Below are 56,068 nucleotides of genomic sequence, written 5' to 3'. Positions count from 1 at the left end.
TGCCCCAGACCTGGTCGGAGCCACGCTCCGGCCGCGAAGGACGCCTGCTCGGTGACGACGGCATCCCCGTCGAGGTCGCAGCAGAGGACGTCAAGGCGCCCCGCACCCACTGGGACATGCTGCTCGAGCGTCGCTCGCGCGAGGAACTCGAGGAGCTCCTCGAGGAGCGCCTGCAGGTCCTCCGTGCACGACGCGGTGCCTGACACCACCACCTGACGAACGACGATGCCCGCCCCGGTTCCCCGGGGCGGGCATCGTCGTTCGTGGTGGTGCGGGTCAGCGTCGGCCGGAGCCGTCGCTGGTGCGGTGTCCCGACGCTTCGTCGTTCGGGTGCTGCGCGGCGTCGGTCTGCGGGGCCGGTGCGTCGTCGACCTTCTCGGCGGTCGCGTCGTCGGCGGCTGCGAGGTGCGCGTCGACGCTCCGGTTCGACTCGGCCAGTCGTGCGTCGAGGTCGGACTCGGGGACGATGTCCGCGGCGGTGGCGTCCGCACGCGGCATGGTCGTGCCGGCGGACCCGGCAGCGGCGGTGTTCGCCAGGCTCTCGTTCGCGAGCTTGGAGATGCGGGAGAGGAAGTCCCCGCCCGAGCCGGCGCCGGCGACCGGGCCGCTGCCACTGCGTCCGCCGGAGAAGCCCTTCGCGATGCCGGACAGTGCCTCGGTGAACTCGCTCGGGATCATCCAGAGCTTGTTCGCGGTGCCCTCGGCGATCTTCGGGAGCATCTGCAGGTACTGGTACGAGAGCAGCTTGTCGTCGGGGTCACCGGTGTGGATGGCCTCGAAGACCGTGGCGATGGCGGAGGCTTCACCCTCGGCGCGGAGCACCTGGGCCTTGGCGTCACCCTCGGCCGCGAGGATGGCGGCCTGCCGCTGCCCCTCGGCCTCGAGGATCTGCGACTGCTTGGTGCCCTCGGCCTGCAGGATCGCGGCACGACGGCTCCGCTCGGCACGCAGCTGCTGCTCCATGGCGTCCTGGATGGACACGGGCGGCTCGATCGCCTTGAGCTCGACACGGCCGACGCGGATGCCCCACTTGCCGGTCGCTTCGTCGAGCACGACCCGGAGCTGACCGTTGATGTTGTCGCGGCTGGTCAGGGCCTCTTCGAGGTTGAGGCCACCGACGACGTTGCGGAGCGTGGTGGTGGTGAGCTGCTCGACGGCGCCGAGGTAGTTCGCGATCTCGTACGTCGCCGCGCGGGCGTCGGTGACCTGGAAGTACACGACGGTGTCGATGGAGACCACGAGGTTGTCCTCGGTGATCACCGGCTGCGGCGGGAACGACACGACCTGCTCACGCATGTCGAGCAGGGGCCGCAGGCGGTCGATGAACGGCACGAGCAGGTTCAGGCCCGGCGAGAGCGTCTTGTGGTACTTGCCGAGGCGTTCCACGATGCCCGCGGTGGCCTGCGGGACGATGCGGATCGCCTTGGCCAGGACGACGATCACGAAGATGACGACGACGAGGATCAGGACGAGCAGTGCGATCGTCCCGGGTGTGATGGTCACGAGGTGGCCCTTTCTGCGAGGCGCACGACCGCGGTCGACCCCTCGATCGACTCGACGACCACGGGGGTGCCGAGTGGCGGTGTGCGGTCGATGGCGCCCACGGCGAACCGCGCGCTCCAGGTCTCGCCGTTGGCCAGGCGGACCTGACCGGGAGCAGATGATGTGAACGCGACGGCGACGGTGCCGGGGAGCCCGATGAGCCCCTCGATGTTCGTGCGGTGCGGGTCGGCGCCTCGGCCGAGCATGAGCAGCAGGCGCGGTCGCACGAGCGACAGCAGCACGAGCGCGAGCACGGCGGAGATGATGGCGGACAGCCACCACGGGGCGCCGAGCAAGGCGGCGATCAACCCACCGGCGGCTCCGGCCGCGAGCATGATGAAGATGAAGTCGAGGGTGAAGATCTCGACCACTCCCAGCAGCAACACGAGTCCGATCCAGACGATGGTCTGGATCCAATCGATTCCGTTCACGCGATCTCCCTCCCTCGGTCGCGCGCCGTGGCTCGCAGCGTCGCGACGGCCGGTACAACTCCGTTCAACATATCAGGAGGGTCGGTCGGCCGTGCAGGCGATTGGTAGGCTCGATGCGGCCGACCGGCCGGAACACGACCTGGAGAACACGACTGTGAGCAACCCCCTCGCCCCCGGATCCCTCACCGACACGCGCGCCGTCGTCACCGGCTCGTCGCGCGGCATCGGCGCCGACACCGTCGGGTACCTGGCCGAGGCCGGCGCCAAGGTCGTCGTGAACTACCGCAACAAGGCCAAGCGCGCCGAGCAGATCGCCGAGAAGGTCGTCGCAGCCGGTGGCTCCGCCCTGGCGATCGGCGCCGACCTGACCGACCACGAGTCGGTGCAGGCGCTCGTCGACACCGTCGTGCAGGAGTGGGGCGGCATCGACCTGCTCGTCCTGAACGCCTCGGGCGGCATGGAGTCCGGCCTCGGCGAGGACTACGCGCTCCGCCTGAACCGCGACGCGCAGGTCGACATGCTCCAGACCGCCGTGCCGCACATGCCCGCCGGGTCGCGCGTCGTCTTCGTCACGAGCCACCAGGCCCACTTCGTCGAGACCGCCGAGACGATGGACGAGTACGTTCCCGTCGCCAAGAGCAAGCGCGCCGGCGAACTCGCCCTGCGTGAGCTCATCCCGCAGCTCGAGGCCGCCGGCATCGAGTTCGTCGTCGTCTCCGGCGACATGATCGAGGGCACGATCACCGCGACCCTGCTGAACCGCCTGAACCCCGGCGCGATCGAGGGCCGCCGGCAAGAGGTCGGCAAGCTCTACAGCGTGTCGGAGTTCGCGGCCGAGATCGCCCTCGCCGCGATCGATCCGATCCCCGCCGACCACACCAAGCTCGTCGGCGACGTCAGCGGCTTCGTCGGCTAGCGTCGGGCGGGTGACTGCCAAGCCCGGCCTGCGCCGAACCTCCCGCATCATCCTGCTCGACCCCGAGGGTCGCGTGTTCCTGATGGACACGAACTCGCCGTCGTCGGACGGCGCGCACCGGTGGATCACGCCGGGTGGCGGGGTCGACCCCGGCGAGGACCACCGCGACGCGGCGATCCGCGAGCTGCGCGAGGAGACCGGCATCGTCATCGACGACCCGGGCGAGCCGGTCTGGTCCTGGGACTTCACCGTCGAGTGGGACCTTGCCGACCACGACCGCGGCCACAGCGAGTTCTACGTCGTGCGCACCCCGGGCTTCGAGTTGTCGGACGCCGAGTGGACCGACGACGAGCGGGTCGACATCCTCGCGTCGCGCTGGTGGACTGCCGACGAGCTCGACGCCACCGACGAGCCGTTCGAACCGGCGGAGCTGCCGGAGCTGGTGCGTCGGTTCGCCGTGAGCTGACCCGGCCGTCGTCTGACCCGGCCGTCGTCTGCACGGTGCCGGGTCCGTCGGCCGGTGCGGGGTTGGTGGTGTGGTGCGCGCTTGTGGCGCTGCACAGTGCGTGGAACCGCGCACGGGGTGAGAAGGTCCGCACGGTGCTGACGGGAGGCCCGGTGCGGGCCTGACCCGTGCCTCCCGTCCGGTGGTGGGTTGCGTCCAACGCACGGTGCCGGCTCCGTCGGCCGGTGCGGGGTTGGTGGCGTGGTGCGCGCTTGTGGCGCTGCACGGTGCGTGGAACCGCGCACGGGGTGAGAAGGTCCGCACGGTGCTGACGGGAGGCCCGGTGCGGGCCTGACCCGTGCCTCCCGTCCGGTGGTGGGTTGCGTCCAACGCACGGTGCCGGGTCCGTCGGCCGGCGCGGGGTTGGTGGCGTGGTGCGCGCTCGTGACGCTGCACGGTGCGCGGAAGCGCGCACGGGGTGAGAAGGTGCGCACGGTGCGCGGAACCGCGCACCGGGTGAGCAGGCGTGCATGGTGCCGGGTTGTCTTGTCGGTGTCGGTACCCGCCGGTACGCTGATCGACATGCATACCAGTTCCGGTGACGACGCCGCCCAGAGCCGGAGCGTGCACGCCGCCGACGGCCACGACCGGATCCGCGTGCGCGGTGCCCGCGCCAACAACCTGCAGGGGATCGACGTCGACCTGCCGAAGCGTCGACTCACGGTGTTCACCGGTGTGTCCGGGTCCGGCAAGAGCTCGCTCGTGTTCGGCACCGTCGCCGCCGAGTCGCAGCGGATGATCAACGAGACGTACAGCGCCTTCGTGCAGGGCTTCATGCCGTCGCTCGCACGACCCGACGTCGACCTGCTCGACGGCCTGACCACCGCGATCGTCGTCGACCAGGAGCGCATCGGCGCCGACCCGCGGTCGACCGTCGGCACCGCCACCGATGCGAACGCGATGCTGCGGGTGCTCTTCAGCCGTCTGGGCGACCCGCACGTGGGTGGTCCGAACGCGTTCTCGTTCAACCTGGCGACGGTCACCGCCGGGGGAGCGATCACCGTGCAGAAGGGCAAGGACGCCAAGGCCGAGAAGGTCTCGTTCACCCGGCTCGGTGGCATGTGCGCCGACTGCGAGGGGCGCGGGCTCGTCAACGACATCGACCTGACGCAGCTGTTCGACGACTCGAAGGCGCTCGGCGACGGGGCGATCACGATCCCCGGCTACGGCACCGACGGGTGGAACGTCCGGATGTACGCGGAGTCCGGGTACTTCGACAAGGACACCCCGATCCGCGACTTCACCGAGCAGGAGCGCGCCGACTTCCTGTACCGCGAGCCCACGAAGCAGAAGATCGCCGGCATCAACATGACGTACGAAGGGCTCGTTCCCCGGGTGCGCCGCTCGATGCTGCAGAAGGACCGCGAGGCGATGCAGCCGCACATCCGCGCCTTCGTCGACCGTGCGGTGACCTTCACGACGTGCCCGGCGTGCGGTGGCACCCGGTTGAACGACATCGCCCGCTCGTCGAAGATCGCGGGCCGGAGCATCGCCGACGTCTGCGCGATGCAGATCACCGACGTCGTCCCGTGGCTGCGGGCCATCGACGACCCCGGCGTCGCGCCGCTGCTCGACGGCCTCCGCGACCTGCTCGAGTCGTTCGTCGAGATCGGTCTCGGCTACCTCTCGCTCGACCGCCCGACCGGCACGCTGTCCGGGGGAGAGGGGCAGCGGGTCAAGATGGTGAAGCACCTCGGGTCGTCCCTCAGCGACGTCACGTACGTCTTCGACGAGCCGAGCACCGGGTTGCACCCGCACGACATCGAGCGGATGAACGGCCTGCTGCTGCGGCTGCGCGACAAGGGCAACACCGTCCTCGTGGTCGAGCACAAGCCCGAGGTGATCGCGATCGCCGACCACGTCGTCGACCTCGGCCCGGGCGCCGGCTCCGGCGGCGGGACGCTCTGCTACCAGGGTCCGGTGCAGGGGCTGCGGGGGAGCGGGACCATCACCGGTCAGCACCTCGACGACCGCGTCTCGGTGAAGACCGCCGTCCGCCGGTGCGACGGGGCGATCGCGATCCGCGGTGCGTCGGCACACAACCTGCACGACGTCGACGTGGACGTCCCCACCGGGGTGCTCACCGTCGTGACGGGCGTCGCCGGTTCCGGCAAGAGCACGCTGATCCACGGTTCGCTCGCGCATCGCGAGGGTGTCGTGGCCATCGACCAGAGCGGGATCCGCGGCTCCCGACGCAGCAACCCGGCGACCTACACCGGGCTGCTCGAACCCATCCGCAAGGCGTTCGCGAAGGCCAACGGCGTGAAGCCCGCGCTGTTCAGCGCGAACTCCGAGGGCGCGTGCCCCGCGTGCAACGGCGCCGGTGTCGTCTACACCGACCTCGGGATGATGGCGGGCATCGCCACCCCGTGCGTGGAGTGCGACGGCAAACGGTTCGACCAGTCGGTGCTCGGGTACCAGCTCGGCGGCAAGGACATCAGCCAGGTCCTGGGCATGTCCGTCGCCGAGGCCGTGGCGTTCTTCGCCGACGGTCCTGCCGCGCTACCTGCTGCGCACACGATCCTGGCGCGCCTGGCCGACGTCGGACTCGGTTACCTGACCATCGGGCAGCCGCTCACGACGCTGTCGGGCGGAGAACGGCAGCGCCTCAAGCTCGCGACGCACCTCGGCGAGCCGGGCGGCATCGTCGTGCTCGACGAACCGACCACCGGACTGCACCTGGCGGACGTCGCCCAGCTGCTCGGGTTGCTCGACCGCTTGGTGGACTCGGGCAAGACCGTCGTGGTGATCGAGCACCACCAGGCCGTCATGGCGCACGCCGACTGGATCATCGACCTCGGGCCCGGCGCGGGGCACGACGGCGGCCGGATCGTGTTCGAGGGCACGCCCGCCGACCTCGTCGCCGCTCGCTCGACACTGACCGGCCAGCACCTGGCGACGTACGTCGGCGTCTGAAGCAGGGGACAGGTTCGTGCGCAGAACCTGAACGTTGCCGGTGCGATTCGGATAGCGTTTGATCGACGCTCACGATCGGCTACCCGGTCTGGATCGGCGTCCTGATCGAAGGAGCTCCCATGTCCAACCCCGGCAACGCGCCCGCTCAGTCCAACACCTTCGGTGTCGTCTCCCTGGTGCTCGGCATCGTCGGCGTCGTCGGCGGCATCTTCATCGCCCTGATCGGCATCATCGCCGGCATCATCGGGCTCGTGCTCGGCATCCTGGCGCGCAAGCGTGGGGGCAGCCGCGGCACCGTCCTCGCCGGCATCATCCTGTCGGCCGTCGCGATCGTCATCGGCATCGTCGGCTACATCCTGACGGCGGTCATCCTCACCCAGTCGTGATGGAGCGCGTTCGCGGGCGCACTCGGTGCGTCCGCGGGCGTGCATCGTGAGCAGAAGAGGTCGAGTCCGCCATCCGGACTCGACCTCTTCTGCTCACCCGATGGCTTCGCGCCCGGTCCGGTCACCGGCGGTTCGCCCTTCGGCGAGGAACCCGGTGAAGGCAGCGCGCACACGGTCGAGGTCCGGCTCGAGCCCGGTGATGTGTCGGAGGCTCGCGACCGCCTGCCCGACGGCCATCCAGCCACCGTCGACCACCCGGCATCCGGCCGCACGTGCCGACCGGACGAGCGGCGTCTCGAGCGGGAAGTAGACGGCGTCGGAGACCCAGGCGCCTCGGGGGAGCAGCGCGGGGTCGAAGGCCTGCCGCGGGTCGTCGTTCATGCCGAGCGGTGTCGCGTTGACGGCTCCGTCCGCCGTCGCGAGTACCTCGTCGGCATCGGTCATCGCCAGGACACGGGCGTCGACGGGGGAGTCGGTCGGTGGCTCGAGCGTCGCGACGAGCGCCTCCGTGCGGCCGACGTCCGCATCGACGACGTCGAGCCGCCGGACACCGAGTCCGACGAGCGCGTGGGCGATCGCCGAGCCGGCACCGCCGGCACCGAACTGCACGACGTGCTGCCCGGCGACCGATCCGAGGCCGCGTTCCACGGCGATCCGGAAGCCGGTCTCGTCGGTGTTGTACCCGATGCGGTGGCCGTCGCGGAACAGCACGAGGTTGACCGCACCGATCCGGGCAGCGCGCGGATCGAGCGCGTCGAGCAACGGGACGACGGCCTGCTTGCAGGGGTGCGTGACGTTGACCGCGCGGTACCCCTCGGCCTCGGCGGTGGCGAGCAGTTCCGGTAGATCGGCCGCAGTCCGGCCCACCATGTCGAGGTCGAGAAGACGGTACTCGTAGTCGAGTCCGAGCAGCCGGCCCTCTGCTTCGTGCATCAGGGGAGTCAGCGACCGCTGCAGTCCGACGCCGATCAGCCCGACGAGCGTTTGCGGCATCGTTCCTCCCGTGGCGTCGACCGGCCATCCGACAGTAGCGCGCCGTGCACGGAGCCCCGATACGTCATCAGCGCGGTGAGCGTACCGTCCGGCGCATGAGCTACAGCCAGCCAGACCCAGCCGAAGAGACCACCCAGAGCGAGACGCCGGAGCAGCCGGACACCGACCAGGAGAACCTGGAAGAACAGGGCGGTGAACCGGCGGCGCTCGAGATCGACGCCGACGACGTCCCGACGAAGCCCGTCGACTGACACTGTCGCCCGACGATGTGCTTCGTGAGCAGGAAAGGTCGGGTCCGCGCGTGGGACCCGACCTTTTCTGCTCACGAAACGCTCTGGTGCCGCTCGTACCTGTGCGCCGATAATGCATATTATGTCAACTCAGATCCGGACAGCGGCTCCCCGTGCGTGAACTCGTCCTGAAGATGTCGATGTCGTTGGACGGCTTCGTGGCCGCTCCCCGAGCTGAGTCGGACTGGATGTTCCGCGGCGGGAGTCCGGACTCGATGGCTTGGGTGCTCGACGTCGTCGCTGGTGCGGGCGTGCACGCCTTCGGCCGCAAGACCTTCGAGATCATCTCAGGTTTCTGGCCGACGGCGCCCGGGCCGATCGCCGAACCGATGAACCGGATCCCCAAGGTCGTCTTCACCACACAGCGCGACTTCGATCCACGCTCGGTGCCGGTCCCCGACCCCGACTCCCCCGCGGCGGCGACCTGGACGGGTGCACGAGTCGCAGCCGGACCGCTCGAAGCCGAGGTGACAGCGCTGAAGCAGGAGTCCGGTGGGTACGTCCTCGCGCAGGGCGGGACGGAGTTCGGTCGCAGCCTGGTCCGGGCTGGTCTGGTCGACGAGTACCGGCTAGCGGTCCTGCCCGTCGCGCTCGGGTCAGGCGATGGCGTGTTCGCCGACCTGACGGACGAGCTCGATCTCGAACTGATCAGCTCTCAGGCCTTCGCCGGCGGCGCGCTCGGACTGGTGTACCGACCGAAGCGCTGAGCAGGTCAGAAGACGGCGACGGTCATCCCGGCCGACGTGGCGGGACGGTCCATGGCGACGATCGCGCCGGGCAGGTCGTCGAAACCGATCGTCCGACCGATCGAGTCGTCCGGACGCAGTCGCCCGGTGACGACGTCGGCGAGCATCGCCGCGTACTCCCCCACGGAGATGCCGTGGCTGCCGAGCAGTTCGAGTTCATCAGCGATGACGCGGCCCATCGGGATCACCGGCTCGGCTTCGTCGTCGAGCAGCAGGCCGACCTGCACGTGACGTCCCCGAGGGCGCAGGGAAGCGACCGCTGCGACTGAGGTCGCTCGACTGCCGAAGGCGTCGATCGAGACGTGCGCGCCGCCGTCGGTGCGAGCGCGGACCGCGGCGACTGCCGCTCCGTCCATCGGCACGGTGACGGCGCCGAGTGCCGCGGCACGTTCGAGCGCCGCCGGCGAGACGTCCACCGCGACGACCTGTGCGCCCGCCGCGACCGCGACGATGATCGTCGACAGACCGACGCCGCCGCAGCCGAACACGACCACCCACTCCCCTGCGGCGACCCGACCTCGGGCGTGCAGGGCGTGGTACGCCGTCCCGAACCGGCACCCGAGCGCCGCGGCTTCGGCGAAGCCCACGGCGTCCGGGAGCGCGACCACGTTGACGTCGGCGTGCGGGATGACGACCGACTCGGCGTGGGAACCGGGCAGCGTGAATCCGGGTTGCTGCTGGCGCGTGCACACCTGGGTGGCGCCGTCGACGCACTCCGGGCACGTCCCGCAGGCGAACACGAAGGGCGCGGTCACCCGGTCACCGACCGAGACCCGGGTCACCGCGTCCCCGACGGACGTGACGACACCGGCGAACTCGTGCCCGGGGACGTGCGGCAGCGAGACGGAGTCGTCGTGCCCCTTCCAGGCGTGCCAGTCACTGCGGCACACCCCGGTGGCCGCGACCCGGACGACGACACCGTGGTCCGGTGCCACCGGATCGGGCAGGTCGACGATCGACGGGGCGGATCCGAACTGGTCGTACTGGACTGCGCGCATCCCGCCATCGTCCCAGACGGTGGTGCCGCGTTGTCCACAGGCGACGGATTGGCCGTTGCCCGACGATGGCGACCGCCGGTTCACTGGTCCCATGGACGAACCGACCGCACTGCACTTCTCCGCCGACCCCGCCGACCTCGACGTCGACCGCGTGCACCGCTGGCTCAGCGAGCAGTCGTACTGGGCGCGGGGTCGCAGTCGTGCCACCCAGGACGCGATCATCGCCGGGTCCCGCAACTTCGGCGTCTACGACACGGCGACGGGTGCGCAGCTCGGGTACGCCCGGGTGATCACCGACGGGGTGACGTTCGGCTGGCTGGCCGACGTCTTCGTCGATCCGGACGCTCGTGGCCGTGGTGTCGGCGTCGCCCTCGTGCAGGGCGTGACCGAGGCGATCGAGCCACTCGGGTTGAAGCGGTTCGCCCTGTTCACCGCGGATGCGCACGGACTGTACGAGCGGTTCGGGTTCCGTCCGCTCCCCGACCCGGAAGGCTGGATGATGCGCCCCGGGCCGGGGTTCGGCGCCGACGTGCACGACTGAGCCGGACGCCGTGACCTCAGTACTCGATGCGGCCGTCCCGGTTGTGGAACTCGCCGGTGGGCCCGTCCGGCCCGACGGTGGCGAGTGCGACGGTCGCGTCCGTGCCCTCGGTGATCGTCTGGTGGCCACCGAACCCGTTGAACTCGGTGGCGGTGTACCCGGGGTCGCTGACGTTGACGCGGAACCCCGGCAGGTTCTTCGCGTACTGCACGGTCAACGCGATCACCGCGGCCTTCGACGCGGCGTAGGGCACCGCCGGCACCGCGTACTCGTCGTGGCCCGGGGTCGTCAACCAGCGGGCGAACCCGACGCCCGAGGCGACGTTCACGATCACGGGGTGGTCGGATGCCCGCAGGAGCGGGAGCGCTGCCTGCGTGACCCGGACGATGCCGGTGACGTTGGTGTCGAGCACGGTGGCCATCGCGGCGGAGTCGAGGTCGTCGACGCCGAACGACGTCCCGAGGATGCCGGCGTTGTTCACGAGCACGTCGAGGACGGGGATGGTCGCGATCGCGGCGTCGATGCTGTCCTGGTCGGTCACGTCGAGCTGGACCACCTGGGCACCGAGGGCGCGTGCTTCGTCGCCGGTGGACGGATCGCGCATGCCGGCGTACACGGTGTGGCCCGCGTCGACCAGGCGGCGGACGGTCTCGAGCCCCAGGCTGCGGTTGGCTCCGGTGATGAGTGTCGTTGTCATGCCCCCACTCTCCGCCCGAGCGGCTGACTCCCCCAGGCACCGTGCGACGGTGGGACCAGCAGTACCAGGACGGACGGGAGGCGCGGGGCCAGGATGGTGGACATGAGCGAGTTCGCGAGTGTGTTGCGTTCCTGGCGCGACCGCGTCCGTCCCGAAGAGGTCGGCCTGCCGGCCGGGCCCGGCCGACGGACCCCGGGTCTCCGTCGCGAGGAGCTCGCCGCGCTCGCCGGGGTGAGCGTCGACTACGTCGTCCGGCTCGAGCAGGGCCGCGCGCTGAACCCCTCACCGCAGCTCCTCGGCGCGCTCGCCACGGCGCTCCGGCTCACCGCGGCCGAGCGCGACCACCTGTGCCGGGTCGCGGGCGTCGCTCCCCCGTCGCTCCAGGTCGTCCCGCGGCACATCACACCCGGGGTGCAGCGGCTCGTCGACCGGCTCGGCGACGTCCCGATCGCGGTGTTCACGGCGACGCACGACATCGTGCTGTGGAACGACCTGTGGGCTGCGCTGAACGGTGACCCGTCCCGGGCGGCCGGGATCGAGCGCAACCTGGTGTGGCGGCACTTCATGCACGCGCACGACGGTGTCGAGTGGGACGACGAGCACCAGGAGGAGTTCTCGAGCGACCTCGCAGCGGACCTCCGGCAGGCATCCGGCCGCTACCCCGCCGACCGCGACCTGGCCGAACTCGTCGCGCGGCTGCGCCGGGAGTCGCCCGAGTTCGAACGTCGCTGGGACACCGGTCGCATCGCCGAGCACCGGGCGAGCCGCAAGCAGGTGCACACGCCCGTCGGGCCGATCGAGATCGACTGCGACGTGCTGACGGTGCCGGGCGGAGACCTGCGGATCGTCGTCTACACCGCGGTTCCCGGAACTGAGGACGCCGCCAAGCTCGACCTGCTGCGCGTCACCGGCCTCCAGCAGTTCACGACGGCGTCGTAGAGCATCCAGCACCAGCACCCTGCCGGTGGAGCGTCGGCCGGGTGCGCGTGCAAGAATCTGCGCATGGATGCAGATAGTAGGTGTGGCCGACACGTCGACAGTGAGTACGTCGAGCTGGCGGTCGAGGTCTTCAGCATGCTCGCCGATGCCACGCGGGTGCGGATCGTCCTGGCGCTCTCCGACGGCGAGCTGCCCGTGAACGACCTCGCCGCGCAGGTCGGCAAGTCGCCGGCAGCGGTCTCGCAGCACCTCGCCAAGCTGCGCCTCGCCCGCGTGGTCGCGACCCGGCACGAGGGCACGCGGGTCTTCTACCGCCTCACGAACGAGCACGCTCGCCAGCTCGTGTCGGACGCGATCTTCCAGGCCGAGCACCAGCTCGACGGGACCCCCGCCCACCACCACGACGGAGCCTCTCGTGCCGACCGCCCTGCATAGTCGCGGCGTCCAAGCGGCGCTGCTCTCCGCGGTGCTCTTCGGTGCAGGGACACCCGCGGCGAAGATCCTCCTCGACACGGTCAGCCCGTTCATGCTCGCCGGACTGCTCTACACGGGTTCGGGACTCGGGCTCGGCCTCATCCGGATCGTCCGACGCGCTCCGCGCGTGCACCTCGCCAGGGACGAGCAGTTGCCCCTCGCCGGAGCGATCCTCTTCGGCGGCGTCCTCGGACCGGTCCTCCTGCTGATCGGCCTCGTGAACATGCCCGCCTCAGGGGCATCGCTGCTGCTGAACGCGGAAGGCGTGGCGACGGCACTGCTGGCCTGGTTCGTGTTCCGTGAGAACTTCGACCGCCGCATCGCCCTCGGCATGCTCGCCATCGTCGCCGGCGCCGTCGTGTTGACCGTCCCGGCCGGGATCGAGTTCGTCAGCGCCTGGCCGTCGTTGGCGATCCTCGGCGCATGCTTGTCATGGGGCATCGACAACAACCTCACGAGGAAGGTCGCCATCCACGACGCGTCCTGGCTCGCCGCCGTCAAGGGCGGTGTCGCCGGGCCCGTGAACCTGCTCCTGGCCTCCCTGCTCGGCGCGCAGCTGCCGGCCATCGGGAACGTCGTCGCCGCGATGGTGGTGGGCTTCTTCGCGTACGGCGTGAGCCTGGTGCTGTTCATCGTCGCACTCCGCCACGTCGGCACCGCCCGCGCCGGCGCGTACTACTCGGTGGCCCCCTTCTTCGGCGCCGTCCTCGCGATCGTGCTCGGCGAACCCGTGACCGTGCCCTTGGTCATCGCCGGCGTCCTCATGGCCGTCGGGATCTGGCTCCACCTCACCGAGCGACACGAGCACGAGCACACCCACGAAGCCGTGACCCACGACCACTGGCACCACCACGACGAGCACCACCAGCACGAGCACGCCGAACCCGTCGCGGTCGGCACGTGGCACCGACACACGCACACTAACGAACCGATCACCCACACCCACGAGCACTACCCCGACAGCCACCACCGCCACTCCCACTGAGGTGTCTCGGTCGACGACCGGCCGTCAGGCACCACGACGCCCCCGGCCGGCGCCGAGGGCGTCAGTCAGCCGCGATCTCGCGCCATCCCCACCTCGGTGTTCCGGGTACCGACGGCAACGCCGTGCGGTGCGGCCGCTTCGATCCGTCCGAGCTCACTCGTGGAGAGGACGACGTCGGCGGCGGCGACGTTCTCCTCGACCCGAGATGCCTTCGTGGTGCCCGGGATCGGGACGGTTCCTGCCTGGATCAGCCATGCGAGAGCGAGCTGGGCGGTGGTGACGCCCTTCTCGTCGGCGATGACCTTGAGTGCGTCGACGACGCGGAGGTTCGCATCGATGGCTTCGTCGGAGAACCGTGGGAGGTTCCGGCGGGCATCGCCCTCGGGGAGGTCGTCCTTGCGGGTGACCGCACCGGAGAGGAATCCGCGGCCGAGCGGAGAGAACGGTACGAAGCCGATCCCGAGTCCTGAGGCGGCGTCGAGGACGCCGTTGTGCTCGGCGTCGCGCTCGAACAGGCTGTACTCGGATTGGATCGCGGTGATCGGGAAGGTCGCGTGCGCTCGGCGCAGTGTTGCGGCGGAGGTCTCCGAGACGCCGATGTACCGGGCCTTCCCGGCGGTGACCGCGTCGCTCATCGCCCCGATGGTGTCCTCGATCGGGACGTTCGGGTCGGCACGGTGCAGGTACCAGAGGTCGACGTGGTCGGTTCCGAGGTGCCTGAGGGAGCGGTCGATCGCGCGACGGGCATGCTCCGGGGAGCCGTCGAGGCCGATCGGTGTGCCGTCATCCGTGAAGTCCGTCGCGAACTTCGACGCGACGACCACCCGGTCACGGTCAGCGCCGAGGGCCCGTCCGACCAGCCGCTCGTTCTCGAACGGCCCGTACGCCTCAGCCGTGTCGAACAGCGTGATCCCGAGGTCGAGCGCCCGGCGGATGGTCTCGACCGAGCCGGACTCGGTCGCGCCGCCGTAGAACGCGCTCATCCCCATGCACCCGAGCCCCATCGCGGACGTGACGAGGCCCTGAGAGCCGAGAGGAATCTGCTGCATGCGTGTGCTCCGTTCGCCGCCGGATCGTTCCGGACAACCTGACCTTCCACCCTGGTGCGCACACCATGTCAAGCGCGGTACTCGATCCCGTGCTCCTTCCCGAAGTCCGCGTCGACGAGCCCGTCACGATCAGCGCCGCCGCAGGCCTGCTCGGCATCACCGTCGACACCGTCCGCTACTACGAGAAGGAAGGCATCGCGCCGGCTCCTGATCGTGGGCAGGACGGGTGGCGCCGCTACGACACGGCTGCGCTGAGCTGGCTCGCCGGGACGGTGATGCTCCGCGGTACGGGGATGAGCGTGCAGGAGATGCGCGAGTACGCGGCCGCGTACCGGGCCGGCGCCGACGATGCCGAGCGTCTTGCGCTCCTCGAACGACACCATGCGACCGTCCTCGCCCGGCAGGCCGAAGTCCAGCGGCACCTGGCCGCGCTGGAACGGAAGATCGACGCGTACCGCCGGACCATCGCTGCAAGGCGGCCCGAGACCGCGGAATCGACGGGTCCTTCGATGAGCGGTCGGAGCCATCCGGCACAGGCGGAAGGCTAGCTCCCCCGGAGCGCTTCCTCGTCCGCCGCGACGTCCTTCTGCACCGCGAACTGGGTCCGGTGCAACTCCTCGTACCGTCCGCCGACGGCCAGCAGTTCCTCGTGGGTCCCACGCTCGACGATCGAACCGTCCTCGACCACCAGGATCAGGTCCGCGCTGCGGATGGTCGACAGTCGGTGGGCGATCACCATCGCCGTCCGCCCCTCGAGCGCCTCGCTGAGCGCAGCCTGCACGGCCGCCTCGGATGTCGAGTCCAGCGCCGCGGTGGCCTCGTCGAGGATGACGACGCGCGGCTGGGCGAGCAGGAGCCTGGCGATGGTCATCCGCTGGCGCTCGCCGCCGGACAGCCGGTAGCCGCGCTCGCCGACCATCGTGTCCAGCTGGTCCGGCAGGGAGCGGATGAGCGGTTCGAGCCGCGCGCGCCGGACGGCGTCCCACACTTCGTCCTCGGTCGCCTCGGGCCGTGCGAGGCGCAGGTTGGAGCGGATGGTCTCGTGGAACAGGTGGCCGTCCTGCGTCACCATCCCCATGGTGTGTCGCATGGAGGCGAACGTGACGTCGCGGACGTCCGACCCGGCGAGTCGTACGGCGCCGCTGTCGACGTCGTACAGGCGGGAGAGCAGCTGCGCGATCGTGGACTTGCCCGCTCCGGAGGTGCCCACGAGGGCCACGGTCTGCCCCGGCTCGATCCGGAACGAGACACCGTGCAACACCTCGTCACCGCCGCGGGTGTCCAGCGTGGAGACCTCCTCGAGCGAGGCGAGGGACACCTTGTCCGCCGAGGGGTACGCGAAGCGGACGTCGTCGAACTCGACCGCCACCGGGCCGTCGGGGACGGTGCCGGCGTCGGGCTTCTCCTGGATGAGCGGTTCGAGGTCGAGGACCTCGAAGACGCGCTCGAAGCTGACCACCGCGCTCATGATCTCCACCCGGGCGTTCGCGAGGCTGGTCAGCGGCGCGTACAGGCGGGTGAGCAGGAGGGCCAGCGTCACCACGTCGCCCGTGTTCAGCTGGCCACCGAGTGCGAGGGCGCCGCCGACCCCGTAGACGAGCGCGAGGGCGAGCGCGGAGACCAGGGTGAGGGCGGTCACGAAGACGAACTGCAGCAGGGCACTCCGCACCCCGATGTCGCGGACGCGGGCGGCGCGCACCCGGAACTCCTCTGCTTCCTCGTCGGGCCGGCCGAACAGCTTCACGAGGGTGGCGCCCGGCGCGGAGAAGCGCTCGGTCATCTGCGTGCTCATGGCGGCGTTATGGTCGGCGGCCTCGCGACGCAGCGCGGCGAGGCGGCTGCCCATGCGCCGCGCAGGCACGAGGAAGATCGGGAGCATGACGATCGCCAGGACCGTCACGAGCCAGGACGTGCTGAGCATGACGGTCAGGGTGAGGATCAGCGCCACGAGGTTCGTGACCACGCCGGACAGCGTGCCGCTGAAGGCCTGCTGCGCGCCGATCACGTCGTTGTTGAGGCGGCTGACGAGGGCACCCGTGCGTGTGCGGGTGAAGAAGGCGATCGGCATCTTCTGCACGTGGTTGAAGACGGCGGTCCGGAGGTCTAGGATCACGCCTTCGCCGATGCGTGCGGAGAACCAGCGCGTGGCGAGCGACACGCCTGCGTCGCCCACGGCGACCAGGGCGATGACGACCGCGAGCCAGGTGATCGTGCTGAGCGCGCCCCGGGCGACGATGACGTCGACCACCCGGCCGGCGAGCACCGGTGTCGCGACCGCGAGGACCGCGCCCACGACGGAGAGGACGATGAAGACCACCAGCTTGGCCCGGTAGGGCACTGCGAACGTCATGATCCGCCGCACCGACTCGCGCGAGATGCCGTGCTTGCCGTCCTTGGCGGTCGAGATCTTGTACAGCGAGCTCCAGGCCACGCCTTCCATGCTCATGGCAGTCAGGATACGTCGGTCCCCGTGCGCCTCAGACCGCGGTGAACACCAACGAGGCGTTCTGCCCACCGAACCCGAACGAGTTGTTCAGCGCCGCACGCATGGTCGCGGTCCGAGCCGTCCCCGCCACCACGTCCAGGTCGATCGCCGGGTCCTGGTGCTGCAGGTTCAGCGTCGGCGGCACGACCCCGGTCTCGAGCGCCCGGACCGTCAGGATCGCCTCGACCGCTCCCGCCGCGCCGAACATGTGCCCGATGGCGCTCTTCGGCGCGGTGACGAGTGCACCGGTCCCGAGAGCGCGACCGATCGCCGCTGCCTCACCGACGTCCCCGACCGGGGTCCCGGTCGCGTGCGCGTTGACGTGGTCGATGTCCGCACCGGTGAGCCCGGCCATCCGGATCGCCGCCGTCATCGCGCGCTCCTGCTCGCTGCCGTCCCCGAGCGGGGCGGTGATGTGGAACGCGTCCGACGTGATCCCCCACCCGGCGAGCGTCCCGTGCGACCGCTGTGCGCGGGCGGCGGCGTGCCCGGCCCGTTCCAGGACGACGAACCCGGCGCCCTCGCCGAGCACGAACCCGCGGCGGTCGGCGTCGAACGGTCGCGACAACGTGGTGGGGTCGTCACCGTCGGGCTTCGCGAGGGCCTGGGACTGCGCGAACGAGGCCATGGTGACCGGGGTGACCGCCGCTTCGGTGCCGCCCGCGATGACGACGTCGGCCTCCCCCGTGACGATGAGCCGCGCGGCCGTCGCGATCGCCTCGGCACCGGACGCGCACGCCGAGACGGTCGTGTACGCACCGGCGCGGGCGCCGTACTCGATGCTGATCTGCGCCGCGGCCCCGTTGGCCATGAGCATCGGGACGGTCCGGGGCGACACCCGACGCGCGCCCGAGGCGCCGAGCACGTCGTGTGCATCGAGCAACGTCTCCACTCCCCCGATGCCGGTCCCGACGACGACGGCCAGGCGGTGGCCTTCCACCGCGGGCGCGCCGGCGTCGGCCCAGGCCTCGCCGGCGGCGACGAGCGCGAGTTGCTGGCTGCGGTCGAGTCGGTTCGCCCGGACGCGACCGAGTACGGACTCGGCGTCGAGCGCTGCGTCGGCGCCGACCATGATCGGCACCCGTTCCCAGAGCTGCCCGTCGCGGTGCAGCTCGTGCACGCCGGAGCGTCCGGCGACCAGGGCGTCCCACAGCGGCGCGACGCCGTGGCCGAACGGGGAGACCGCGCCGTAGCCGGTGATGGAGATGTCCACGAGTGCTCCTTCTTGTACGTTGAACAAGTGGAGTTGTACCACGTACAATTCGGAGATGGCAACCACCGACGGCACCGGGACGACCCGCGGCGCAGCGACCCGGGCGAGGATCCTCGCCGCGACCGCCGGACTCCTCAGCGCAGGGGCAGCCGGTGGCGCGGGCGGAGCGAGCACCGCACGCGCCGGTGACGCGGGCGGAGCGAGCACCGCACGCCACGCCGCCACCGTCAGCGAGATCGCCCGTGCGGCCGGGGTCTACCCGAACCAGATCACGCACCACTACGGCTCGAAGGACCGCCTCGTCCTCGACGCCGCCTTCGCGCTCTTCCTCCGCGACACCACGCGCCTGCAGGCAGCCGGTCGGCGCGCCGGGTCCGCCGACGCGTTCCGTCAGGTGCTCGCACGCACCGCGCTCGCCATGCCGTCGACACTCCTCGTCGTGCGCGCGCTGGCCGCCGCCGGTGACGACGACGCCCAGCGGGAGCGCGTGCGACTCCTGCTCGCAGTCCTGTTCCGGCAGTCGGAGCGCTACCTCGAGCGCGTCGTCGCCGAGCACGGCTGGACGAGTCCGAGCGGTGTCGGCCGTGATGCCCGGACGTTCTGGAGCGCGGTGTTCGGCGCGACGCTCCTGGCCGACGCGGGCGTGACCGGCGGGCCGTCGGACCTCGACCTGGCCGGCACGGTGTCCATCCGCTGAGCGCGGGAGACGAGCCGCGACGCCTACTCGCCGAAGCCGCTCCGCACCAGCTCCACCAGTGCGTCGACCGCGACCTGCGCATCGGTCCCGCTCGCCTCGATCGACACGGTGGCGCCCTTCGGGAGCGCCAACGCCATGATCGCCAGCAGGCTCTTCGCGTCCACGCCGTTCACGCGCACCGCTGCGTCGTACTTGGCTGCCGTCTTCACGAACTCCGCCGCGGGGCGGGCGTGCAGGCCGGTCTCGTTCACCAGTTCGACGCTCTCGGACGCGGCCACGTCGTCGACGCTGGCCGCCCCGTCACCCGGCCCCGTGCCTCCCGGCTGGTCACCGGACGGACGGGAGGCGCTGCTCGCGTCGTCCGCGGACCCTGCGGCGGACGCCGCGGCAGCGAGCACTGCCTCGGCGTCACCACCCGTCTGGGCCGCGACGGCCGCGGCGACCGCGCCCTCGACGAGGGGAGCCTGCGAGACGTGCACGCGTGCGCGGACGTCGTCGTCGAGGAAGTCGAGCGCCGTGTCGGTGGTCAGGTAGGCCGAACCGAGGTCGCACAGGACCACGACGGCGTCGGCGTCGGCGAGCTCCTCGATGCCGGCGGTGATCGCCTCGAACGACGTGCCGATGCCGCCGTCGTCGGTCCCACCGGCAGCGACGAGCGGTACGTCGGCCGCCATCTGTCGGGCGAGTTCGACGGTGCCGGAGGCGATCGCGGCGCTGTGCGAGACGATCAGGATGCCGACGGTCACGCGGCGGAACCCGTCGTCGCGTCCACCGCGGCGCGCAGGATGTACGCCGTCGACTGCGCACCCGGGTCGCGGTGCCCGACGGCACGTTCGCCGAGGTAGCTCGCACGCCCCTTGTGGGCGACGAGCGGTTCGGTGGCCTCGGCGCCCGAGGCGGCGGCGTCGGCCGCGGCGGCGAGCACCGCTGCCGGGTCGTCACCGGCGGCGGCGGCAGCGGTGGCGGCGTCGACCGCGGGGGTCCAGGCGTCCACCATCGTCTTGTCGCCGACGGCGGCCTTGCCGCGCGAGACCACGCCGTCGCGGGCTGCGGCGAGCACGGCGACGAGCGTGTCGGCGTCGAGCTCGGTCGCGTCGCCAGCAGCCTGGGCTGCCTTCAGGTACGCGGTGCCGAACAGCGGGCCGGCGGCGCCGCCGACGGTCGAGATGAGCTTCGTCGCGACCGTCTTGAGCACGGCGCCGGGCGTGTCGAAGGACCCGCCGTCGATGGCCTCGAGCACGGCGCGGAAACCGCGGTCGAGGTTCTCGCCGTGGTCCCCGTCACCGATCTCGCGGTCGAGTGTGACGAGTTCGGCCCGGTGTTCGTCGATCGTCGCAGCGGTGCGACGGACCCAGTCGATGGCCCATTCGGTGTCGAGCGCCAATGCGGTTCCCTTCGTGTTCCCGGCCCGGTGGGCTCGGTGTCGTGGTCGGTGGTCGAGCGGTCGATGTCGGCTGCTCAGCGACCCCAGCGCAGTGCTGGGGTCTCCACCGGTGCGTCCCAGAGTGCCGTGAGTTCCTCGTCGAGCACCGTGACGGTGATCGAGAACCCCTGCATCTCGAGGGACGTGACGTAGTCGCCGACCAAACTACGCGTGACGTCGTACCCGCGGTCCGTCAGCACCTCGGCGGCGCGGCGGTAGGCGATGTACAGCTCGGACAGCGGCGTGCCGCCCATGCCGTTGACGAGCAGGAGCAGCTTCGAGCCGGCCGGGGCGTCGAGGTCGGTCAGGATCGGTTCGAGCACACGGTCGACGAGCTGGTCGGCCGGTGCCATCGGGATGCGCTCGCGCCCGGGCTCGCCGTGGATGCCGATGCCGAGTTCGACCTCGTCGTCGGCGAGCGTGAAGGACGGCTCCCCCGCGTGCGGCACGGTGCCGGACGCCAGGGCCAGGCCCATCGACCGCGTGACGTCGTTGACGTGGCGGGCGATCGCGGCGACGGCGTCGAGGTCGTCACCGCGCTCGGCCGCGGCACCGGCGCACTTCTCGACGACCACGGTGCCGGCCACGCCGCGGCGACCGGCGGTGTAGAGCGAGTCCTGCACGGCGACGTCGTCGTCGACCACGACGGCCTCGACGCGGATGTCGTCCATCTCGGCGAGCTCGGCGGCGGTCTCGAAGTTCAGGACGTCGCCGGTGTAGTTCTTCACGATGTGCAGGACGCCCGCGCCGCCGTCGACGGCCTTGGTGGCCGCGACGATCGGGTCGGGGGTCGGACTCGTGAACACCGGGCCCGGGACGGCGGCGTCGAGCATGCCGTACCCGACGAAGCCCGCGTGCAGCGGCTCGTGTCCGCTGCCGCCGCCACTGACGATGCCGACCTTGCCGGCGACGGGTGCGTCGGAGCGGTGCAGGTGGATCGGGTCCTCGACCAGGACGACGTGTCCGGCGTGTGCCCGGGCGAATCCCCGGACGGTCTCGTCGACCACGGCCTGCGGGTCGTTGATGAGCTTCTTCATGCGCGTGCCTCCACGGGTACGGGGCCGAGCCGAGGCGAACTGCACACCGCCGTCGTCGACCGGAGTGCGCCCAATCTACATCCGACGCCCGGGCGCTCGTTCGTCCGGTCTGCACGTTCGTGCAGTGCGACGGGGACGCGTCACCGGCTCGCGATCCCCCGCAGCGCACGCCGGTTGCACGTTCGTGCACGATCCCGGACTTCCCTCAGGAATTCATCGCCGCGTCGTTCGCCTCGTCACTAGGCTCGGCCTCAATCACTCAACGGGGAGTGCGGCGCAGCACCACCGGACCCCCACCTCACGCACTGGAGGTCACCGATGGACGACATCGGCGTCAAGTTCCTGTCCGAGCTCGTCGGTACAGCGATGCTCATCATCCTGGGTGGCGGTGTCGTCGCCGCCGTCTCCCTCACGAAGTCGAAGGGCTTCGGGGCCGGCTTCCTCATGGTCACGATCGGTTGGGGCTTCGCGGTCTTCGCCGGCGTCCTCGTGTCCTACAAGTCGGGCGGCCAGCTCAACCCGGCCGTCAGCCTCGCCCAGGCCATCCTCGGCAACATCAGTGTCGGCACGATGCTCATCTACTGGCTCGCGCAGATGATCGGCGCGGTCATCGGTGCCGTCATCGTCTGGCTCGCCTACAAGCAGCACTTCGACGAGGAGCCCGACGCCGCTGCGAAGCTCGGCGTCTTCTCCACCGGCCCCGCGATCCGGTCGTACGGCTGGAACGTCGTGACCGAGATCATCGGCACCTTCGTGCTCGTCTTCGTCATCCTCGCGATGACGAACGGCAAGGCACCTGCCGAACTCGGCGCCGTCCCCGTCGCCTTCCTCGTGATCGCGATCGGTGTCAGCCTCGGTGGCCCGACCGGCTACGCCATCAACCCGGCCCGTGACCTCGGCCCGCGCATCGCCCACGCCTTCCTGCCCATCAAGGGCAAGGGCTCGAGCGACTGGTCGTACGCCTGGGTGCCGGTCGTCGGACCGCTCGTCGGCGGTGCACTCGCCGCCGTGCTGTCGCTCGCGCTGCTGCCCGTCGTCAGCTGAACCAACCCAACCCCGGGGTGAGCGGCCCGCGATCGCGGGCCGCCCACCGCACCGAACACCCGTAAGGAGCACCAATGGCCGACTACATCGTCGCCATCGACCAGGGCACGACCTCCACCCGAGCGATCGTCTTCGATCACTCCGGCTCGATCATCTCGACCGGGCAGAAGGAGCACGAGCAGATCTTCCCGCGCGCCGGGTGGGTCGAGCACGACCCCGCCGAGATCTGGGACAACACCCGCGAGGTGATCGGTCAGGCACTGTCGCGTGCCGACATCACGCGTCACGACGTCGCCGCCGTGGGCATCACCAACCAGCGCGAGACCGCCGTCGTCTGGGACAAGACCACCGGCAAGCCGATCTACAACGCGATCGTCTGGCAGGACACCCGCACGCAGTCGATCGTCGACAAGCTCGCCGACGGTGACACCGACCGCTACAAGGCCATCGTCGGCCTCCCGCTCGCGACGTACTTCGCCGGCACCAAGATCATGTGGATCCTCGAGAACGTCGAGGGTGCGCGTGAGAAGGCCGAGGCCGGGGACCTGCTCTTCGGCACCACCGACACCTGGGTCCTCTGGAACCTGACCGGTGGCGTCGACGGCGGCGTCCACAAGACCGACGTCACGAACGCGTCCCGCACGCTGTTCATGGACCTCGAGACGCTCCAGTGGCGCGACGACATCCTCGCCGATTTCGGTGTGCCGAAGTCGATGCTCCCCGAGATCGTCAGCTCCTCCGAGGTCTACGGCCACGTCGAGTCGTCCAACCTGCTCCGCGAGGTCCCGATCGCGGGCATCCTCGGCGACCAGCAGGCCGCGACCTTCGGCCAGGCGGCGTTCGACCAGGGCGAGTCGAAGAACACCTACGGCACCGGCAACTTCCTCATCTTCAACACCGGTACCGAGATCGTCCGCTCCGAGAACGGCCTGCTCACCACCGTCGGCTACAAGCTCGGCGACCAGGAGACGCACTACGCACTCGAGGGCTCGATCGCCGTCACGGGTTCGCTCATCCAGTGGCTCCGTGACAACCTCGGTCTCATCGGCAGTGCGCCGGAGGTCGAGGCACTGGCCAAGACCGTCGAGGACAACGGCGGCGTGTACTTCGTGCCGGCGTTCTCCGGGCTCTTCGCGCCGTACTGGCGTCCGGATGCTCGCGGAGCCATCGTCGGCCTGACCCGCTACGTCAACAAGGGGCACATCGCACGTGCGGCCCTCGAGGCGACGGCGCTGCAGACCCGCGAGGTCCTCGACGCGGTGAACGCCGACTCGGGCGTGGACCTGACCGAGCTCAAGGTCGACGGCGGCATGACCGCCAACAACGAGCTCATGCAGTTCCAGGCCGACATCCTCAACGTGCCGGTGGTGCGTCCGGTCGTCGCCGAGACGACGGCGCTCGGCGCGGCCTACGCGGCCGGTCTCGCGGTGGGCTTCTGGGCCAACCTCGACGAGCTCCGTGCCAACTGGCAGGAGGACAAGCGTTGGGAGCCGCAGCTCGACGCTGCGGAGCGCGAGCGCACGCTCCGTCTCTGGAAGAAGGCCGTCACGAAGACCTTCGACTGGGTCGACGAGGACGTCCAGTAGCGACGCACGCGCACGCTGACCGCGTGCACTGAACGCACCGACGGGAGGCCCGGTGCCGGTTCCAGGAACCGGCACCGGGCCTCCCGTCGGTTGCGTCTACTCCGCGTCGGTCGCGGTCGGGACCGCGATCCAGTCCGCCAGCTTGCGGGTACCGGCGCCGGAGTCGATCGCCTCGGCCGCGACCGCGAGCTGCTCGCGGAAGCGCTGCAGGATCGGTCGGTCGGACTCGGCCGGGTCCTGCGCCAGACGGAAGGAGACCAGTCCCGCTGCGGCGTTGAGCAACACGATGTCGCGTACCGGGCCCGTCTCCCCCGACAGCACGCGGTGCACGACGGCCGCGTTGTGCTCGGGGTCGCCACCGAGGAGGTCCTCGGTGCGTGCACGTGCGATGCCGAGGTCGCGCGGGTCGAGGTCGTGCTCGATGATGCGCCCGCCGGTGACCTCCCAGATGTGGCTGTGGCCGGTGGTGGTGAGCTCGTCGAGGCCGTCGTCCCCGCGGAACACCAGGGCGGTCGCGCCGCGGGTCTGGAACACGCCCGTGATGATCGGCACGAGGTCGAGCTGCGCGACGCCGACGGCGTTCGCTTCGCACCGTGCGGGGTTGACGAGCGGCCCGAGGAAGTTGAACACCGTGGGCACGCCGATCTCGCGGCGGACCGGCCCGGCGTGCGCGAAGCCCGGGTGGAACGCGTTCGCGAACGCGAAGGTCAGTCCGACACGCCGGAAGGTGTCCGCGACACGCGCGGCGTCCATCGTGAGATCGAGCCCGAGTGCGGCGAGCACGTCGCTCGAACCGGACTTCGACGAGCTCGCCTTGTTGCCGTGCTTCACGACGGGCACCCCGGCGGCGGCGATGACGATCGCCGCCATCGTCGAGACGTTCACGGTGCCGACGACGTCCCCACCCGTGCCGACGATGTCCAACGCCATCGGGTCGACGTCCAGCGGAACGGCGGCGTCGAGGATCGCGTCGCGGAACCCGACCACCTCGTCGACGGTCTCGCCCTTCGCGCGGAGCGTCACGGCGAACGCGGCGATCTGTGCCTGGGTGGCGCGCCCGTGCACGATCTCCTCCATGGCCCATGTGGATTGCCTGATCGTCAGGTCCTCGCGCGCCATGAGCGCGCTGATCACTGCAGGCCAAGAGAGTGCGTCAGGCATGGCTCGATCGTAGTGAATTCGAGAGACCCGCCAGTCTCCTGCGAAAACACTGTCTGGGGTTTCGGCCATAATGGAGGACGTGACTAGCACCCCTCTCTCCAGATCCGCCAGCGGTCCGGCCCTGAACAGGCCGAACGCCGTTGCCGTGGGGACGATCGTGTGGCTGGGCAGCGAGGTCATGTTCTTCGCCGGCCTGTTCGCGATCTACTTCACGCTGCGCAGCACGTCCCCCGAGCTGTGGGCGGCCGAAACCTCCAAGCTCGAGGTGCCCTTCGCCTCGGTGAACACGATCATCCTGGTGCTGTCCAGCTTCGCGTGCCAGTTCGCCGTGTTCGCTGCAGAGCGCTTCCAGGTGCACCGCACGAGCTGGAACCCGCGCCACTGGGGCATGACGGAGTGGTTCTTCGTCACCTACGCGATGGGCGCGATCTTCGTCTGCGGCCAGATCTTCGAGTACGCCAACCTCTGGCACGAGGGCGTCACGCTCTCCTCCAGCGCCTACGGCTCGGCCTTCTACATGACGACCGGGTTCCACGGCCTCCACGTCACGGGTGGCCTCATCGCCTTCCTGCTGACGCTCGGCCGCGGCTTCGCCGCGAAGAACTTCGGTCACAAGGAAGCGACCACCGCCATCGTCGTGTCGTACTACTGGCACTTCGTCGACGTCGTGTGGATCTTCCTCTTCGCCGTCATCTACCTTCTCAAGTAGGAACTGGACACCCCCGAGCACATGTTCAACAGAACCAAGACCAAGAAGGGCCGCCGTTCACCGATGGCGACCGTCTCGCTCATCGTCGTGGGCCTCATGACCACCGGCGGTGCGTACGCGCTCTTCAGCTCCACGGCCAACGCCGACGACAGCACGAGCACCGTCGCGGCGACCAGCCAGTCGAAGGTGAACGAGGGCCAGAAGCTCTTCGCCTCGAACTGCGCGACCTGCCACGGCCTCTCCGCCCAGGGCACGAGCGAGGGTCCGTCCCTCATCGGTGTCGGCGCCGCCTCGGTCGACTTCCAGGTCGGCACCGGCCGCATGCCGATGGCCGCCCAGGGTCCGCAGGCCGAAGAGAAGCCCGCGCAGTTCACGGACGAGCAGGTCGACGCCCTCGCCGAGTACGTCGCCTCGCTGGGCCCCGGCCCGGCCGTCCCGTCCACCGAGCTCACCAACGGTGAGGACGGCGACGCGGCCGAGGGTGCCGAGCTCTTCCGGATCAACTGCGCCATGTGCCACAACGTGGCCGGCGCCGGTGGTGCGCTGACCGAGGGCAAGTACGCACCGAACCTGTCGACGGTCTCCGGCAAGCACATCTACGAGGCGATGCAGACCGGCCCGCAGAACATGCCGGTCTTCAACGACCTGAACCTCACGCCGGAGCAGAAGGCCGACATCATCACGTACCTCAAGTACGTGCAGGACAACAAGTCGCCCGGCGGGTTCGCACTCGGCTCCCTGGGCCCGGTGGCCGAGGGTCTGTTCATCTGGATCTTCGGACTCGGCGCGGTCGTCGCGATGACCGTCTGGCTGACCGCGAAGTCCAACTGATCGTCCGTGTCGAACGACACTGAAGGGAACACCATGGCAGAGCACGACGACGAGACGCTGAACTCGTCCTCGGCTGTCGAGAAGCACGGCACGACCACCTCCCCCGGGATCGCGGTGCTGCCCGCCGACCCGTTCGAGAACCCGGGTGAGCCGCCGCACCGCGCGCGCCGCACCGACGTCGACCCGAAGAAGCAGCGCCTGGCCGAGCGTCAGGTCGCGACCTTCTTCTACCTCTCGATCGTCGGCAGCGTCCTCTCGATCGCGGCCTACGTCGCGTTCCCGATCGACTCGAACGACTTCGGGACGGTCCGCACCGCGAACCTCTTCCTCGGCCTCTCGATCGCCCTCGCGCTCATCGCTCTGGGCCTCGGCGCGGTCTACTGGTCGAAGTCGCTCGTCGTCGACCGCGAGATCACCGAGCTCCGCCACGGCACCCGCGGCACGGACGCGACGCGCGCCAAGGCCGTCGAGGCCTTCCAGCTGGCCGACAAGGAGTCCGGCTTCAGCCGTCGCAAGCTGATCCGCAACTCGATGATCGGTGCGCTGGCCGCGTTCCCGCTGCCGGGCATCGTCCTGGTCCGCGACCTCGCCCCGGCCGAAGACCCGAACGAGCTCCTGCGCCACACCTTCTGGAAGCAGGGCCTTCGCCTGACGAAGGACCCGACGGGTCTGCCGATCAAGGCCTCGGACGTGACCATCGGTTCGGTGTTCCACGTCATCCCGGACGGCATGCTCGACTCCGAGCACATGCTCGAGGAGAAGGCCAAGGCCTCCGTCCTCCTCATGCGTCTCGACCCGAAGGACCTCAACCCGTCCAAGGGCCACGAGAACTGGGGCTACGACGGCATCGTCGCGTACTCCAAGATCTGCACCCACGTCGGATGCCCGGTCGCGCTCTACGAGCAGCAGACGCACCACCTGCTGTGCCCGTGCCACCAGTCCACCTTCGATGTCTCGAACAACTGCGAGGTCATCTTCGGTCCGGCCGCACGCCCCCTCCCCCAACTTCCGATCGCGATCGACGACGACGGCTACCTGGTTGCCCAGAGCGACTTCCACGAGCCGGTCGGACCGTCCTTCTGGGAGCGTGAACGCTGATGACCAGCACCCCCACCACCACGGCACCGAGCAGCACGGCCAACAAGCCGGCTCCGGAGCGCGGATCCCGCATCATCGGCGGGGTCGCCAACTACATCGACGAGCGCACCAGCATCTCGGGGCTCGTCAAGGAAGTCGGCCGGAAGATCTTCCCGGACCACTGGAGCTTCATGCTCGGCGAGGTGGCGCTGTACAGCTTCGTCGTCGTCCTGCTCTCCGGCACGTTCCTGACGTTCTTCTTCCAGGCCTCCATGGCCGAGGTCGTCTACAACGGCTCGTACGTCCCGCTCAAGGGTGTCGAGATGTCGACGGCGCTCCAGTCCACGCTGGACATCTCGTTCGACATCCGCGGCGGGCTCTTCGTCCGCCAGGTCCACCACTGGGCAGCCCTGCTGTTCGTGGCGTCGATCATGCTGCACATGGCCCGCGTGTTCTTCACCGGTGCCTTCCGCAAGCCGCGTGAGCTCAACTGGGTCTTCGGCTTCCTGCTCTGGGTCCTCGCCATGGGTGAGGGCTTCACCGGCTACTCGCTCCCCGACGACCTGCTCTCCGGAAACGGTCTGCGGATCATCGTCGGCATGATCGAGGGTGTCCCGGTGATCGGCGTCTGGATCGCCTACCTGCTCTTCGGTGGCGAGTTCCCGGGCACCGACATCGTGGGCCGCCTCTACACGCTGCACATCCTGCTGCTGCCGGCGATCCTCGTCGCGGTGCTCGGTGTCCACCTCGTGCTCGTCGTGATCAACAAGCACACCCAGTTCGCCGGCCCGGGCAAGACCAACGACAACGTCGTCGGTGTCCCGATCCTCCCGGCGTTCGCCGCCAAGGCTGGTGGGTTCTTCTTCATCGTCGCGGGCATCATCGCCCTCATCGCGTCGATGTTCACGATCAACCCGATCTGGAACTACGGCCCGTACGACCCCTCGCCGGTCTCCGCCGGTACCCAGCCCGACTGGTACATCGGCTTCGCCGACGGCGCACTGCGTCTGGTGCCGCCGCACTGGGAGGTCGTGTGGTTCGGCTACACGGTGTCGTTCAACATCCTGGCGCCCATCGCGGTCCTGGTGCTGCTCATCCTCGCGATCCTGCTGTACCCGTTCCTCGAGTCGTGGATCACCGGCGACAAGCGCGAGCACCACATCCTGGACCGCCCGCGCAACGCCCCGACCCGCACGGCGATCGGTGCCGCCGGCATCACGCTCTACGCCAGCCTCTGGGCTGCGGCGTCGTCGGACATCATCGCGACCCACTTCCTGGTGTCGATCGAACACGTGATCCACGTGATCCAGGCAACGACGGTCCTCGGCCCGTTCGTCGCCTTCTGGATCACGAAGCGCGTGTGCCTCGCACTCCAGAAGAAGGACCGCGAGATCGTCCTGCACGGCTACGAGTCCGGTCGCATCGTCCGACTCCCCCACGGTGAGTACATCGAGGTGCACGAGCAGCTCGACGAGTACGAGCGCTGGAAGCTGCTGCAGTTCAACGAGTACAAGCCGCTCATGATCCGCCCGAACGCCAAGGGGCAGATCACCGTGGTCCAGAAGGCCCGTGCGAGCGTCTCCCGCTTCTTCTTCGAAGACCGCATCGAGCCGGTCTCGAAGGCCGAGCTCGAGGCAGCGCACGCCGCCCACCACGGCCCGGACCTCGAGGGCAGCCACCAGGCCCCGCAGGTCGAGGAAAAGCACTAAGCACGACGACAGGAACCCCCGCCACCACGTGGCGGGGGTTTCTTCGTGCGATGGGCGAAACGCCGCCCCCAGTTCACGGCTGGTTCACCGACACGTGCTGGACTCATCCAGGACGGTGTGGCAACGTGTTGCACCACGCATCCGCCAACGGAATGAGACCCCGATGGACAGCCGGACGGCCGAACACCCCAGGCCGAACCACTTCCTCCTCCACCTCAGCGACACCCACCTCGTCTCCGGCGACGGTGATCTGTACGGCGGGGTCGACTCCGCCGCACGGCTCACCGAGATCGTCGCGGACATCGAAGCATCAGGCACCCGGCCGGAAGCGATCGTCGTCACCGGCGACGTGGCCGACAAGGGCGAACCGGGTGCCTACGCCCGCGTCCGCGAGATCGTCGAGCCAGCTGCCCGCCGGATCGGTGCCCAGGTCATCTGGGCGATGGGCAACCACGACGAGCGCGGCGCGTTCCGTCAGGAGCTCTTCGGGTTGCACCCCACCGACCGTCCGGTCGACTTCGTCTACGACGTCAACGGTCTGCGGGTGATCACTCTCGACACGAGTGTCCCGGGCCACCACCACGGCGAGGTCTCCCCCGAGCAGCTCGACTGGCTGGCCGAGGTCCTGTCCGAGGCTGCGCCGCACGGCACCATCCTGGCGATGCACCACCCGCCCGTGCCGAGTGTGCAGGACCTGACCGTCCTCGTCGAGCTCCGCGACCAGCATGCCCTGGCCGAGGTCGTCGAGGGCAGTGACGTCCTGTCGATCATCGCCGGACACCTGCACTACTCGACCAGCGCGGTCTTCGCGGGCATCCCCGTGTCGGTCGCCAGTGCCACGTGCTACACGCAGGACCTCACCGAGTTCCAGGGCGGCACGCGTGGGCGGGACGGCGCGCAGTCGTTCAACCTGGTGCACGTGTACGGCCACAACGTCGTGCACTCGGTCGTCCCGATCGGGCACTACTCCACGGTCGGCGAACCCGTTTCGGCCGTCGAGACCGAGGCCCGACTCGCAGCGCACGGGGTCACGATCCCGCCCGCGGTCGAGCCGGCTCCGGTGACCTCGAGCATCCCGGTCTTCACGCTCGACTCGGTGCCGGTCTCCCCCGTCCACCGGTAGGTCGCCGCACTTCGTGAGCAGCAATGGTCGGGTCCGCAGTGCGGACCCGACCATTTGTGCTCACCATGTGCGGTGGGCGTGCGCGGGGGCGGACGGGAGGCGCGTGGCGGGGCCGCTACGGGCCTCCCGTCCGGCCACCGGTCACCACCCACCGCGAGACGTGCGTCGAGCGGTCAGCTTGCGTCGTCTGACGGCGTGGGCGCCGACAGGCCGCGACCGGTCGGCGGTCGGCGACGGGGCGGGGCGGTCGGGAGGCGCGTGGCGGGGCCGTCCCGGCCCTCCTGTCCGGTGAAGGGTCACCACGCACCGCGTGTCAGGCGTCGAGCGGTCAGCTCGCGTCGCCTGACGGCGCGGGCGCCGACAGGCCGCGGCCGCTCGGCGGTCGGCGACGGGGCGGGGCGGGGCGGTCAGGCTCGCCCGGAGCCGTGGCTGGGCTTCGGCTCCGGGCTCGCGGGCTCACCCGGAGCGCGTGGCTGGGCTTCGGCGCCGGGCTCGCAGGCTCGCCCGGAGCGCGACAGCAGAACGCTGGCGCGTTCTAGACGCTGTCGCGCTCCCACGGCGCGGGGAAGGGGAAGTAGCGCTCGAGGAAGTCGGTCACGCGCTGCGTCCGCTCCTCGTCGCTGACCTCCGGGAAACTGCCGTCGTTCAGGCAGAAGAAGTCCGCGTTCCGCTTCTTGAGCAACTCGTCGAGCGACCGCAGCCCGGACTGCATCGTGGTGTCGATGTAGCGGACGTCGGCGTTCTCCTGCGTGATCGCCCGACCCGTGAGCAACGAGTAGTAGTGGTAGAGCGAGTTGGTCACCGAGATGTTCTCGGCAGCACGGAAGCGCGACGCCGCCGTGGCACGGAACTCGTCGGCGAACTCGTGCTCCATCTCCGTCATGATGGACGACCGGAGCGGGGTGGGCGCATGCTCGAGGTGCCTGGTGGTGACCGCACCGAACCGCTGCTGCAACAGGCGACGGTTGACCCGCGCGGAGTTCTCGAACCCACTGCGCGCGGCGTTGTTCACGCCGAGGCCGATGCGGGTGGTGGCGAGGATGAACTTCGACACCGACCCCGGGCTGAAGAACACCGAGGGGTCGACGGTGCGGCCGAAGAACATGTCGTCGTTCGAGTAGATGAAGTGCTCGCTGATGCCCGGGATGTGGTGCAGCTGCGACTCGACGGCCTGCGAGTTGTGCGTCGGCAGCACGGACGGGTCGGCGAAGAACTCCTCGCTGCGCACGATGCGGACCTTGGGGTGGTCGGCGAGCCAGTGCGGAGCGGGTGAATCGGTGGCGATGTAGATCTGGCGGATCCACGGTGCGAACGTGTGCACCGAGCGGAGTGCGTACTTCAGCTCGTCGATCTGGCGGAACCGTGCGGGGGCGTCGTCGCCCTCGCCCAGGACGGCCGTCGCCTGCGCTGCCTGGCGGGCGCGCTGGTACTCGATGGCGTTGCCGTCGACCCACGAGAAGACGATGTCGATCGGGAACCGTATGTCGGAGACGTGGTCGTCGAACATGTGCTCGACGGTGCGCCAGGTGCGGCCGTAGCGCTCGATGTCGACGAGCACGAACTCGTCGACCGGCAGGCTGCGGCGCATCAGCGCGTTCTCGACGGGCGCGAGCACCTCGGTGTCGGTGAGTCGCCAGAACTCGAGCTGCACGCTCGTCTCGGCGCCGTAGCGCAGGCGCCCGAGGGGCTCGAGACGCGGACGGAAGACGCGCAGCACCGGCTCGTCGACCGGCCCGAGACCGTCGTCCTGCACGAGCACGGCCGGTTCGCCCGGCGGCTTCGCGTAGAACGGTTCGTTGACGGCGGCGGCCATGACGGCGCTCTCGGCACGCTGCCGGTCCCGCTCGTCGATCGCGATGACCGGACGCTCGTCGTTGCCGCGGATGAGCAGGTGGTCGACGTCCGCCTCGGTCAGCGCGTCGTCCAGGAACAACAGGTCCTCGATCATCGACTGCTGCGGCGTCAGGTGGCCGTTGAGCAGCGTCAGTCGCCCCTTGCGGACGACGACGTCGGGCCGGTCGAGACCGCCGGAGGACGGTCGAGGGGTCAGCAGAGGACTCTCGGTCACCGGCTCGGTCTCGTCGTTCATCCATGCCCTTCGGGTCGTGCTGCCGGGTCCTGTACCCGACCCTGCGATCCTACCGTCCGCCCGCCCGGTCGGTTCCGCAGGCGGTCAGCGGAGCCGGTCAGGAGGCCCGGGGTGCGTCCGCCTCGCGCGGCACCTTGACGGCGATGCCCACCACGATGAACAGGGCGGCAGCCAGGATCTGCAACGCGGCCCACACCTGGCCGGGGATCGGCACCGTGACCAGTGGGTTCCAGCAGACGGCGACGGCGGCCATCAGCACGGCGGCCCACCACGTCTTCCCGCGCACCGCGAAGACGAGCACGATGAGGGACAGCACCGTGATGCCCCAGCGGGCGAAGACGAAGCCGGACGAGTCGATGATCGCGACGCAGGCGAGCAGGACGATCGCGGCGATGAGCGACGGCGCGAGTGCCGGCCGGGTGAACCCCGGGGTGGCACGGGTGTTCGTCGTCCCCGCGGTCGGTCGGACCGGTGCGGCGGGCGCGCCGTTCTGCGACGACCCCACCGGGGGTCGTCCCTTGCGGGCAGCCATCAGGCGGGGGCCTCGTCGAGGTCGATGGCCGTGAAGGACCGGGACATCGGCGGGAGACCCCGCACACGCTCGAGCGCGGGGACCAGCTCGCCGAGGTAGGCCCGGTAGCCCTCGTCGGTGAGGTGCAGGCCGTCGTCGGTGAAGCGGTCGTCCAGGTGGTCGCCGTCGGCCAGCGCGGGCCAGGCGTCGAGGTACTGCGCGTGGCAGGTCGCGACGAACTGCCGCAGGTGCCGGTTCGCCTCCTCGATCTTCGCCGTGTACTCGGCCTGGCGGGGCAGGACGGAGACGAGCAGCAGGCGGACACCGGGCAGCTCGCGCCGCAGGGTGACGAGGATCGTCTCGACGTTGCGGACGACGTGTTCGGCGCTCGCGCGGTGGTTGCCGAAGTCGTTCGTGCCGATCAGCAGCACGATCACCTCGGGCTGTTCGGCGACGACCGCGTCGAGCCGTGCGAGCACGCCGTCCGTCGTGTCGCCGCTGATGCCCTGGTTCAGGGTCTGCTCGTCGGGGAGCCAGCTGTCCCACGACCCCTGGGCCGTGATGCTGTCCCCCAGGAACAGGACGGGACTGCGTTCCTCGGTCATGCTGCCTCCTCGTTCGCCGGTTCCGGACTCCCATTGTGCTGGGTCCGGTTGCGCTGCGTCGACTCGGTGTTGTCCGACTCGCGCTCGGCGGCCGCGGTGATGCGCTCGACCATGCCGGGGAAGATGATCCCGTGGAAGGGCAGGATCCCGTACCAGTACAGCCGTCCGGGCAGGCCCTGCGGGAAGTAGATCGCCCGCTGGTGGTAGTCGCTGCCGCCCTCGGGGTTCGGGGCCACGGTCATCTCGAGCCAGGCGCGCCCGGGTGACTTGAACTCGGCGCGGAGCCGCAGGTAGTGACCGCGCTCGAGGCGTTCCACGCGCCACCAGTCGAGGGCGTCGCCCTGCTCGAGTCGGTCCTGGTCACGACGACCACGGCTGAGCCCGACGCCGCCGGCGACCTTGTCCATCCAGCCGCGGGCGACCCAGGCCAGCGGGAACGAGTACCAGCCGTTCTCGCCGCCGATCGACTCGACGACGCGCCAGACGTCCTCCGCCGAGGCGGTCGAGTGCCGCTTCCGGTCGTCGACGTAGACGGTGTGGCCGGCCCAGTCCGGGTCGGTCGGCATCGGGTCGGCCGAGGCGCTCGACAGGGTGGCGCTCCGCCAGCTCGTCTGCACCTCGCCGGAGCGCATCTTGTTCAGTGCGAGTCGGACCGCGCGGCGGTACGAGGTGAGCCCGCCCTCGGGCTGCGGGACGACGTCGTCGATGTCGTGCTCGCGCTGGACGCACTCGAACTGCAGCGATTCGATGATCGGCGTCGCGAGCTTCCGCGGGATCGGGGTGACGGCGTTGAACCAGTGTGCGGCGAGGCGCGGGGTGAGCACCGGCAGGACCGTGATCGGGCGCTGCCGCAGCTTCGCCTCGACCGCGTAGCCGTTGAGCATCTGCCCGTAGCGCAGGACGTCCGGCCCGCCGATGTCGAAGGTGCGGTTGACGTCGGCGGGGACGTCGAGCGCCGCGACCAGGTAGTACAGGACGTCGCGCACGGCGATCGGCTGGATGCGGTTGCGCACCCACCGCGGTGCGGGCATCCACGGCAGGACGTCGGTCACGTGCCGGATCATCTCGAACGAGGTGCTGCCGGAACCGATGACGACGCCGGCCTGGTAGGCGATCGTCGGCACGCCGGAGTGGAGCAGGATCTCCCCGACCTCCTTCCGGCTGCGCAGGTGCTTCGACAGGTCGCCGTCGGGGTGCAGGCCGCCCAGGTAGACGAATCGGCTGACGCCGGCACGCTTCGCCTCGTGCGCCATCGTCTCGGCCGCCTGCCGTTCCGCGGACTCGAAGTCGCCGTCGGCACCCATCGCGTGGGCGAGGTAGTACACGGCCTCGACGCCGTCGACCGCGGCGCGGACCGCGTCGGCGTCCTGCAGGTCTCCTTCGGCGACGTCGACGTCGCTGCTCCACGGGACGTCCTGGAGCTTCCGGGGGTTGCGCACGAACACGCGCACGGAGTGTCCGGCTTCGAGGAGACGGGGGACGAGACGACCGCCGATGTACCCGGTGGCGCCGGTGACGAGGACCTGCATGCCCGGAACGCTACGCGGCACGCCTGACGGGTAGGCTTGCCGGGTGGACAACGCAGCCTTCCCCGTCACCGCCGATGCCGTCCGCGGCCTCATCGACCACGCGATCCTGAAGCCCGAGCTCACCCGCTCGGACGTCGACGCCCAGCTCGACGAAGCCGCCGCGTACCGGGTCTTCAGCGTGTGCGTCCGGCCCAGCGACGTCGCCTACGCCGTCGAGCGTCTCCGGGGCACCGGCGTCGGCGTCGGGACGGTCATCGGCTTCCCGCACGGCACCACGTCCACCGCGGCCAAGGTCGCCGAGTCGCTGCAGGCCCTCGCCGACGGCGCCTTCGAGCTCGACATGGTGCAGAACATCGGCGCCGCGAAGTCCGGCGACTGGGAGCGCGTCGAGCAGGACGTCCGCGCCGTCGTCGACGCCGCCGGGTCCACCGTCGTCAAGGTGATCCTCGAGACCGCGTTCCTGACCGACGACGAGATCGTCGCAGCCTCGCGTGCCGCGCAGTCCGCCGGTGCCGCGTTCGTGAAGACCTCCACCGGGTTCGCCGGCGGCGGGGCGACGACCGAGCACATCGCGCTGATGCGCCGCACGGTCGGAGCCGACACGGGCGTCAAGGCCTCGGGCGGTGTCCGCGGGCTCGACACCCTGCTCGAGATGGTCGACGCCGGGGCCAACCGCATCGGCACGAGTGCGTCCGCGCGCATCCTCGACGAGGTCGCGCACCGCGTCGAGACCGGCGCCGCGTCTTCGCAGGGCGACGACACCAGCTCCTACTGACCCACCGCGACACGACCTGATCCACCGCACGACGACCTGACCCGACCGACCCACCACCTGCCAGGCCGGGGCCCACCGGACGCGACGCCGCGTCCGGGAGCCGCCCCGGGCCTCCAGACCGCCGCATCGGAGCGCGCATGTCCAGCACCGCACCCCAGTCCCCCGCCCTCGCACTCGCCGTCGACCTCGGCGGCACCAAGGTCGAGGCCGCGCTCGTCACCGACCAGGGCGTCGTCCTGCCGGGCACGCGCTTCCGCAGCCCCACCGGGCCGCAGCGCACGTCCGACGAGCTGCAGGCAGCCGTCGACGAGGTCGTGACGAGCGCGCTCGCCACGGTCCCGACCGACGCGACCCTGGTCGGCGTCGGGGTCGGCTCGGCCGGCCCCGTCGACGAGGAGCACGGCCTCGTCTCCCCGCTCAACATGCCGGTGTGGCGCGGCCACCCGCTGCGCGACCGCATCGCCGCGCTCGTGCCCGAGGGCGTGCCGGTCACGCTGCGCATGGACGGCCTGGCGATCACGCTGGCCGAGCACTGGGTCGGTGCGGCCCAGGGGTACGACCACGTCATGGGCATGATCGTGTCGACCGGCGTCGGCGGTGGCCTCATCCTGCACGGCCGCACCGTCAGCGGCCCGACCGGCAACGCGGGGCACATCGGGCACGTGGAGTGTGGCGGCTACGACGATCCGTGCGCGTGCGGCGGCACCGGCTGCCTGGAGGCGATCGCCAGCGGCCCGAAGACGGTTGCCTGGGCGCAGCGCCAGGGGTTCGACGGGTCCACCGGCGAAGAACTGTCGGCGGCGTACGCGGCCGGCGACGAGATCGCGGTCGCCGCGGTCAAGCGCAGCGGCCGGGCGCTCGGGCAGGCGATCGCGGCGGCGACGAGCCTCGTCGACCTCGAGGTCGTGGCGATCGGCGGCGGGTTCTCCCACGTCACGCCGGACCTGTTCGAGTACGCACGCGAAGCGGTGGCGGAGCGCGTCGAGTTCGGGTTCGTGACGAAGGTACGCATCGTGCCGACGGCGCTGTCGCAGGACGGCCCGCTCATCGGCGCCGCGGCACTCGTGCACCGCGCCGACGTCCTGCGCTGAGCGCGAGCGGCCCGCGCCGTGGAAGTGACCGGCGACGGCCTGGAGGCGCGGTGCGGGCCCGCACGGGCCTCCAGGCCGGTCCGCGGCTTGTCCACAGGCATGTCGGTCGCGTGCGCAGGTCGGGCAGGATGTGCGGGTGCCCCGCCCGCGACTGCTGACCAGTGACGACTGGCCGGAGCCCGAGCTGCGTGCGGCGGTCCTCGCCGGCGAACTCGTCCCAGTCGGACCGTGCTGGGCCTCCCCTGCCGAGCCGCAGACGCCGTCGTTGCGTGCCGCCGCTGCCGCCTGGGTCCTGCGGGATGGGCGGCTGATCGCCTGCACCCTGACGGCCGCGTGGATCTGGGGTGCGGCGTCCAGACTGCCGGCGCCGCTCGAGGCCTGCATCCCGCCGCAGGTCCGAGTGCACGTCGGGCCGGACGTGCGCCTGCGGGAGGTCCGGATCCAGGCTGACGACAGCGTCGTCCTCGGAGGGCTGCGGGTCACGATGCCGGCGCGGACCGCGGTCGACCTGCTCCGGATGCCGGGCCTCTCGGCCGGCGCGTTCGGGGAGGCCGAGGCGACGGCCGTGCACGGGCTGCTGGCGATCGGGGCGGTCTCCGCGGCCGAACTGCAGGTGCGGCTGAGCGCCCTCGGGACGATCCCGATGGTGCGGCAGGCCGAGCGGCGGTTGCGGGGGCTGCAGGACGCCGCTGGGGCCGCTGGGGGCGCTGGGGGCGCTGTCCGGTAGTGCGTCGCGGGTGCGAGCGGTCACAACACCCCGCTCGCGTCCGCCGAGTGGTCGCGAACTGTCGGACGGCGGGGCCGCAGCCGACGGTTCGTGACCGGTCGACGGGGCACGCGCGACGAGTCACGACCGGCGGATGGTCGGGCGTCGGCCGGACGTCGGCCGGACGTCGGGCGGGAGGCGCGGGGCGGGGGCGCCACGGGCCTCCCGTCCGGAGCGTGCGAGCGGTCAATACACCCCGCTCGCGTCCGCCGAGTGGTCGCGAACTGTCGGTCGGCGGGGCCGCAGCCGACGGTTTGTGACCGGTCGACGGGGCCCGCGCGACGTGTCGCGACCGACGGATGGTCGTGCCGCGCGGGGCACTGCCGCGGCGGTGGCCGTGCTCAGCCGGCGCTGACGCGGTAGACGTCGTAGACGGCGTCGATGCGTCGGACCGCGTTCAGCACCCGGTCGAGGTGGATGGTGTCACCCATCTCGAACACGAACCGACTGAGCGCCAACCGGTCGGACGAGGTCGAGACCGTCGCCGACAGGATGTTGACGTGGTGGTCGGTGAGCACCCGGGTGACGTCGCTGAGCAGCCCCGACCGATCGAGCGCCTCGATCTGGATCTGCACGAGGAACACCGACTTCGACGACGGGGCCCATTCGACCTCGATCATCCGGTCGGGCTCGTTCATCAGGGACTTGACGTTCGTGCACGACGACTGGTGCACCGAGACGCCCTGCCCGCGGGTGATGAACCCGACGATCTGGTCGCCCGGCACCGGCGTGCAGCACTTCGCGAGCTTCACCAGGATGTCCGGCGCACCGCGCACCAGCACGCCGCTGTCGCTCGTGCGCAGCTGACGGCTCGTGACCTGCCGCGGGAACGTGAGCTCCGGCTCGTCGGTCTCCGTGTCGCTCTGGACGCTTCCCAGGACCTTCTCGATGACGGACTGCGTCGAGACGTGCCCCTCGCCGACCGCGGCGTACAGGGCCGAGACGTCGTCGTAGCGCATCGACGAGGCGACCTCGGCGATGGTGTCCTGGCTCATGATCCGCTGGAGCGGCAGGTTCTGCTTGCGCACGGCCCGGGCGATGGCGTCGCGGCCCTGCTCGATCGCCTCTTCGCGGCGCTCCTTGGTGAACCACTGCTTGATCTTGTTGCGCGCCCGCGGGCTCTTGACGAACTTCAGCCAGTCCTGCGACGGACCGGAGTCGGGGTTCTTCGACGTGAAGATCTCGACGACGTCGCCACTCGACAGCGAGCTCTCGAGCGGGACGAGGCGACCGTTGACCTTGGCGCCCATGGTGCGGTGCCCGACCTCGGTGTGCACGGCGTACGCGAAGTCCACCGGGGTGGCGCCGGCGGGCAAGCCGATGACCTTGCCCTGCGGCGTGAAGACGTAGGTCTCCTTCGCGCCGATCTCGTAGCGGAGCGAGTCGAGGAACTCCCCCGGGTCGCTCGTCTCGGCCTGCCAGTCGGTGATGTGCGCGAGCCACGCCATGTCCTGGTCGTCGGTGGTCGACGAGGTCCCGACGTCTCGGCCGGCGGCACGCTGCTTGTACTTCCAGTGCGCGGCGACACCGAACTCGGCGCGCTGGTGCATCTCGTGCGTGCGGATCTGGATCTCGACCGGGCGCCCTTGCGGCCCGAGCACGCTGGTGTGCAGCGACTGGTACAGGTTGAACTTCGGCGTCGCGATGTAGTCCTTGAACCGGCCGGGCAGCGGTGTCCACCGCGCGTGCACCGAACCGAGCATGGCGTAGCAGTCGCGCACCGTGGGCACGAGCACCCGGATGCCGACGAGGTCGTAGATCTCGTCGAACTCGCGACCTCGCACGATCATCTTCTGGTAGATCGAGTAGTACTGCTTCGGCCGCCCCATGACCTCGCCGCGGACCTTCGCGGCCTTCAGGTCCTTCTTGAGCGTGCCGATGACGTTCTGGACGAACTGCTCGCGCTTCGGCTGCCGTTCCTTGACCAGGCTGTCGATCTCGACGTAGAGCTTCGGGTGCAGGACCGCGAAGGACAGGTCCTCGAGCTCGAGCTTGATCATCTGTATGCCGAGCCGGTGCGCGAGGGGCGCGTAGATCTCGAGCGTCTCCTTCGCCTTGCGGGTGGCGGAGGTGGACTCGACGAAGCCCCAGGTGCGGGCGTTGTGCAGCCGGTCGGCGAGCTTGATGACCAGCACGCGGATGTCCTTCGACATCGCGATGACCATCTTGCGGACCGTCTCGGCCTGGGCGCTGTCGCCGTACTTGACCTTGTCGAGCTTCGTGACGCCGTCGACGAGCATGGCGATCTCGTCGCCGAAGTCGACCTGCAGCTGGTCGAGCTGGTAGTCGGTGTCCTCGACCGTGTCGTGGAGCAGCGCGGCGGCGATCGTGATCGGCCCGATGCCCAGGTCGGCCAGGATCTGGGCGACCGCGACGGGGTGCGTGATGTACGGCTCGCCGGACTTGCGCTTCTGACCGTCGTGCGCGCGCTCGGCGACGGAGTACGCGCGCTCGATGAGCGTGACGTCGGCCTTGGGATGGTGCGAGCGCACCGTGCGGATCAGGGTGTCCACGGCACCGGCCGGCTGGGCGCGGGAGAACAGGCGCGGCAGCAGCGACCGGAGGGAACCGAGGTTGCCCGTCGTGTTCGGTCCGAGGGGGCTGGTCGGCCGCTGGGCGGAGCCGGGGCGGCTCGGCGCGGACGGCTCTTCGCGGGTGTCCGTCATGATGCGCCTCCCAGGACTCGGTCCGAGAGCTCGATCCGAGCTCGATCCGCCAACACTACGCGTGTCCGGTCAGTGCTCGTGACCCGGTTCGCCCTGGGCGTCGCGGACCACCGGTGCTCCGGACTGCTCCCAGGCGACCATGCCGCCGGTCAGGTTGACCGCGGAGACACCGGACTGTTCGAGAGCCGCCACCACCCGGGCCGAACGAACACCCGAGTGGCAGACGATGATCGCCGGTTCGTCGCCGCCGTCGATCTCCTGCCAGCGGTTCACCAGCTCGGACATCGGGACGAGCGTGGCCTCGGGAGCGTGGACCTCGTCCCACTCCCCCTGCTCACGGACGTCGAACAGCCGCGACCCCGACTCCAGCCGACGACGCGCCTCGGCGACGTCGACCTCGGTGATCTCGATCGGCATCAGGCGGTCGCCTTCGCGTCGGCGTCGGCGTCGACCTCGCGCTGGCGCTTCTCTGCCGCCTGGATCTTCTTGGCGTCGGCCTGCTTGATCTTCGGCTCGTTCTCGCGCAGCTGGGCGTACATCGGCGACGCGATGAAGATCGTCGAGTAGGTACCGACGATGATGCCGATGAACAGTGCCAGCGAGATGTCGCGGAGCGTGCCGGCACCGAGCACGTACGACCCGATGAACAGGATCGCCGCGACCGGCAGCAGCGCCACGACCGAGGTGTTGATCGAGCGGACGAGCGTCTGGTTCACCGCGAGGTTCACCGACTGCTTGAACGTGCGGATCGACTCCTGCGCGGTGTTCTCACGCACCTTGTCGAAGACCACCACGGTGTCGTAGAGCGAGTACCCGAGGATCGTCAGGAACCCGATCACCGCCGCGGGCGTGACCTCGAGCCCGACGATGCCGTAGACACCGGCCGTGATCAACAGGTCGTGGACCAGCGCGGCCATCGCGGAGAGCGACATCTTCCAGGTCCGGAAGTACAGCGTCATGAAGACGGCGGCCAGGGCGAGGAAGATCACCAGACCGCGGATCGCCTGGGCGAGCACGTCGGCACCCCACGTGGCACCGATGAACGTCGCCGCGACCTGGCTCTCCGGCACGTCGTACGCCTCGGCCAGGGCGTCCTGCACCTCGGTCGTCTGACGGTCGGTGAGCTGGCCGGTCTGCACGCGGATGCCGTGCGTTCCGAGCTGGGAGACGCGCGGGATCTCGTCCGAGACGACACGCTCGACGGTGTCCGTCGCGATGCTCTGGTCGGTGTTCTCGACGTCCGACAGGGTGAACTCGGAACCACCGGTGAACTCGATGCCGAGCTGGTACCCGCCGCGCAGCCACGGGGTGGCGAGCGAGATCACGATCATGATGAGCGCGATGAGGTACCAGGTCTTGCGTCGTCCGATGATGTCGTACGACCGCTTCCCCGTGTAGAGGTCGCTACCGAACTGGCTGAAGCTGGCCATCAGTCGTCCTTCCCGTCCGGCGTCGAGCCGTTGTCGCCGGAGGCCTGCTGGGCCTTCCGTTCCGCGATCGTCTGTCGGCGCTGCGCCTCACCGGCACTGCGCTGGCGCTTGCCGTCCACCACGGGGGCGCGGAACTGCGCACGCCCCTTGTAGACCGCACCGAGCGCCGCTGGGTCGAGCCCACTGAACTTGTGCCCCTCGCCGAAGAACCGGGTGCGGGAGATGAGCTGCATCATCGGGTGGGTGAAGAGCGCGACCACCACGATGTCGATCAGCGTCGTGAGGAGCAGCGTGAACGCGAAGCCCTTCACATCGGCGACCGCGAGCACGTACAGGGTGACGGCAGCGAGGAAGTTCACCGCGTCGGACGCCAGGATCGTGCGGAGTGCGCGCTTCCAGCCGGACTCGACCGCACTCTCGAGCGCACGACCGTCGCGGAGTTCGTCACGGATGCGTTCGAAGTAGACGATGAACGAGTCCGCCGTGATGCCGATCGCGACGATCAGACCCGCCACACCCGCCAAGGACAGGCGGTAGTCGACGCGCCACGACATGATCGCGATGACCAGGTAGGTCAGGACGGCTGCCACCCCGAGCGAGAGCACCGTGACGAACGCGAGCGCCCGGTACTGGATGACGGAGTAGATGATCACCAGGCCGAGGCCGATCAGGCCCGCGACGAGACCACCGATGAGCTGCGCCGTTCCGAGCGTCGCCGAGATGTTCTCGTTCGACTGCACCTGGAAGTTGATCGGCAGCGCACCGTACTTGAGCTGGTCGGCGAGCGTCTTCGACGACTCGGCCGTGAACGAGCCGGTGATCTGCGCCTTGCCGTTGGTGATGGCGGAGTTCGTGGACGGGGCCGTGATGACCGAGCCGTCCAGCACGATCGCGAACTGGTTCTGCGGTGCCTGCAGCGAGACGAGGCGGTTCGTGACGGTGCGGAAGTCCTTCGTGCCCTGGCCGTCGAAGGTCAGGTTGACGGCCCACTGGCCCGTCGACGTGCCCTGCGAGTCGGTGGCCAGACCGGAGGTGGCGTTGCTGATGTTCGCACCGGAGACCTCGACCGGGCCGAGGATGTACTTCGACGCACCGTCGGCGTCACACGTGACGAGGGGCTCGTCGTCCGGCGCCGAGGTGACGTCGTCCGGAGCCGCGCAGTTGTAGTTGGTGTACAGGTCCTGCAGCGCCGGGGTGATCCAGTTGACGTCGCTGGCGTTCGTCGGCTTCGCGCTCGGCGTCGCTGCGAGCGATGCGGGCGGCGAGTACGGCGTCGGCGAGGCGGTGGACTTCCCGTCGTCACCGACGGCGGAGTTCGTCGCGGCCTCGGTGAAGAGCACGGGGCGGAACGTCAGCTTCGCCGCTGCCTCGATGCGGTCGATCGTGGCCTTGTCGGGCCGACCGGGGATCGACACGACGATGTTGTTCGCACCCTGCGTGTTGATCTCGGTCTCGGAGACACCGGTGGCGTTGATGCGCTGGCGGATGATCTCCACCGCCTGCTGCAGCTGCTGCGAGGTGACCGAGTCGCCCTCGGTGTTCTGCGCCGCGAGGGTCAGCTGCGTGCCGCCCTGCAGGTCGAGTGCGAGCTCCGGTACCCAGCTCGCGCCCTGGTACCACTTGTCCGTGTCGTCCTTCGAGCTGCCGGCGAGGATCGTCGCGGCGGTGTTCAGGCCGGCGAGGATCGCCATCAGGATCACCAACCAGGTGAGCGAGCGCAGCGCCTTCTTGACGGGTGTCGATCGTGCCACCGGTCGTCTCGTCTTTCTGTTCAGGACCGTCGGCGCTCAGGCACGACGGCAGAGGGAAGCCGCCGGGTCAGACGACCCGGCGGCCGAGGGCGTCAGTCGTCGGACTTGCGCTTCGAGTCGGTCTCGTCGAGGCGGTCGTTGTCGACCCGCTCGCCGTAGACCGGCTCCCCGTTGAGTTCGGCGACGGGCTTGGCCTCGTCCTCCGGCGTCGCGGTGGTCTCGATGTCGGAGGCGCTGTCGTCGACGACGCGCGACAGGGTCTGGCGGTGCACGGTGACGACGGTGCCGGGGGCGATCTCGACGTCGGCGGTGACCTTCTCGTCGTCGACGGAGAGGAGCGTGCCGTACAGGCCGAAGGACAGCATCACGCGAGCACCCGGCACCATCTTGGTGGCGAGCTCGCCCTGCTGCTTCTTGCGCTTGCGGCTGTTGTAGAACATGAAGGCCGCGAACGCCACGACGATGACGATGAGGATGACTTCTTGACCCATGATGCAGTTGCCTTCTCTGGTTGCTCGGTTTCGGGCCGTAGCAGTCTAGGGCACGCCACTGTGCGTGGCATGTCACCCGACCGATCGGCCGCTAGTCGGTGGTGTCGGTGTCGTCGAACAGGCCCGGGAGCGGCCCGACGCCCTGCCCTGGGGTGAGGCCGAGGTGCCGCCACGCGACCGGGGTCGCGATGCGGCCGCGCGGGGTTCGCGTGACCAGACCGACCCGGACGAGGAAGGGCTCGACGACCGACTCGATGGTCTCGGACTCTTCTCCGACCGAGACCGCGAGGGTGTTCAGCCCCACCGGTCCGCCGTCGAAGCGGGTCAGCATGATCTCGACCACGGCGCGGTCGAGGCGGTCGAGCCCGAGCTCGTCGACGTCGTACAGATCGAGTGCACCCTGGACGGCCGCCATTCCGTCGGTGGTGCGGTGCACGAGGGCGTAGTCGCGGACCCGGCGGAGCAGCCGGTTCGCGATGCGCGGGGTGCCCCGGGAACGCCCGGCGATCTCCCGCAGCGCCGATCGGTCGATGTCGAGCTCGAGCAGGTGCGCGGCGCGGATCAGGACCTGTTCGAGTTCGTCCTTCTCGTAGAACTCGAGGTGCGCCGTGAAGCCGAAGCGGTCGCGGAGCGGGTTCGGCAGCAGGCCGGCGCGGGTGGTGGCACCGACCAGGGTGAACGGCGCGAGGTCGAGCGGGATGCTCGTCGCGCCGGCGCCCTTGCCCACCATGACGTCGATCCGGAAGTCCTCCATCGCCAGGTAGAGCATCTCTTCCGCCGAGCGCGCCATCCGGTGGATCTCGTCGATGAACAGGACCTCGCCCGGCACGAGCGACGACAGGACGGCAGCCAGGTCGCCCGCGTGCTGGATCGCCGGACCGCTCGACATCCGCAACGGACGCCCGGTCTCGTGCGCGACGATCATCGCCAGCGTGGTCTTGCCGAGGCCGGGAGGACCCGCCATCAGGATGTGGTCCGGGGTGCGGTCCTGCATGCCCGCGGCTTTGAGCAGCAGGTCGAGCTGCCCACGCACCTTCCGCTGGCCGACGAACTCGTCGAGCGACCGCGGCCGGAGTGCACCTTCGAACGCGAGTTCTTCCTGCGACTCGGCTCCGGCGGACGTGATGCCGCTCATCGACCGGCACCGGCGGGCCGGAGCGCACCGAGCGCGGCGCGGAGCAGCGCCTGCGTGCCCATGGCCGCGGCCCCTGGCTCGTTCGCGACGGTCTCGTCGACGGCGGTCTGTGCTGCGTCCTCGCGCCAGCCGAGGCCGATCAGTGCGGAGACGACGTCGGTCGCGGCCGGGTGGGCAGCAGTGCCGCGGCCGGCGGTGACGACGGCGGCCTGCTCGAACGCGGCGAGCTTGCCGGTGAGCGCGAGGATGATGAGCTTCGCGGTCTTCGGGCCGATGCCGGAGACCTTGCGGAAGGCGCCGTCGTCGTCCTTCGCGACGGCGTTCGCGACCTGCGACGGGTCCATGTGGGCCAGGACGCCCATCGCGGACTTGGGCCCGACACCCGTGACGCTGCGCAGCAGGTCGAACACCTGGAGGGCGTCGGTCGACTCGAAGCCGAAGAGCAGGTGCTCGTCTTCGCGCACGATCATCGCGGTGCGCACGAACACCTCGGACCCGTGGCGCATCGTCAGCGCGTGGGCCGGGGTCACGGTGACGGCGTACCCGACTCCCCCGGCCTCGATCACCACGCCGGAACCGGCGATGTCGATGCAGGTACCCCGGAGACTCGCGATCATGCCCCGAGCCTACGGCCGCCCACCGACGCGGCCGACGAGCCACGCGGTCGGGCCGCGGCAGCGGCCGCACGGGCGAGCGGGGAGTCGACGGTGCCGCCCTGTGCGTCGCGCCACGCGCGTTGTGCCGGGGTGAGGTTCGTGGCACGTTCACCGGCGACGTCCGGTGATCCGAGCCTCCAGGCATGGCACACGGCCAGCGCGAGCGCATCGGCGGCGTCGGCCGGCTTCGGGGCCTCGGCCAGACCGAGCACGCGCGCGATCATGGTCTGCACCTGGCGCTTGTCGGCGTTGCCGTAGCCGGTGACGGCCGCCTTGACCTCGGACGGCGTGTGCAGGCCGACGGGCAGCCCGCGGGCCGCCGCGGCGTGCAGCGCGAGCCCGGCCGCCTGGGCGGTGCCCATCACGGTGCGGACGTTCGCCTGCGCGAACACACGCTCGACGGCGACCGCGTCCGGGTGGTGCTCGTCGATCTCGGCGGCGATGCCGTCGGCGATGCGGAGCAGCCGCTGTTCGAGCGGCATGTCCGCCGGGGTGCGCACGACCGTCACGTGGACGAGCCGTGCGCGCCGGTTCGGTGCGACCTCGACGACGCCGACGCCGCACCGGGTGAGCCCGGGGTCCACCCCGAGCACACGGAGCACGGCTACTCGCCCTCGTCCTCGTCGAGCTCGGCCTGGACGTCCGCCGGCACGTCGAAGTTGGCGTAGACGTTCTGCACGTCGTCGCTGTCCTCGAGCGCGTCGATCAGGCGGAAGACCTTGCGGGCGGTCTCGGCGTCGACCGGCACCTTGAGGCCGGGGACGAACTCGGCGTCGGCCGAGTCGTAGTCGATACCGGCGTCCTGCAGCGCGGTGCGGGCCGCGACGAGGTCGCTCGCCTCGGTGATGATCTCGAAGCCGCCGCCCTGGTCGATGACGTCCTCGACACCGGCGTCGAGCACGGCGGTCATGACGGTGTCCTCGTCGAGGCCGTCGGTCTTCGTGACCGAGATGACGCCCTTGCGCGAGAAGTTGTAGGCGACGCTGCCCGGGTCGGCCATGGTGCCACCGTTGCGGGACATCGCCGTCCGGACCTCGGCCGCTGCGCGGTTCTTGTTGTCGGTGAGGCACTCGATCAGCATCGCGACGCCGTTCGGGGCGTAGCCCTCGTACATGATCGTCGTGTACTCGATCGACTCACCGGTCAGGCCGGCACCGCGCTTGACGGCGCGGTCGATGTTGTCGTTCGGGACCGAGGTCTTCTTGGCCTTCTGGATCGCGTCGACCAGCGTCGGGTTGCCCGACAGATCGGCGCCGCCCATCTTCGCGGCGACCTCGATGTTCTTGATGAGCTTGGCGAACGACTTGGCACGGCGGCCGTCGATGACGGCCTTCTTGTGCTTGGTCGTCGCCCACTTGGAATGCCCGGACACGGTTCTCCTTGCGTCTTGCGGAAAGTCGGGGTCAGTTTACCCAGCCGGGAGGCCCGGCGCCGCCCCGCCCCGCCGGTGCGGGCACGCAGGCGGCCGGGCCCAGGGCCCGCGGGCGGTCGTGCCCAGAGCCCGGGGGCCGCGTCAGGCGCTGCGCACCATGGCGAGGAAGCGGCGGTGGAAGCGGTCCTCGCCGGCGACCTCGGGGTGGAACGCACTGGCGAGGACGTTGCCCTGCTGCACCGCGACGACCTGCCCGTCCGCCAGCGCGCCGAGGACCTGGACGCCGGGGCCGTGCTGCTCCACCACCGGGGCACGGATGAAGACCGCGTGCACCGGGGCGTCGCCGAGCTCGGGCATCGGGACGTCCACCTCGAACGAGTCGTTCTGGCTGCCGAACGCGTTCCGTCGCACCGTGGTGTCGAGCACGTCGAGGGTCTGCTGGCCGCTGATGCCGTCGGTGATCCGCGACGACAGCATGATCATGCCGGCGCACGTGCCGTACGTCGGCAGGCCGTCGCGGATGGCAGCAGCGAGGGGCTCGGCGACGCCGAACGACCGGGACAGCTTGTCCATCACGCTCGACTCGCCGCCGGGGATCACGACGCCGTCGAGCGCCGCGATCTCCTCGGGTCGACGGAGGGGCACCACGTCGGCGCCGAGCTCCGTCAACGAGGCGATGTGCTCGCGGAAGTCACCCTGCAGCGCCAGGACCCCGATGCGGGGCCGGGCACTGCTCGTCGTGCTACCAGCCACGCTCGGCGAGGCGGTGCGGCGCGGGGACGTCGGCGACGTTGATGCCGACCATCGCCTCGCCCAGACCACGCGAGACCTCGGCGATGACCTTGGGGTCGTCGTGGAAGGTGACGGCCTTGACGATCGCCGCGGCACGCTTCGCCGGGTCGCCGGACTTGAAGATGCCGGAGCCGACGAACACGCCGTCCGCGCCGAGCTGCATCATCATCGCGGCGTCGGCCGGGGTGGCGACGCCACCGGCGGTGAAGAGCACGACGGGGAGCTTGCCGGTGCGGGCGACCTCGCGCACGATCTCGAACGGCGCCTGCAGTTCCTTGGCGGCGACGTAGAGCTCGTCTTCCTTGAGGTGGCGCAGCGCCGCGATCTCCTTGTTGATCGTGCGGATGTGCTTCGTGGCCTCGGACACGTCACCCGTGCCGGCCTCGCCCTTGGAACGGATCATCGCAGCGCCCTCGGTGATGCGACGGAGCGCCTCGCCCAGCTCGGTGGCACCGCAGACGAAGGGCGTGGTGAAGTTCCACTTGTCGATGTGGTTGACGTAGTCGGCGGGCGAGAGCACCTCGGACTCGTCGATGTAGTCGACGCCGAGCTCCTGCAGGATCTGCGCCTCGACGAAGTGGCCGATGCGGGCCTTCGCCATGACGGGGATCGACACGGCGGCGATGATCTCCTCGATCATCGACGGGTCGGACATGCGGGCGACGCCGCCCTGTGCGCGGATGTCGGCGGGGACACGCTCGAGGGCCATGACCGCGGTGGCGCCGGCTTCTTCCGCGATGCGGGCCTGCTCGGCGTCGACGACGTCCATGATGACGCCGCCCTTGAGCATCTCGGCGAGGCCGCGCTTGACGCGGTCGGAGCCGGTGATCGAGGTGCCAGGGGTGCCGGAGGTGCTGGTGCTGTCGCTCATGATGCCGATCAGTCTAGTCCGCTGCCGGCCAGCCCTCGGCGACCAGTCGGCGGGTGTCCCCGAGCATCTGGGACATCGACTTCGTCCGCGCGATGATCGGGAAGAAGTTCGCGTCGGACTGCCACCGCGGCACGATGTGCTGGTGCAGGTGTGCGGCGATGCCGGCTCCCGCAACCTCGCCCTGGTTCATGCCGATGTTGAAGCCGTCGCAGTGCGACACGGCGCGCAGGACCCGCATCGCGGTCTGGGTCAGCTCGCCCATCTCGCGGAGCTCGTCCGGAGTGGCCTCGTCGTACAGCGGCACGTGGCGGTACGGGCAGACCAGCAGGTGTCCGTTGTTGTACGGGAACAGGTTGAGCAGCACGTAGGCGTGCTCGCCCCGGGCGACGATGAGGGCGTCCTCGTCGGACTTCCGCGGTGCCTCGCAGAACGGGCAGTCGTCTGCGTGCCCGCGGCCCGTGCCCTCGCGCCCGGCGTCGATGTACGCCATCCGGTGCGGGTTCCACAGGCGCTGGAAGGCATCCGGGACGGCCGCACCGGTGGCGGCGTCCCGGATGACCAGCGGGTCCTGCTCGTCCGTCATCAGACCTGCGCGCGCTCGCGGATCGCCGTCAGGATGCGGTCGACCGCTTCGTCCACGGGTACGGCGTTGTCCTGGCGACCGTCACGGAAGCGGAACGAGACCGCACCGGCGTCGCGGTCGTCGCCGCCCGCGATGAGCTGGAACGGCACCTTCGCCTTGGTGTGCGTGCGGATCTTCTTCTGCATGCGGTCGTCCGAGTGGTCGACCTCGGCGCGGACGCCGTGCGACCGGAGCTTCGCGATGACCTCGTCGAGGTAGTCGCCGTACTCAGCCGCGACGGGGATGCCGACGACCTGCACCGGCGACAGCCAGGCCGGGAACGCGCCGGCGTAGTGCTCGGTCAGCACGCCGAAGAACCGCTCGATCGAGCCGAACAGCGCGCGGTGGATCATCACCGGGCGCTGGCGGGAGCCGTCGGCCGCGGTGTAGTCGATGCCGAAGCGCTCGGGCAGGTTGAAGTCGAGCTGCACGGTCGACATCTGCCACGTGCGGCCGATGGCGTCGCGGGCCTGCACCGAGATCTTCGGGCCGTAGAAGGCGGCTCCGGCGGGGTCGGGCACGAGCTCGAGACCGGACTCCTCGGCGACCTCGCGCAGGGTGTTCGTCGCGACGTCCCACACCTCGTCGTCACCGACGTACTTCTCCGGGTCCTTCGTCGAGAGCTCGAGGTAGAAGTCGTCGAGGCCGTAGTCGCGCAGCAGCGAGAGCACGAACTCGAGGGTGGTGGTCAGCTCCTCCTTCATCTTCTCCTGCGTGGTGAAGATGTGCGCGTCGTCCTGGGTCATGCCGCGGACCCGGGTGAGGCCGTGGATGACGCCCGACTTCTCGTTGCGGTAGACCGTGCCGAACTCGAACATCCGGAGCGGCAGGTCGCGGTAGGAACGCGGCTGCGAGCGGTACGCCAGGATGTGCATCGGGCAGTTCATCGGCTTGAGGTAGTAGTCGGCACCCTGACGCGTGACGTTGCCGTCCTCGTCCTTCGCCTCGTCCATGTGCATGGCCGGGAACATGCCGTCCTTGTACCAGCCGAGGTGCCCGGAGGTCTCGAACAGGTCGCCCTTGGTGATGTGCGGCGTGTAGACGAACGAGTAACCGTTCTCCTCGTGCCGACGGCGCGAGTAGTCCTCCATCTCGCGGCGGATGATGCCGCCCTTCGGGTGGAAGATCGCCAGGCCGGAACCGATCTCGTCGGGGAACGAGAACAGGTCGAGTTCGGCACCGAGCTTGCGGTGGTCGCGCTTGGCGGCCTCTTCGAGGCGCACCAGGTAGGCCTTGAGCTGGTCCTTGTCGGGCCACGCGGTGCCGTAGATGCGCTGCAGCTGCGGGTTCTTCTCGGAGCCGCGCCAGTAGGCAGCGGCGACGCGCATGAGCTTCGCGGCGTTGCCGATCCAGCGGGTGTGCGGCACGTGCGGGCCCCGGCAGAGGTCCTGCCAGACGACCTCGCCCGACTTCGGGTCGACGTTCTCGTACACGGTGAGCTCGCCGGCGCCGACCTCGACGCTCTCGCCGGAGTCGCCGTCGGTCGCCGCACCCTTGAGCCCGATGAGCTCCTGCTTGTACGGCTCCCCCGCCATCAGCTCGCGCGCCTGCTCGTCGGTGACGACCACGCGGCGGAAACGCTGGGCCTGCTTGACGATGCGGTCCATGCCCTTCTCGATGGCCTTGAGGTCCTCGGGGGTGAAGGGCTCGGCGACGTCGAAGTCGTAGTAGAAGCCGTCGGTGACGGGCGGCCCGATGCCGAGCTTGGCCTCGGGGTTGATCTGCTGGACGGCCTGCGCGAGCACGTGCGCGGCCGAGTGGCGGAGGATGTCGAGCCCGTCCTGCTCCTGCAGGGTGACGGCCTCGGCGGTCTCGCCGGCGGCGACGTCGGCAGCGAGGTCCTTCAGGACACCGTCGACGCGGATCGCGACGACGCCGCGCTCACCGTCGAAGAGCTCGGTGCCCGTCGTGGTCGTCGTCGCGGTGCGGGGCTCGGGTGCCTGGGGCACGGCTGCGGGCTCGGCGCTCTCCGGCGCTGCGGCGACTGACTCGGTCACGATGATGGGACTCCTCGATCGAAATGGTGCGTCAAGACTAGTGCGCGCGTTGGGCTCAGGCGGGCACGGCGCCGAGCGTCGTGACGGGCAGGCGCGGCTCGAGTCGCTCGCGTCCGTTCAGCCCGTCCAGCTCGAGCAGCGCGGCGAACCCGACCGCCTGGTAGCCCGCGCGTTCGAGCAGCGTGATGGTGGCGGCGCCGGTCCCACCGGTGGCGAGGACGTCGTCGACGACGAGGACCCTGGTGCCCGCGGGGAGCTGGCCCGGACGCAGCTCGAGCTCGGCCTCGCCGTACTCGAGTGCGTACTGCTCGCTGAGGACCTCGCCCGGCAGCTTGCCGGCCTTGCGCACGGTGAGCACGCCCACCTGGTGCTGCGCGGCGATCCCGCCGGCGAGGGCGAAGCCCCGCGCCTCGATGCCAGCGACGGCGTCGAACCCGGCACCGACGGCGAACGGCGCGGCGAGTGCCTCGCACACGCGGCCGAACGCGACGGCGTCCGAGAACACCGGCGTCACGTCGCGGAACAGCACCCCCGGCTTCGGGAAGTCCGGGACGACGGCGGTCAGGCGTTCGACGAGTGCAGCTGCGGTTTCGGTCACCCGCCAACGGTACGGGAGGCCCGGGGTGCGTCCGACACATCGGCGCACGGTGCGAGCTCGGTCGCGCCGTGCCCGGTCGTCGGTGCGGCGCACGGTGGGGGTTACGTCGGCCGGTGCGCCGACGGTGGCTCGGTGCGGGGTTGTCCCCTCGCACCGAGCCACCAAGCGGGCACGGGACGGCGACGGTCGCACGGTGCGACGGTGGGGTGTCCGATCCGGCTCAGCGCCAGGCGCGCATGAGTGCGGCCTGCAGGAGCAGGTCGTTCTCGCGCTGCTGCCGCTCGCGGTCGAGCTGCAGCCGTGTTGCGTGGTCGATCACCGGACGGTCCCGGCGGGTCCGGCGGCTCCAGATGATGAGCGACATGCCGATGCGCAGCGCGATGCGGTCGGTGAGGGAGACCCGGTGGCGCGCTGCGCGGGTATCGGGAGGACGGGTGGCGGTCTTCGATGACACGGTGATCCCTTTCAGGGCATGACGGAGCTGCCCGGCACACGGGCAGGAGTGGATCGCCCGGAACACGGGCAGGACAAAATGAATGCGTGAGAATGCATTCCGCGGTCACCGGAGGAATGTCCGACGACGCGGTACTGAATGACTTCCGGTACCGAGAGCGTCGCACCGACCGCCGACATTCTCCGGCCACGATCGACGCAGTCCGATCGCGTGCACGGAGCACACGGATCGGGACCGATCGGCGATCGACGGAGCCGGTTCGACGCGAGCCAGAACGGCTCAGCGCGAAGTGTCAGGCGACGGACTCGTCACGAGACGAGGATCGAAGGACACAGATGTCGGCAGAAGGCGGAACGCTCCGGGTCAGCGGACGCGGAACGGGGTGCCGACGCGTCCACGGATTCCACGGAACGGAGTGGTTGCGGTGATCATCATGGTCGGCCCCCTTTCGGTCTCGAGCTGTCGGAGTCGTCCCCCGGCTGCACTGCAGCGGTTCGCGACGAGTGAACACTATCGGCCCCGCAATTCGCAGCGCAACCCCTTTCTCCGATTTCTCCGGAATTGCATTCCCGAACACCCCGCAGCGCACCCGGACGCCACGAAGGCCCGGTACCGAATCGGTACCGGGCCTTCGTGGGCGAACGGCTGCTACAGCGTCGCGGGTTCCACCACCGCTGCCGTCAGCACGCCGTCGACGACGTCGATCCGCACGGTGTCCCCGGCGGTCACGCCACCGTCGACCACGAGCGTCGCGATGCGGTCGTCGACCTCGCGCTGGATGAGCCGGCGGAGCGGACGGGCGCCGTACTCGGGCTCGTACCCGTGCTCGGCGAGCCAGTCGACCGCGGCGTCGGACACGGAGAGCACCATGTCCTGCGCGACGAGCCGGAGCGCCGTGTCCTGCAGCAGCAGTGACACGATCGACGTGATCTGCGACCGGTCGAGCTTGCGGAAGAGCACGATCTCGTCGATGCGGTTGATGAACTCCGGCCGCATGGCCTCGCGGAGCTTGCCCATCACCCGGGCGCGGAGGTCGTCCTCGCCGTACCCGTCAGTGGAACCCACGGGCGCGAAGCCGAGGGCGCCCGACCGCGAGGCCAGGAACTCCGAGCCGATGTTCGACGTCATGATCACGACCGTGTTCCGGAAGTCCACCGTGCGCCCCTGGCCGTCGGTCAGTCGACCGTCGTCCAGCACCTGCAGCAGCAGGTTGAACACGTCGGGGTGCGCCTTCTCGACCTCGTCGAGCAGGATCACCGAGTACGGGTTCCGGCGCACGCGTTCGGTGAGCTGCCCGGCCTCGTCGTAGCCGACGTACCCGGGAGGCGCCCCGACCAGCCGCGAGACGGTGTGCCGCTCGCCGAACTCGCTCATGTCGAAGCGGAGCATGGCGGACTCGTCACCGAACAGCGACGACGCCAGGGCCTTCGCCAGTTCGGTCTTGCCGACGCCGCTCGGGCCGAGGAACAGGAAGCTCCCGACGGGTCGACGCTGGTCGCCCATGCCGGTCCGGCTGCGTCGGACGGCCTTCGCGATCGCCGCGACGGCGTCGTCCTGGCCGACGACGCGCTCGTGCAGTTCCTGCTCGAGCACGGCGAGCCGCGAGCGGTCGCCCTGGGTCAGGCGCGTCGCCGGGATGCCGGTGGCACGCGACACCACACCGGCGATGTCGCGTTCCGTGATCGAGGTGCCCGCGGATTCCGGACGGGAGGCGCGGGGAACGTCCGCCGACGTGGCGGCGGCGATCCGGGCCTCCAGTCCGACCGTCTCGTCGCGCAGGCGCGACGCCTCTTCGTACAGTTCCTCGGCGACCGCGCGGTCCTTCTCGGCGAGCAGCTCGGCGACCTGGTCGCGCAGGGCCTCGACGTCGACGGCACCCGAGCGGGCGAGCCGGCGCCGTGCGCCGGCCTGGTCGATGAGGTCGATGGCCTTGTCCGGCAGGTGCCGGTCGGTGACGTACCGGTGCGAGAGCTCGACGGCGGCGCGCAGCGACTCCGGCGTGTAGACGACGCCGTGGTGCTCCTCGTACCGGGGTGCGAGGCCGGTCAGGATCGCGACGGCGTCCTCGACGCTCGGCTCCCCGACCGTGACCGGCTGGAAGCGACGCTCGAGTGCGGCGTCCTTCTCGATCCGGCGGTACTCGTTCAGGGTGGTCGCGCCGACCAGGTGCAGGTCGCCGCGGGCGAGCCGGGGCTTGAGGATGTTGCCGGCGTCCATCGAGCCGCCCTCACCGCCCCCACCGGCGCCGACGACGGTGTGGAGCTCGTCGACGAAGACGATGAGCTCGTCGGCGTGCGCCGCGATCTCGTCCATGGCCTTCGTCAGGCGCTCCTCGAAGTCGCCGCGGTACCGGGTGCCGGCGAGCATGCCGGGCAGGTCGAGGGCGACGACCCGCTTGCCCTGCAGCAGCGACGGGACGTCGCCGTCGACGATGCGCTGGGCGAGTCCCTCGACGATGGCGGTCTTCCCGACGCCGGGCTCGCCGATCAGGACGGGGTTGTTCTTGGTGCGACGGAGCAGGATCTCGACCGCCTGCTCGATCTCGTCGGCACGACCGATGACGGGGTCGATGCGACCGTCACGGGCCCGCGCGGTGAGGTCGGTGCCGAACTGGTCGAGGGTCGGGGTGTCGCTGTCGCCGTCGGTGTCGGCCGTTCCGGTCGCTGCACCGGTTCCTGGCATGGGGCGCCCCTCTCGTGCTGCTGCCGCGGCCTGCTGGGCGTAGTCCTGCATGGCCTGCGGGGTGACACCGGCGCTGGCGAGCAGCTGCCCGGTGACGGTCTCCTGGTCGGTCACGAGCGCGAAGAAGACGTGCTCGGGGTCGGTGTAGGTGCTGCCGAAGCCCCGCGCGGCCTGGGTGGCCTCGACGAGGATGCGCTGCGCCGTGCCGGTCAGGGCAGGACGACCGGTCTGCTCGGGCTGCGGCTCGCGGGCCATCGGCAGGCGCTGCTCGATCTCGGCGGCGAGGCGCTCGGGGTCGACCTCGGCGGAACGGACGACGGCGTCGAACGGCTCAGTGCGGACGAGCAGGTGCAACAGGTGCAGCGCGTCGAGCTCGTGCTGCCCCTGCGACACCGCGTACTCGGCGGTGTGCTGGAGCAGCTCGTGGGTACGGCGGCTGAGGAGCCGCGTGATGTCCACCGGTCGGCCGAACGCACGGGGGCGCTGCGGGTCACCGGTGTTCTGCGCCGCGAGGAGGCGGGCGAGGAACTCGTCGAACGAGTCACTGCCGCCGGTCGGGCCGAACGTCTCTGGCAAAGGGACCTCCTGGGGAACTTGAGTGCCTTCGACTCAATGCAACGCAGGAGTGCCGGGGTCATTCCCGGTCACGGGAGAAACTTGCGGCGACTCGACTCAGGTCCGC

The 56,068-nt window shown here is 70.1% G+C and carries 56 protein-coding genes (2 of these 56 only partly in view); 23 read left to right on the top strand and 33 right to left on the bottom strand.

The genetic code is table 11. The annotated features are described in order from the left end of the window. On the top strand, positions 1-203 hold the 3' portion of the coding sequence (locus tag EDF47_RS02340; RefSeq protein ID WP_111084006.1) for an RNA polymerase-binding protein RbpA. 148 nt of this gene lie to the left of the window's left edge; the window shows 203 of its 351 coding nt (coding positions 149-351); its start codon lies off the left edge, out of view; its stop codon occupies positions 201-203. A 73-nt stretch (positions 204-276) separates the two neighbouring features. Here EDF47_RS02340 and EDF47_RS02335 read toward each other — a convergent pair whose 3' ends face one another. Next, on the bottom strand, positions 277-1,503 hold the full coding sequence (locus EDF47_RS02335; RefSeq protein ID WP_133936607.1) for an SPFH domain-containing protein: 1,227 nt from the start codon (positions 1,501-1,503) through the stop codon (positions 277-279). Next, positions 1,500-1,973 carry an NfeD family protein gene (locus tag EDF47_RS02330; RefSeq protein WP_235035827.1) on the bottom strand — a complete coding sequence of 158 codons (474 nt, stop codon included), beginning with the start codon at positions 1,971-1,973 and terminating at the stop codon, positions 1,500-1,502. Before EDF47_RS02330 ends, EDF47_RS02335 begins: the two co-directional genes overlap by 4 nt. 154 nt (positions 1,974-2,127) lie before the next feature. Between EDF47_RS02330 and EDF47_RS02325 the strand changes: the two genes are divergently transcribed. The 4 genes from EDF47_RS02325 (at position 2,128) to EDF47_RS02310 (ending at position 6,696) form a co-directional block, all read left to right on the top strand. Further along, on the top strand, positions 2,128-2,889 hold the full coding sequence (locus tag EDF47_RS02325) for an SDR family oxidoreductase (RefSeq protein ID WP_133936608.1): 762 nt from the start codon (positions 2,128-2,130) through the stop codon (positions 2,887-2,889). A 10-nt stretch (positions 2,890-2,899) separates the two neighbouring features. After that, complete coding sequence (locus EDF47_RS02320; RefSeq protein WP_131880141.1) at positions 2,900-3,355, top strand: NUDIX domain-containing protein; 456 nt, start codon at positions 2,900-2,902, stop codon at positions 3,353-3,355. 561 nt (positions 3,356-3,916) lie between these two features. Further along, the gene (locus tag EDF47_RS02315) at positions 3,917-6,310 is read left to right on the top strand and encodes an excinuclease ABC subunit UvrA (protein WP_131880139.1); all 2,394 of its coding nucleotides are present in this window, start codon (positions 3,917-3,919) and stop codon (positions 6,308-6,310) included. Positions 6,311-6,429: 119 nt separating this feature from the next. Next, positions 6,430-6,696 carry a hypothetical protein gene (locus EDF47_RS02310; RefSeq protein WP_123294405.1) on the top strand — a complete coding sequence of 89 codons (267 nt, stop codon included), beginning with the start codon at positions 6,430-6,432 and terminating at the stop codon, positions 6,694-6,696. A 93-nt stretch (positions 6,697-6,789) separates the two neighbouring features. On the opposite strand, the gene EDF47_RS02305 is transcribed toward EDF47_RS02310, so the two are convergent. Next, positions 6,790-7,689: a shikimate dehydrogenase gene (locus EDF47_RS02305; RefSeq protein WP_131880137.1), complete on the bottom strand. Its 900-nt coding sequence runs from the start codon at positions 7,687-7,689 to the stop codon at positions 6,790-6,792. A gap of 95 nt (positions 7,690-7,784) precedes the next feature. Here EDF47_RS02305 and EDF47_RS19690 point away from each other — a divergent pair, with 95 nt between their 5' ends. Both EDF47_RS19690 and EDF47_RS02300 read left to right on the top strand, forming a co-directional pair. Then, a complete protein-coding gene (locus tag EDF47_RS19690) occupies positions 7,785-7,940 on the top strand; it encodes a hypothetical protein (protein ID WP_159571359.1) in 156 nt (51 codons plus the stop codon). Positions 7,941-8,092: 152 nt separating this feature from the next. Then, complete coding sequence (locus EDF47_RS02300; protein ID WP_133936609.1) at positions 8,093-8,686, top strand: dihydrofolate reductase family protein; 594 nt, start codon at positions 8,093-8,095, stop codon at positions 8,684-8,686. A gap of 5 nt (positions 8,687-8,691) precedes the next feature. Here EDF47_RS02300 and EDF47_RS02295 read toward each other — a convergent pair whose 3' ends face one another. Further along, positions 8,692-9,723 (bottom strand): alcohol dehydrogenase catalytic domain-containing protein, encoded by a 1,032-nt coding sequence (locus EDF47_RS02295; RefSeq protein WP_133936610.1) that lies wholly within the window; start codon positions 9,721-9,723, stop codon positions 8,692-8,694. 91 nt (positions 9,724-9,814) lie between these two features. Here EDF47_RS02295 and EDF47_RS02290 point away from each other — a divergent pair, with 91 nt between their 5' ends. Then, positions 9,815-10,264, top strand: coding sequence for a GNAT family N-acetyltransferase (locus tag EDF47_RS02290; protein WP_123938006.1), 450 nt, complete (start codon positions 9,815-9,817; stop codon positions 10,262-10,264). A 16-nt stretch (positions 10,265-10,280) separates the two neighbouring features. Here EDF47_RS02290 and EDF47_RS02285 read toward each other — a convergent pair whose 3' ends face one another. After that, positions 10,281-10,961, bottom strand: a complete 681-nt coding sequence (locus EDF47_RS02285; protein ID WP_133936611.1) for an SDR family NAD(P)-dependent oxidoreductase — start codon at positions 10,959-10,961, stop codon at positions 10,281-10,283. A 102-nt stretch (positions 10,962-11,063) separates the two neighbouring features. Here EDF47_RS02285 and EDF47_RS02280 point away from each other — a divergent pair, with 102 nt between their 5' ends. The 3 genes from EDF47_RS02280 to EDF47_RS02270 all read left to right on the top strand — a co-directional run bounded on the left by EDF47_RS02280 (position 11,064) and on the right by EDF47_RS02270 (position 13,359). Next, the gene (locus EDF47_RS02280; protein WP_133936612.1) at positions 11,064-11,900 is read left to right on the top strand and encodes a helix-turn-helix transcriptional regulator; all 837 of its coding nucleotides are present in this window, start codon (positions 11,064-11,066) and stop codon (positions 11,898-11,900) included. Between the two features lie 63 nt (positions 11,901-11,963). Next, positions 11,964-12,335 (top strand): metalloregulator ArsR/SmtB family transcription factor, encoded by a 372-nt coding sequence (locus EDF47_RS02275; protein ID WP_131880125.1) that lies wholly within the window; start codon positions 11,964-11,966, stop codon positions 12,333-12,335. After that, complete coding sequence (locus EDF47_RS02270; protein WP_131880123.1) at positions 12,316-13,359, top strand: DMT family transporter; 1,044 nt, start codon at positions 12,316-12,318, stop codon at positions 13,357-13,359. The genes EDF47_RS02275 and EDF47_RS02270 overlap by 20 nt, the downstream gene beginning before the upstream one ends. Positions 13,360-13,424: 65 nt before the next feature. Here the strand turns inward: EDF47_RS02270 and EDF47_RS02265 are convergent, their stop codons facing one another. Beyond that, complete coding sequence (locus EDF47_RS02265) at positions 13,425-14,408, bottom strand: aldo/keto reductase (protein WP_131880121.1); 984 nt, start codon at positions 14,406-14,408, stop codon at positions 13,425-13,427. Between the two features lie 89 nt (positions 14,409-14,497). Here EDF47_RS02265 and EDF47_RS02260 point away from each other — a divergent pair, with 89 nt between their 5' ends. Next, positions 14,498-14,956: a MerR family transcriptional regulator gene (locus EDF47_RS02260; RefSeq protein WP_166673173.1), complete on the top strand. Its 459-nt coding sequence runs from the start codon at positions 14,498-14,500 to the stop codon at positions 14,954-14,956. On the opposite strand, the gene EDF47_RS02255 is transcribed toward EDF47_RS02260, so the two are convergent. Then, positions 14,953-16,854 (bottom strand): ABC transporter ATP-binding protein, encoded by a 1,902-nt coding sequence (locus EDF47_RS02255; RefSeq protein WP_123938013.1) that lies wholly within the window; start codon positions 16,852-16,854, stop codon positions 14,953-14,955. The two genes, EDF47_RS02260 and EDF47_RS02255, sit on opposite strands and share 4 nt — an antisense overlap. 31 nt (positions 16,855-16,885) lie before the next feature. Next, positions 16,886-18,106, bottom strand: coding sequence for a beta-ketoacyl-[acyl-carrier-protein] synthase family protein (locus EDF47_RS02250; RefSeq protein ID WP_133936614.1), 1,221 nt, complete (start codon positions 18,104-18,106; stop codon positions 16,886-16,888). A 55-nt stretch (positions 18,107-18,161) separates the two neighbouring features. Between EDF47_RS02250 and EDF47_RS02245 the strand changes: the two genes are divergently transcribed. Next, the gene (locus tag EDF47_RS02245; RefSeq protein ID WP_133936615.1) at positions 18,162-18,803 is read left to right on the top strand and encodes a TetR/AcrR family transcriptional regulator C-terminal domain-containing protein; all 642 of its coding nucleotides are present in this window, start codon (positions 18,162-18,164) and stop codon (positions 18,801-18,803) included. Positions 18,804-18,826: 23 nt separating this feature from the next. On the opposite strand, the gene dhaM is transcribed toward EDF47_RS02245, so the two are convergent. The 3 genes from dhaM to dhaK form a co-directional block, all read right to left on the bottom strand. Further along, positions 18,827-19,549, bottom strand: coding sequence for a dihydroxyacetone kinase phosphoryl donor subunit DhaM (gene dhaM, locus EDF47_RS02240; RefSeq protein WP_133936616.1), 723 nt, complete (start codon positions 19,547-19,549; stop codon positions 18,827-18,829). Then, the gene (dhaL, locus tag EDF47_RS02235; protein ID WP_133936617.1) at positions 19,546-20,187 is read right to left on the bottom strand and encodes a dihydroxyacetone kinase subunit DhaL; all 642 of its coding nucleotides are present in this window, start codon (positions 20,185-20,187) and stop codon (positions 19,546-19,548) included. Before dhaL ends, dhaM begins: the two co-directional genes overlap by 4 nt. A 74-nt stretch (positions 20,188-20,261) precedes the next feature. After that, complete coding sequence (gene dhaK / locus EDF47_RS02230) at positions 20,262-21,263, bottom strand: dihydroxyacetone kinase subunit DhaK (protein WP_133936618.1); 1,002 nt, start codon at positions 21,261-21,263, stop codon at positions 20,262-20,264. Positions 21,264-21,581: 318 nt separating this feature from the next. On the opposite strand from dhaK, the gene EDF47_RS02225 reads away from it, so the two are divergent. Together EDF47_RS02225 and glpK are read left to right on the top strand one after the other, a co-directional pair. Beyond that, positions 21,582-22,307, top strand: a complete 726-nt coding sequence (locus tag EDF47_RS02225) for an MIP/aquaporin family protein (RefSeq protein ID WP_123294418.1) — start codon at positions 21,582-21,584, stop codon at positions 22,305-22,307. Positions 22,308-22,381: 74 nt separating this feature from the next. Further along, positions 22,382-23,893 carry a glycerol kinase GlpK gene (glpK, locus tag EDF47_RS02220; RefSeq protein WP_111084025.1) on the top strand — a complete coding sequence of 504 codons (1,512 nt, stop codon included), beginning with the start codon at positions 22,382-22,384 and terminating at the stop codon, positions 23,891-23,893. 96 nt (positions 23,894-23,989) lie between these two features. Here glpK and trpD read toward each other — a convergent pair whose 3' ends face one another. Next, the gene (gene trpD / locus EDF47_RS02215; RefSeq protein WP_133936619.1) at positions 23,990-25,054 is read right to left on the bottom strand and encodes an anthranilate phosphoribosyltransferase; all 1,065 of its coding nucleotides are present in this window, start codon (positions 25,052-25,054) and stop codon (positions 23,990-23,992) included. A gap of 70 nt (positions 25,055-25,124) precedes the next feature. Here trpD and EDF47_RS02210 point away from each other — a divergent pair, with 70 nt between their 5' ends. The 5 genes from EDF47_RS02210 (at position 25,125) to EDF47_RS02190 (ending at position 30,503) form a co-directional block, all read left to right on the top strand. After that, the gene (locus EDF47_RS02210) at positions 25,125-25,763 is read left to right on the top strand and encodes a heme-copper oxidase subunit III (protein WP_111084027.1); all 639 of its coding nucleotides are present in this window, start codon (positions 25,125-25,127) and stop codon (positions 25,761-25,763) included. A gap of 21 nt (positions 25,764-25,784) precedes the next feature. After that, positions 25,785-26,594 carry a cytochrome c gene (locus EDF47_RS02205; RefSeq protein ID WP_123294420.1) on the top strand — a complete coding sequence of 270 codons (810 nt, stop codon included), beginning with the start codon at positions 25,785-25,787 and terminating at the stop codon, positions 26,592-26,594. A gap of 33 nt (positions 26,595-26,627) precedes the next feature. Beyond that, the gene (locus tag EDF47_RS02200) at positions 26,628-27,692 is read left to right on the top strand and encodes a Rieske 2Fe-2S domain-containing protein (protein ID WP_133936620.1); all 1,065 of its coding nucleotides are present in this window, start codon (positions 26,628-26,630) and stop codon (positions 27,690-27,692) included. After that, positions 27,692-29,380, top strand: coding sequence for a ubiquinol-cytochrome c reductase cytochrome b subunit (locus tag EDF47_RS02195; RefSeq protein ID WP_131880102.1), 1,689 nt, complete (start codon positions 27,692-27,694; stop codon positions 29,378-29,380). Before EDF47_RS02200 ends, EDF47_RS02195 begins: the two co-directional genes overlap by 1 nt. 163 nt (positions 29,381-29,543) lie before the next feature. After that, positions 29,544-30,503, top strand: a complete 960-nt coding sequence (locus EDF47_RS02190) for a phosphodiesterase (protein ID WP_131880100.1) — start codon at positions 29,544-29,546, stop codon at positions 30,501-30,503. 535 nt (positions 30,504-31,038) lie between these two features. On the opposite strand, the gene EDF47_RS02185 is transcribed toward EDF47_RS02190, so the two are convergent. The 4 genes from EDF47_RS02185 to EDF47_RS02170 form a co-directional block, all read right to left on the bottom strand. After that, a complete protein-coding gene (locus EDF47_RS02185) occupies positions 31,039-32,592 on the bottom strand; it encodes a stealth conserved region 3 domain-containing protein (RefSeq protein ID WP_131880098.1) in 1,554 nt (517 codons plus the stop codon). 97 nt (positions 32,593-32,689) lie between these two features. Then, positions 32,690-33,124, bottom strand: a complete 435-nt coding sequence (locus tag EDF47_RS02180; protein ID WP_207913255.1) for a DUF6804 family protein — start codon at positions 33,122-33,124, stop codon at positions 32,690-32,692. Continuing rightward, on the bottom strand, positions 33,124-33,708 hold the full coding sequence (locus EDF47_RS02175) for a GDSL-type esterase/lipase family protein (protein WP_123294424.1): 585 nt from the start codon (positions 33,706-33,708) through the stop codon (positions 33,124-33,126). Before EDF47_RS02175 ends, EDF47_RS02180 begins: the two co-directional genes overlap by 1 nt. Further along, positions 33,705-35,237 (bottom strand): SDR family oxidoreductase, encoded by a 1,533-nt coding sequence (locus EDF47_RS02170; RefSeq protein WP_133936621.1) that lies wholly within the window; start codon positions 35,235-35,237, stop codon positions 33,705-33,707. The genes EDF47_RS02175 and EDF47_RS02170 overlap by 4 nt, the downstream gene beginning before the upstream one ends. Before the next feature lie 43 nt (positions 35,238-35,280). On the opposite strand from EDF47_RS02170, the gene deoC reads away from it, so the two are divergent. From deoC to EDF47_RS02155, 3 genes are all read left to right on the top strand, one after another. Beyond that, positions 35,281-36,012, top strand: a complete 732-nt coding sequence (gene deoC / locus EDF47_RS02165) for a deoxyribose-phosphate aldolase (protein WP_131880096.1) — start codon at positions 35,281-35,283, stop codon at positions 36,010-36,012. 137 nt (positions 36,013-36,149) lie between these two features. Further along, a complete protein-coding gene (locus EDF47_RS02160) occupies positions 36,150-37,103 on the top strand; it encodes an ROK family protein (protein WP_123294427.1) in 954 nt (317 codons plus the stop codon). Between the two features lie 136 nt (positions 37,104-37,239). Continuing rightward, positions 37,240-37,830, top strand: a complete 591-nt coding sequence (locus tag EDF47_RS02155) for a type IV toxin-antitoxin system AbiEi family antitoxin (RefSeq protein WP_207913254.1) — start codon at positions 37,240-37,242, stop codon at positions 37,828-37,830. Between the two features lie 380 nt (positions 37,831-38,210). On the opposite strand, the gene EDF47_RS02150 is transcribed toward EDF47_RS02155, so the two are convergent. The 17 genes from EDF47_RS02150 to ybaK form a co-directional block, all read right to left on the bottom strand. Further along, positions 38,211-40,535: a bifunctional (p)ppGpp synthetase/guanosine-3',5'-bis(diphosphate) 3'-pyrophosphohydrolase gene (locus EDF47_RS02150; protein ID WP_228505676.1), complete on the bottom strand. Its 2,325-nt coding sequence runs from the start codon at positions 40,533-40,535 to the stop codon at positions 38,211-38,213. Between the two features lie 69 nt (positions 40,536-40,604). Next, positions 40,605-40,952, bottom strand: coding sequence for a rhodanese-like domain-containing protein (locus EDF47_RS02145; protein WP_131880094.1), 348 nt, complete (start codon positions 40,950-40,952; stop codon positions 40,605-40,607). Then, on the bottom strand, positions 40,952-41,965 hold the full coding sequence (secF, locus tag EDF47_RS02140) for a protein translocase subunit SecF (protein WP_131880092.1): 1,014 nt from the start codon (positions 41,963-41,965) through the stop codon (positions 40,952-40,954). Before secF ends, EDF47_RS02145 begins: the two co-directional genes overlap by 1 nt. Further along, positions 41,965-43,716 carry a protein translocase subunit SecD gene (gene secD / locus EDF47_RS02135; protein ID WP_123292812.1) on the bottom strand — a complete coding sequence of 584 codons (1,752 nt, stop codon included), beginning with the start codon at positions 43,714-43,716 and terminating at the stop codon, positions 41,965-41,967. The genes secF and secD overlap by 1 nt, the downstream gene beginning before the upstream one ends. 92 nt (positions 43,717-43,808) lie before the next feature. Beyond that, positions 43,809-44,207: a preprotein translocase subunit YajC gene (locus EDF47_RS02130; RefSeq protein WP_111084040.1), complete on the bottom strand. Its 399-nt coding sequence runs from the start codon at positions 44,205-44,207 to the stop codon at positions 43,809-43,811. Positions 44,208-44,298: 91 nt separating this feature from the next. Further along, positions 44,299-45,342: a Holliday junction branch migration DNA helicase RuvB gene (ruvB, locus tag EDF47_RS02125; protein WP_111084041.1), complete on the bottom strand. Its 1,044-nt coding sequence runs from the start codon at positions 45,340-45,342 to the stop codon at positions 44,299-44,301. Then, entirely contained in the window at positions 45,339-45,959 is a 621-nt protein-coding gene (ruvA, locus tag EDF47_RS02120) for a Holliday junction branch migration protein RuvA (RefSeq protein WP_111084042.1), read from the bottom strand. Before ruvA ends, ruvB begins: the two co-directional genes overlap by 4 nt. Then, the gene (ruvC, locus tag EDF47_RS02115; protein WP_111084043.1) at positions 45,956-46,600 is read right to left on the bottom strand and encodes a crossover junction endodeoxyribonuclease RuvC; all 645 of its coding nucleotides are present in this window, start codon (positions 46,598-46,600) and stop codon (positions 45,956-45,958) included. Before ruvC ends, ruvA begins: the two co-directional genes overlap by 4 nt. A gap of 2 nt (positions 46,601-46,602) precedes the next feature. Beyond that, complete coding sequence (locus tag EDF47_RS02110) at positions 46,603-47,370, bottom strand: YebC/PmpR family DNA-binding transcriptional regulator (protein ID WP_111084044.1); 768 nt, start codon at positions 47,368-47,370, stop codon at positions 46,603-46,605. A gap of 141 nt (positions 47,371-47,511) precedes the next feature. After that, complete coding sequence (pdxT, locus tag EDF47_RS02105; protein ID WP_131880090.1) at positions 47,512-48,123, bottom strand: pyridoxal 5'-phosphate synthase glutaminase subunit PdxT; 612 nt, start codon at positions 48,121-48,123, stop codon at positions 47,512-47,514. Further along, positions 48,113-49,033 carry a pyridoxal 5'-phosphate synthase lyase subunit PdxS gene (gene pdxS, locus EDF47_RS02100; protein WP_123292809.1) on the bottom strand — a complete coding sequence of 307 codons (921 nt, stop codon included), beginning with the start codon at positions 49,031-49,033 and terminating at the stop codon, positions 48,113-48,115. The genes pdxT and pdxS overlap by 11 nt, the downstream gene beginning before the upstream one ends. A gap of 13 nt (positions 49,034-49,046) precedes the next feature. Next, positions 49,047-49,616, bottom strand: a complete 570-nt coding sequence (locus tag EDF47_RS02095; RefSeq protein WP_123671781.1) for an HIT domain-containing protein — start codon at positions 49,614-49,616, stop codon at positions 49,047-49,049. After that, positions 49,616-51,604, bottom strand: coding sequence for a threonine--tRNA ligase (gene thrS, locus EDF47_RS02090; protein ID WP_123292876.1), 1,989 nt, complete (start codon positions 51,602-51,604; stop codon positions 49,616-49,618). The genes EDF47_RS02095 and thrS overlap by 1 nt, the downstream gene beginning before the upstream one ends. 103 nt (positions 51,605-51,707) lie before the next feature. Continuing rightward, positions 51,708-52,250, bottom strand: a complete 543-nt coding sequence (locus EDF47_RS02085) for an adenine phosphoribosyltransferase (RefSeq protein WP_123292807.1) — start codon at positions 52,248-52,250, stop codon at positions 51,708-51,710. A 220-nt stretch (positions 52,251-52,470) separates the two neighbouring features. Beyond that, entirely contained in the window at positions 52,471-52,704 is a 234-nt protein-coding gene (locus tag EDF47_RS02080) for a hypothetical protein (RefSeq protein WP_131880088.1), read from the bottom strand. 648 nt (positions 52,705-53,352) lie between these two features. Continuing rightward, entirely contained in the window at positions 53,353-55,962 is a 2,610-nt protein-coding gene (locus EDF47_RS02075; RefSeq protein ID WP_131880086.1) for an ATP-dependent Clp protease ATP-binding subunit, read from the bottom strand. A 96-nt stretch (positions 55,963-56,058) separates the two neighbouring features. Beyond that, positions 56,059-56,068: the final stretch of a Cys-tRNA(Pro) deacylase gene (ybaK, locus tag EDF47_RS02070; RefSeq protein ID WP_111084051.1), read on the bottom strand. The gene runs 476 nt beyond the window's last position; only the last 10 of its 486 coding nucleotides appear in the window; the start codon falls outside the window, past its right edge; the stop codon is at positions 56,059-56,061.

This window comes from Curtobacterium sp. PhB190 (genome assembly GCF_004365385.1).
GTDB lineage: Bacteria > Actinomycetota > Actinomycetes > Actinomycetales > Microbacteriaceae > Curtobacterium.
The sequence above is the reverse complement of the archived record's forward strand: the minus strand, read 5'-3'. Positions and strand labels throughout refer to the sequence as shown.

Bases quoted from the DNA above. Each gene is read 5' to 3' on its own strand.
- EDF47_RS02285 (WP_133936611.1), bottom strand. From the start codon at position 10,961: ATGACAACGACACTCATCACCGGAGCCAACCGCAGCCTGGGGCTCGAG.
- dhaK (WP_133936618.1), bottom strand. From the start codon at position 21,263: ATGAAGAAGCTCATCAACGACCCGCAGGCCGTGGTCGACGAGACCGTC.
- EDF47_RS02255 (WP_123938013.1), bottom strand. From the start codon at position 16,854: ATGAGCATGGAAGGCGTGGCCTGGAGCTCGCTGTACAAGATCTCGACC.
- ruvB (WP_111084041.1), bottom strand. From the start codon at position 45,342: ATGAGCGGCATCACGTCCGCCGGAGCCGAGTCGCAGGAAGAACTCGCG.
- EDF47_RS02290 (WP_123938006.1), top strand. From the start codon at position 9,815: ATGGACGAACCGACCGCACTGCACTTCTCCGCCGACCCCGCCGACCTC.
- EDF47_RS02210 (WP_111084027.1), top strand. From the start codon at position 25,125: ATGGAGGACGTGACTAGCACCCCTCTCTCCAGATCCGCCAGCGGTCCG.
- EDF47_RS02180 (WP_207913255.1), bottom strand. From the start codon at position 33,124: ATGGCTGCCCGCAAGGGACGACCCCCGGTGGGGTCGTCGCAGAACGGC.
- EDF47_RS02265 (WP_131880121.1), bottom strand. From the start codon at position 14,408: ATGCAGCAGATTCCTCTCGGCTCTCAGGGCCTCGTCACGTCCGCGATG.
- EDF47_RS02130 (WP_111084040.1), bottom strand. From the start codon at position 44,207: ATGGGTCAAGAAGTCATCCTCATCGTCATCGTCGTGGCGTTCGCGGCC.
- glpK (WP_111084025.1), top strand. From the start codon at position 22,382: ATGGCCGACTACATCGTCGCCATCGACCAGGGCACGACCTCCACCCGA.
- EDF47_RS19690 (WP_159571359.1), top strand. From the start codon at position 7,785: ATGAGCTACAGCCAGCCAGACCCAGCCGAAGAGACCACCCAGAGCGAG.
- ruvA (WP_111084042.1), bottom strand. From the start codon at position 45,959: ATGATCGCGAGTCTCCGGGGTACCTGCATCGACATCGCCGGTTCCGGC.
- EDF47_RS02160 (WP_123294427.1), top strand. From the start codon at position 36,150: ATGTCCAGCACCGCACCCCAGTCCCCCGCCCTCGCACTCGCCGTCGAC.
- EDF47_RS02190 (WP_131880100.1), top strand. From the start codon at position 29,544: ATGGACAGCCGGACGGCCGAACACCCCAGGCCGAACCACTTCCTCCTC.
- EDF47_RS02150 (WP_228505676.1), bottom strand. From the start codon at position 40,535: ATGACGGACACCCGCGAAGAGCCGTCCGCGCCGAGCCGCCCCGGCTCC.
- EDF47_RS02170 (WP_133936621.1), bottom strand. From the start codon at position 35,237: ATGCAGGTCCTCGTCACCGGCGCCACCGGGTACATCGGCGGTCGTCTC.
- EDF47_RS02295 (WP_133936610.1), bottom strand. From the start codon at position 9,723: ATGCGCGCAGTCCAGTACGACCAGTTCGGATCCGCCCCGTCGATCGTC.
- EDF47_RS02305 (WP_131880137.1), bottom strand. From the start codon at position 7,689: ATGCCGCAAACGCTCGTCGGGCTGATCGGCGTCGGACTGCAGCGGTCG.
- EDF47_RS02315 (WP_131880139.1), top strand. From the start codon at position 3,917: ATGCATACCAGTTCCGGTGACGACGCCGCCCAGAGCCGGAGCGTGCAC.
- pdxS (WP_123292809.1), bottom strand. From the start codon at position 49,033: ATGAGCGACAGCACCAGCACCTCCGGCACCCCTGGCACCTCGATCACC.
- EDF47_RS02205 (WP_123294420.1), top strand. From the start codon at position 25,785: ATGTTCAACAGAACCAAGACCAAGAAGGGCCGCCGTTCACCGATGGCG.
- secF (WP_131880092.1), bottom strand. From the start codon at position 41,965: ATGGCCAGCTTCAGCCAGTTCGGTAGCGACCTCTACACGGGGAAGCGG.
- EDF47_RS02280 (WP_133936612.1), top strand. From the start codon at position 11,064: ATGAGCGAGTTCGCGAGTGTGTTGCGTTCCTGGCGCGACCGCGTCCGT.
- EDF47_RS02185 (WP_131880098.1), bottom strand. From the start codon at position 32,592: ATGAACGACGAGACCGAGCCGGTGACCGAGAGTCCTCTGCTGACCCCT.
- EDF47_RS02310 (WP_123294405.1), top strand. From the start codon at position 6,430: ATGTCCAACCCCGGCAACGCGCCCGCTCAGTCCAACACCTTCGGTGTC.
- EDF47_RS02200 (WP_133936620.1), top strand. From the start codon at position 26,628: ATGGCAGAGCACGACGACGAGACGCTGAACTCGTCCTCGGCTGTCGAG.
- EDF47_RS02225 (WP_123294418.1), top strand. From the start codon at position 21,582: ATGGACGACATCGGCGTCAAGTTCCTGTCCGAGCTCGTCGGTACAGCG.
- EDF47_RS02245 (WP_133936615.1), top strand. From the start codon at position 18,162: ATGGCAACCACCGACGGCACCGGGACGACCCGCGGCGCAGCGACCCGG.
- EDF47_RS02095 (WP_123671781.1), bottom strand. From the start codon at position 49,616: ATGACGGACGAGCAGGACCCGCTGGTCATCCGGGACGCCGCCACCGGT.
- EDF47_RS02195 (WP_131880102.1), top strand. From the start codon at position 27,692: ATGACCAGCACCCCCACCACCACGGCACCGAGCAGCACGGCCAACAAG.
- EDF47_RS02175 (WP_123294424.1), bottom strand. From the start codon at position 33,708: ATGACCGAGGAACGCAGTCCCGTCCTGTTCCTGGGGGACAGCATCACG.
- EDF47_RS02275 (WP_131880125.1), top strand. From the start codon at position 11,964: ATGGATGCAGATAGTAGGTGTGGCCGACACGTCGACAGTGAGTACGTC.
- trpD (WP_133936619.1), bottom strand. From the start codon at position 25,054: ATGCCTGACGCACTCTCTTGGCCTGCAGTGATCAGCGCGCTCATGGCG.
- EDF47_RS02145 (WP_131880094.1), bottom strand. From the start codon at position 40,952: ATGCCGATCGAGATCACCGAGGTCGACGTCGCCGAGGCGCGTCGTCGG.